This is a genomic window from Dactylosporangium sucinum (assembly GCF_014647515.1).
Classification (GTDB): Bacteria; Actinomycetota; Actinomycetes; order Mycobacteriales; family Micromonosporaceae; genus Dactylosporangium; species Dactylosporangium sucinum.
This window is the reverse complement of record NZ_BMPI01000003.1, coordinates 179477-236633: the sequence shown is the minus strand read 5'-3', so window position 1 is coordinate 236633 and position 57157 is coordinate 179477. Positions and strand designations below refer to the sequence as shown.

The following is a 57157-nucleotide window of genomic DNA, read 5'->3' as shown; positions in this document are numbered from 1 at the left end:
GTGCCGCGGTGTGACTGGTGGGGACGGTGTGGGTGACGCAGTCGCCGCCGTCCAGCCAGTGCAGCAGGAACGCGGCCGGCTCGGCCACGAAGCCGACCGGGCGGCCCTCGCGCATGCCGAGCTCGACCTGACGGTACGTGCTGGGCGCCACGGTGAGCGTGGACCCGGCGAAGCCCGAGGTCACCGGCCGGTGCAGGTGCCCGGCGAGGACCCGGGTGACGTGCGGGTGCCGCGCCACCACGGCGGCCAGCGCGGGGCCGTCGACCAGGCGGATCGCGTCCATGCCGGGGATGCCGACCCGGATCGGCGGGTGGTGCAGGGCGACGAACACCGGGGTGCCCGCCCGCTCGGCGAGCGCGCCGTCGAGCCAGGCGAGCTGGTCGTCGCCGAGCCGGCCGCCGTCGGGCAGGTCGGGGGCGAGGGAGTCGAGGACCACGACGGAGAAGCCCGGGTGGTCGGCGGCGTAGCGGGTGGCGGGCAGCCGGAGCGTGGTGAGCAGCGGCTCCCGGGCGTCGTGGTTGCCGGTGACGAGGTGGACCGGCAGCGGGTAGCCGGCGAGGAGCTGCCGGAGCACGGCGTACTCCTCGGGCCGGCCGCGGTCGGCGAGGTCGCCGGTGATCACGACGCAGTCGGGCCGCGGTTCGAGGGCGAGCACCCTGGTCAGGGCCGCGGAGAGCCCCTCGGCGGGCGCGGCGGCGAGCGGTCCGGTGGTGATGTGCGGATCACTGAGGTGGGCAATGAGCGCCATGCGATCATCGTCCCAAACCGGCCTCCCTGGCTCGGACGATCGCCTCGGCCCCGTCGGCGACCTGCAGCTTGGCGAAGACGTTGGACACGTTGTTGCGGACGGTCTTCTGCGACAGGAACAGCGCCTGGGCGATCTGGGCGTTGGACCGGCCGGCCGCCAGCAGGTCGAGGATCTCCCGCTCACGGGCCGTGAGCTCGGGGAACGCGGTGGTCGCCGAGGGCGGGCCGGCGGCGAAGAACTCGGCGATGCGGCGGGCGAGCGTGGCGCCGAACACGGCGCCGCCGGAGGCGACGGTGTTGATCGCCCGCACGATCTCCTCCTGCTCGGCGCCCTTCACGAGGTATCCGCGGGCGCCGGCCCGGACGGCGGCGAAGACCGTGCCGTCGTCCTCCGACATGGTGAGGACCACCACACCGACCGACGGCGCCTCGGCGGCGATCCGGCGGGTCGCCTCGATCCCGTTGAGGCCCGGCATCCGCACGTCCATGACCACGACGTCGGGCAGCTGGTCGACGGTGACCTCGACGGCCTCGACGCCGGTGGCCGCGGTGCCGACGACCTGGATCCCGTCGACCGACCCGAGCAGCATCGCCAGGCCGTCGCGGAAGATCGGGTTCATCTGCACCGTGCCGGCGTTCGCCATCCTCGGCGACAGCAGGCTGGTCGACGTCATCGGCGGCACGCACCTGCTCATCGGCTACGCGACGCTGGGCGTGATCCTGGCCGCGAAGCCGCGCCTGACGGGTGCCCGCTGATGTGGGCCGGCCCGACCGCATGACCCCGGCGAACCCCGGCGCCGTCTTCGCTCACGCGAAGGCGGCGCCCGTCGCGTCCAGGGCCTCGCGGGTCACGTCACCGAGCTGGACGCCCGGCGGGCGGTCGAGCCACTCGGCGACCGCGACCCGCATCGCGACGAGGAACGCGGCGGCCATGAGCCGGGCCCGCATCCGGTCGCCGACGCCCCGCGCGCACAGCTCCGCGGTGAGGTCGTCCTCCAGCGCGCTGTAGGTGGCGACCTGCTGCGCCGCCAGCGCCGGGTGCCGGCGCACCAGCCGGACCTGGGTGACCCACTGCTGGTCGCGCGGCCCGAGCCGGCGATGCGTCTCCAGCCCGGCGGCGGTGAGCGCGGCCCACGGCCGCTCGTCCCCCGGGCGCTCCCGGACGGCGTCGAGGAGCAGGCGCATCCGCAGGTGGTCGCCGTAGAGGAAGGCCTCCTCCTTGCTGGCGAAGTAGTTGGAGAACGTGCGCCGGGACACCTCGGCCGCGTCGGCGATCGCCTCGACCGTGACCCGCTCCAGGCCGTGCTCGACGGACAGGGCCACCGCGGCCTCGTGCAGGGCCTGGCGGGTCGCCGCCTTCTTGCGTTCCCGCAGGCTCACGCGGACATGTTACCTAGTTCTCACTGGGCAAACTTGCGCAGTGGGCAAGTTTTTTGGATGCTTGTACCAGGCAAGTATCTGGAGGACTCCCATGGACACCGTCGCCCTGCTGCGAGACGAGGTGCGCGACCTGATGAAGGTCGTGCGCCTGCTCAAGCAGCACCATCGGAGCGGCCCCGTCGCCCCGGGGACGGTGGGCATGCTGGCCGCCATCGACCGGCTCGCGGGCGGCTGCCACCTCAAGGAGCTCGCCCAGGTCTGCGCGCTGGACCAGTCCACGACCAGCCGGGCGGTCAGCTCGCTCGTGCAGGCCGGCCTGGTCCGGCGGGTCGCCGACCCCCGCGACGGGCGGGCCAGCTTCCTGGAGCTCACCGACGGCGGCCGGCTGGCGCTGCGGGAGGCCGACGACTGGTACCGCTCGCTGTTCGACGAGGCGCTGGGTGACTGGTCGCCCGCCGACATCGACGCGCTCCGCGTCCTCCTGCGCCGATTCACCGAGGCACTGGCCTCGTCCGTTCCACCGGTCCAAGGGCCGGCTCTCGCACCTCTCGTTCCGGAGGGAACCCGATGACCCAGACCGTCGACGGTCGCGCAGCCGCGGCCGCCGCCGAGGAGCCGATGACCCATCGGCAGATCCTCGAGGCGCTGAGCGGCCTGCTGCTCGTGCTCTTCGTCGCGCTGGTGAGCTCCACCATCGTCTCGACCGCGCTGCCGAAGATCATCGGTGCGCTCAACGGCTCGCAGAGCCAGTACACCTGGGTGGTCACCGCCACCCTGCTCACCGCGACGGCGTCGACCCCGATCTGGGGCAAGCTCGCCGACCTCTACAACAAGAAGCTGCTCGTCCAGGTCTCGATCGTCATCTTCGTCGTCGGCTCGATGCTGAGCGGCCTGTCGCAGAACGCCGGCGAGCTCATCGCCGCCCGCGCGTTCCAGGGCATCGGCGTCGGCGGCCTGCAGGCGCTGGTCCAGGTCGTGATCGCGGCCATGATCCCGCCGCGGGAGCGGGGGCGGTACAACGGCTATCTCGGCGGCGTCATGGCGGTCGCGACCGTCGGTGGCCCGCTGCTCGGCGGCCTCATCGTCGACACGTCGTGGCTCGGCTGGCGCTGGTGCTTCTTCGTCGGCGTGCCGGTCGCGGTCATCGCGCTGATCGTGCTGCAGAAGACCCTGCACGTCACCACGCTCCGCCGGGACAACGTGAAGATCGACTACCTGGGCGCCTCGCTCATCGCCGCCGGCGTCAGCGTGCTGCTCATCTGGGTCTCGTTCGTCGACGGCTCGTTCGCCTGGCTGTCCTGGCAGACCGCGGCCATGGCCGGCGCCGGGGTGGTGCTGCTCGCGCTGGCCGTGTGGGTCGAGTCGCGGGCCGCCGAGCCGGTGGTGCCGCTGCCGATCCTCGCCGAGCGCACCACGGCCCTGTCGATCGTGGCGAGCCTCGCGGTCGGCATGGCGATGTTCGGCGGCGCGGTGTTCCTCGGCCAGTACTTCCAGATCGGCCGCGGCTACTCGCCCACCGAGGCGGGCCTGCTGACCATCCCGATGATGGCGGGCGTGCTGGCCTCGTCGATCATCGTCGGGCGCCTGATCACGAGGACCGGGCGGATCAAGCCGTACATCGTGGGCGGCACGATCGTGCTCGTCGCCGGGTTCGCCGTGCTGTCGACGATCGACCACGCGACGTCGCTGTACTTCGTCGGCTTCGGCATGCTGCTGGTCGGCGTCGGCGTCGGCTCGTCGATGCAGAACCTGGTGCTCGCCGTGCAGAACACGGTGCGGCTCAAGGACATCGGCGCGGCCAGCTCGACGATCGCGTTCTTCCGCTCGCTGGGCGGCACGATCGGCGTGTCGGTCCTCGGCGCCGTCCTGGCCCGCCGGGTCACCGACAACATCACGCACGCCCTGGCCCAGGCCGGCGTGCAGCCCACGGCGGGCGGCGGCGAGACGAGCAACCTCAACCTCAACGCCCTCCCCGAGGCGATGCAGCACATCGTCCGCGCCGCGTACGGCGACGCGACCGGCCACATCTTCCTGATCTCGGCGGCGATCGCCGTGGTCGGCGTGATCGCGGCCCTGCTCATGCGCCCGACGGCGCTGCGCACGACGCTCGACCTCGCGAAGCCGGCCGAGCAGCCGGCGGAGGAGCCGGCACCGAGCCGCTAGACGTTCCCGGGCGGGAACACGGGCGGGGCAGCCACCCCCTGGGCTGCCCCGCCCACTTTTCGCTCTTTCGGGGGAACAACGTTGAGCGCTCCGTCACCGTGACGCGGGGGTGTCGTTACCGGGTCAGCTAGGCATCCCCCTGACCCAGCGAGCGGACGGACCCCACCATGGCACCGGGAGTCGGCGGCGCACACCGGTCACGCGGGCGCCGGCTGCCGGCGTCCGCCCCCGTCACCCTCGCCGCCGCGGCGGTCGTGCTGCTCGGCGGGCCGCTCGCCGGGCTCGACGCGGCCACCGCCGTCGTGCTCGGGGCCGCCGTCGCCGCGGCACTGCACGGGTGCTGGCTGTTCCGGCTGGCCGTCGAGGCGCGGCGGGGCGGGCGGCCGGCCCGGGTCACCGGCGGGATCGTGGCGCTCGGCGCGGGGCTGGTCGGCGCCGCGGTGTGCGCGACCGCGCCGGAGGGGCACGGGGCCGCCGCCGCGGTGGTGCTCGCGTACGCCGGGCCGGCGGCCGGAGCCGCGCTCGTCGGCGGGCTGCTCCTGCTGCCCGGCGTCACCGGCGGCGGGGTCGGCGGGGCCGCCCGCCGGGGGCTCGACGGGGTCTGTGTGGCGTTGTGGAAGTACCTCACCCTCCTCGTCCTCGTGCTGGAGCTCGACGGCGGGCCCAGCGGCGCCGTCTTCCTCACCTGCCTGCTCGCCGTCATCGGCGTCACGGTCGCGGTGGTCAGCGGCGTGCGGGCGCCCTATCCGCGGTGGGCCGCCGTCACCGCCGCCGGCGGCGTGGCGCTGCTCGTGCTCGGCCTGGCCGTGCTGCCGCTGCTGCCGGACGACGCCGGGCAGCGCGACGCGTGGCTGCTCGCCGCGGGCGGCCTGCTCGTGGCCGGGTCGGTGCTCGTGTGGGCGGGCGCCGGCCGGTCGCTGTCCACCGCCCGCCGGGAGACGGCGCCCGCCGGCGCGGTCGCCGACGGCACGCTCATCGGGGACCCGCTGCTCGTCGCGCCGGTGCTCGCCGGGGGCGCGGCGGTGCTGTACGCGCTCTTCAGCCGGGGACGGATCGGCACGGAGGCGATGGCGATCGGCGCCGTCGCCGTGCTCGCGGTGGTGCTCCGGGAGGTGCTGGAAGCGGCCACGGTACGGCGGTTCAGCGGTCAGCTCGACGCGCAGGCCGCCTCGTTCCGGTCGCTCGTCGCCGGCTCCACCGACGTGATCCTGGTGCTGGACGCGGACCTGTCGGTGCGCTGGCAGTCGCCGGCCGCGGCCCGGCAGTTCGGGCTGTCCGAGCGGGAGGTCGAGGGGAAGCCGTTCGTCCGGCTGGTCCATGCCGAGGACGCCGTGGGGGTGCGCCGGCACCTCGGCACCGTCGCATCCGAACCCTGCCGGGCACGCTTCCACGACGGGTTCGGGGCGTGGCGGCACGTCGAGTTTACGGTCACCGACCTGCGCGCGAAGCCCGAGGTCGCGGGCCTGGTCGTGCACCTGCGGGACGTCGGCGAGCGGCACGAGCTGGAGGCCAGCCTGCAGCGCACCACCCGCGCCGACCCGCTCACCGGCCTGGCCAACCGCGCCGTGCTGCTGCGGGAGCTGACCGCCGGCACCGGGTACCTGGTGACGATCGGCCTCGACGGCTTCGCCGGCGTCAACGACCTGCACGGCCCCGACGTCGGCGACGCGCTGCTGGCCGAGGTCGCGGCCCGCATCCGGTCGATGATCGGCGGCGGCGACGTCGCCGCGCGCATCGACGGCGACGAGTTCGCGGTGTTCACCCGGGTCGACAGGGTGCACGCGCACACGCTCGCGACGCGGCTCCTGAGCGGGCTGTCCGAGCCGTACGACCCGGGCACCGTCGTCCAGCTGTCCGCCGGGATCGGCCTCGCCCCGGTCGGCGGCGGCCCCGAGGAGTCGGTGCGCCGCGCCGGGCTGGCCCTGCGCCGGGCGAAGCGGGCCGGGCGCGGCCGCATCGAGTGGCACGACGAGGCGGCCGAGGCGGCCTACGTCCGGCGGGCCACGCTGGAGCAGCAGCTGCCGCAGGCCGCCGAGCGGGGCGAGTTCGACCTCGCGTTCCACCCCGTGTACGACCTGGTCGAGGGCCACCCGGTCGGCGTGGAGGCGCTGCTGCGCTGGCGGCACCCGCGGCTCGGCACGATCCCGCCGCGGGAGACGCTCGCCGTCGCGCGGGAGCTGGGCGTGACGGCGCAGGTGGACGAGTGGGTGCTGAACCGGGCCTGCCGTCAGCTGTCGCTCTGGCAGCATGAGGGGTACCGCCTGTGGATGAGCGTCAACGTGGGCTGCGACGACCTCACGGCCCCCGGCTTCGCCGAACGGCTGAGCCTGGCCCTGGACAGTCACCAGGTGGAGCCCGGTGACCTGGTCATCGAGCTGGCCGAGCGCGAGTTCGGCACGGATCTGGACCGCTTGGCGCAGCCGCTGTCCACGGTACGGGCGATCGGCGTGCGCACCGCCCTGGACGGCTTCGGCACCGGGGCGACGTCCCTGGCCCACCTGCGCCGGCTCCCCGCCGACCTGCTGAAGGTCGACCGCTCGCTGTTCACGCCGGCGCCGGGCGGCGGCGGGATCGCGCCGATCATCGACGTCGTCGTGAAGCTCGGCCAGCGGCTCAACGTGACCGTGGTCGCCCACGGGCTGGAGGCGGAGCAGCACCTGCGGCTGGTCCGCTCCGCCGGCTGCCGGCTCGGCCAGGGCCACTACTACGGCACGCCGGGCCCCGCGGAGCGGGTCGAGGCGGCGCTGGTCCGCCAGCTGCGCTCGTTCTAAAGATCTTTCAACATTCGGGTGAGTCGCTGCGGGTCGATGCCGTTGGTGGGTACGACAATCATGGTCATGCCTGCAGTTGTGCGGTCGAGGAGCCTGCGTCGTGATCCCGGTCGTGACGTGGATGCGTTGCGGGAGCGGCGGATGCGGGCGGTGGAGCTGTTCGAGGCTGGGCGGCGGCAGGTGGATGTAGTCGCCGAGTTGGGGGTGTCGGCGCAGACCGCGTCGCGGTGGCATCGGGCGTGGCAGACCGGTGGCCGGGAGGCCCTGGTCGGCGTGGACCGGCTGGGCCGCACCCCGCGGCTGTCCGACGAACAACTGGCCGAGGTCGAGACGGCGCTGCTAGCCGGGCCGAAAGCCAACGGGTTCAGCACGGATCTGTGGACCCTGGCCCGGGTCGCTGAGGTGATCGAGCGGATGACCGGGGTGCGGTACACGCTGTCGCAGACCTGGCTGATCCTGCGCCAGCGCCTGGGCTGGACCCGGCAGCGGCCGGCCCGGCGGGCCGTGGAACGCGACGACGCGGCGATCGAGGCATGGGCCAAGCGGGACTGGCCGAGGATCAAAAGGGGGCTCGCCGCCGCGGCGCCTGGGTCTGCTTCGCCGACGAGAGCGGATTCTCGCTCCTGCCCGTAGTCCGGGGCACCTGGGCGCCGCGCGGGCAGACACCCGTGTTGCGGCACCGGTTCTCCTGGACCCGTATGTCCATGGCCGGCGTACTGGCCTACCGGCCCGACCGCAGCCGGGCCAAGCTGGTGTTCCAAACGAAGCCGGGCAGCTACAACACCGACAGCCTCATCGCGTTCCTCACCGAACTGCGCCGGCACCTGCGCGGACCGGTCACGCTGATCTGGGACGGGCTGTCCGCGCACCGCTCCAAGGACATGAAGCAGTGGCTGGCCACCCAACAACACTGGCTGGTGGTGGAACAACTGCCCGGCTACGCCCACGACCTCAACCCGATCGAACTGGTCTGGGGCAACCTCAAAGCCACCGAACTGGCCAACCTCTGCCCCGAACACATCGACGAAGCCGACACCGCCGCACACACCGGACTGCACCGCATCGGCAGCAGTTACGACCTGTGCTTCAACTTCCTGGCCCATACCGGCCTACACCTCTGATGCCATCACTCAAATCCCGAAAGATCTTTAAGGCCTGTTTCATCACTGCCCGCCGCAGCCCGGCCCCAGTGATGAAACAGGCCTCAGCTCAGCGGACAGTCTTGGGGGCGACGATCACCGGGCGGTCCGGGTCCACGTGCAGCACGCTGAACGCGATCGGCGTCGTACCCTGCCACGACACGGTGAGCCGGTGCGTCTCCCGGGTCGCCGGGAACAGCATCTTGCCGGTCGCCACGACGGGCAGGCCGAGCTTGGCCGGCTGCGCGCCGCGGTTCTTGATGTTGCCGCCGACCACGTTGACGAGCTCCCCCATGGCGTCGGTGACGTCCTGGTCGGTCACCTCGCCGGGCTCCATGGCGAGCATGATGGCGGTGATGTCGCCGGCCGCCGACGGGGGCACGAGCACGCGGACGTGCCCCTCCCAGGCGCCGGTGATCGAGACCGCGGCGGTGATCGTGCGCGGCCCGAGCGAGCCGGCCTCGTCGACCCGTTCGGCATCCGGCTGCTGCAGGTACGCGTTCCACACCTCGTTGACGATCTCGACGAGATCCTGGTCGTCGAGCCCGGACTCGCTCGGTGCGGCTGACTCGGACTGCGTCAGAGCGTCCGTCATGGCAAACTCCCGGACGGTGTTGCGGGCACCGCGGACCGGTGCCGTTCCAACCCGCATGCTGCCAGGCAAAGGTTTCAGCCCCGGCCGGTTTGCCGAATCTGCCGTTGCACCCTTGCTCGCACGGGCTGTGCGGGGCCGTGCGCCATTGCTCGCACGGGCCGCGCGGGGCCGTGCGCCATTGTTCGCACGGGCCGTGCTGGGTCTTACGCCCGCAGCGGAACGGGCCTTGCGTGGGCTGTGCGGGGCGGTGGGTTGGCCTATGTTCGGTGGCATGGCGCGTCTTCGCTACCACCCCGACCGGCGCCCGGACGACGACCCGCTGCCGCCGTTCCCCCAGCCGGGCGCCCACGCGCCGTGGCTGGACGAGCAGCTCTTCGGCCGCCGGATGCTGTTCGTCCGCGACCTGGACCCGGACACGGCCGCCCGCGCCGCCGCGACGCTGCTCGCCCTGGACGCGATGTCGGCCGACCCGATCACCCTGCACATGAGCGCCGACCAGGGCCCCCTGTCGGCGGCCTGGACCCTGGTCGACGCCCTGGACGCGGTCCACGCCCCGGTCCACGCGACGGCGATCGGCCAGGTGGGCGCGGCGGCCCTGGGCGTCTTCTGCGCGGCCACGAAGCGCGCGGCGTTCCCGCACGCACGCTTCCGCCTGGCCGAGCCGCAGGTCACCAGCCCCGGCGGCACGGCCGACCAGGTGGTGGCCGAGGCCGGCCGCTACCTGCGCGACCTGGAGGACCTGGTGCTGCGCATCGCGGCGGCGACGGACCACCCGCGCTCCAGGGTCGAGGACGACCTCCAGTCGGGCCGGGTCCTGTCGGCCGAGGACGCGCTGTCCTACGGTCTGATCACCGAGATCGTGACCCGCTGAGCCGCTCATGACCCCCGGGTGCGAAAACCCTTCGCGATCATGAAACAGCCCGGACGAACTCGGCCCGCCACCGAGCCATACCGTCGAGGTCGAGCCGCTCGATGCGCCGCACCACCAGCCCGCCGGCGGCAAAGGACGCAACGTCGCCCTGCGTGAGCGGCCACGGCGGCCCCGGCTCGCTCCCCACGCCCGGGCCACTCCCCGCGCCTGGCTCGCCCTCCGCACCTGGCCCGCTCCCCGCGCTGGGGCCGCCCTCCGCAGCCGGCTCGCTCCCCGCGGCCGGGCCGTTCTCCGGGCGGCGGTCGCGCTCTGCGTCGGTCGCCGCCGGGTCGGGCGGCTCGGCCGCGAAGGCGATGACCAGGAGGGTGCCGCCCGGGGCGACCAGCGACCGTACGGCCGCGATCGCCCGCTCCCGCAGCGAGCGGGGCAGGGCCTGCACGGTCATGCTCTCCAGCACCAGGTCGAAGGCGCCCACGAAGCCCTCCGGCAGCGCGAACAGGTCCGCGACCCGATACTCGACCCGCGACCCCGGGACGCGCGCCCCCGCCTGGCGCACGGCCTCCGGCGACACGTCGAACGCGGTCGTCGCCCAGCCGAGGCCGGCCAGGAACTCGGCGTCGGCCCCCAGCCCGCACCCGACCACGACGGCCCGGCCACGGCTCGCAGCCTCCGCCGGCGCAGCCGCCGGTGCCGAGTCCTCGCCGGCCGGCGGCTGCGACCCGGAAGGCGGGACCAGGCCGCGCTCCGCGGCCCACGCCGAAAGCAGGCGGTGCGGGCCGCCGCGGTCCCACGGGATGGCCGTCAGGCCCGCGCCGGCGGCGACATACAGGTCGTCCCACCAGCCCACCGCGTCGTCCCAGGCCAGGGACTGCGCCGCCAGGCCGCGGATGTACTCGTCAGCGTCCACCCGTCCGACGTTACTTGCGGGTGCGGGTCTCGCGGCCGCGGTCCGGGTGCCAGCTCTCCACGACCAGGTGGTCGGCCGACGGGGCCACGTAGGTGAGCACGACCTCGGTCACGTCCACCCGGAAACGGTGCGAGCCGTCCTCCGAGGAAGCCAGCTCCTGGGCCGTGCCGGCCACCTTGGCGTCCCCCGGCCAGGTGGCGGGGGCGTCGTCGTCCGGGTCGACGCTCGGGCTGTGCAGCGCTACCCTCGGGTCGCGGCGCAGGTCGACGGCCTTCAGTGAGCCGGACATGCTGCCCAGGATCAGGCCCTCCTCGCCGAACTCCACCTCGGTGCCGCTGATGCGCGGCGAGCCGTCGCGCCGCAGGGTCGCCATCGTGCTGTGCCGGGCGGCCTTGAACCGGGCCTCCACGCGCGCGGCGAGGTCCGGCTCCACCGCGACGAACTCGTTCCACCACATGCGAGCATCCTGGCACCCACCCCTGACAACTCCTGTCACCCGAGGAAGACCGATACACGAGAAGGACCGATGCACCTCGCCGAGCCGCTCCTCTTCGCGGCGCTGCGGGACAGGCGCAGCGTGCTCGTCGCCGGACGGTGACATCACGCGTACCACGCGCGTACCCGCACTGAGGCTCGGGGGGCGATAGGGGTCGGCGGGACCGGTGCGGTAGTGGGATATTCGGGGGGTGGAGGTTGTCACAACGCCCATGAGTTGGCCCGCGCACGCATTTAGCATTCGCCCATGAGCGACGAGACCGCCGACTACGCCGAGTGGGAGCGGCTCGCGCTGGGCGTGCTGCGCAAGTCGGGCGTCACGGAGGACCGGCCCGTCCGGGAGCTGCTGTCGACCGTGGACTACAGCGGGGTCGCGAGCGCGCCGCTGTATACGGCCGACGACGCGACGCCCGCCGCGGGGCTGCCCGGGGCGCAACCGTTCATCCGGGGCGCGAGCGACACCGCCGGCTGGGACGTGCGCCAGCGGCACGCCGACCCCGACGCCAAGGCGACCCGCGAGGCGATCCTCACCGACCTGGAGAACGGCGTCACCTCGATCTGGCTGGCCGGCATCGCGCCCGGCGACCTGGCCGAGGTCCTCGACGGCGTGTACCTCGACCTGGCGCCGGTCGTCCTCGACAACGGCCCCGACACCGAGGCCGCGGCGGACGCGTTCCTGGCCCTGCCCGGCGAGGACAAGCTCGGCGGCTTCGGCGCCGACCCGCTCGGCTGGCAGGCGCGGACCGGCGAGCCGGCCGACCTCGACCTGCTGCGCCGCCTGAGCGGCAAGCACAGCGACCTGCGGATCGCGACCGTGGACGCCACGGTGTACCACGACGCCGGCGCGAGCGACGCGGAGGAGCTCGGGTTCGCCGCCGCGACCGGCCTGGCGTACCTGCGGGCGCTGGTGGACGCCGGGCTGAGCACCGGCATGGCGCTGCGCCGCCTGGAGTTCCGCTATGCGGCGACCGCCGACCAGTTCGCGACCATCGCGAAGCTGCGGGCCGCCCGGCGGATCTGGGCCCGGATCGCGCAGGTCTGCGACGTGCCGCACCTCGGCGCGCAGCTGCAGCACGCGGTCACCAGCGACGCGATGATGACCGCCCGCGACCCGTGGGTGAACATGCTGCGCACGACGCTCGCGTGCTTCGGCGCCGGGGTCGGCGGCGCGGCCGCGGTCACCGTGCAGCCGTTCGACGCGCGGCTCGGGCTGCCCGACGGGTTCGCCCGGCGGATCGCGCGCAACACGCAGTCGCTGCTCATCGAGGAGGCCGGGGTCGGCCGGGTGCTCGACCCGGCCGGCGGCTCGTGGTTCGCCGAGTCGCTCACCGACGCGCTCGCGCACGCCGCCTGGGACGTGTTCACCGAGGTCGAGCGGGCCGGCGGGATGGCCGCCGCGCTCGGCAGCGGGCTCGTCGCCGACCGGATCGAGGCGACCTGGCAGCGGCGGGCGGACAACATCGCGCACCGGCGCGACCCGATCACCGGCGTGTCGGAGTTCCCGAGCCTGGAGGAGCGCCGGCCGCAGCGCGCCCCCGCCCCGCCGCCTCCCACGGGTGGCCTGCCGCGCCGGTGGTACGGGCAGGGTTTCGAACTGCTGCGGGACGCGGCCGAGGCGGCGGGCACGCCGACGGTGCCCCTGGTGACGCTCGGCCCGGCGGCGGCGCACTCGGCCCGCGCGTCGTTCGCCGCCAACCTGTTCGCGGCCGGCGGCATCCGCACCGTCCACAGTGGACCGGAGGGCGTCACGGACGGCGTCGCCTGCATCTGCGGCTCCGACCGTTCCTACGCCGACGAGGCCGCCGCGGTGGCGGGACAGCTCAAACGGCAGGGGGTCGCGAAGGTGTGGCTCGCCGGGCCGCCGGCCGCCTTCGACGGTGTGGACGCGTATCTCTTCGCCGGCTGCGACGCACTGGACGTGCTGCGGCAGACGCATCAAGACCTGGGAGTGACGGCGCCGTGATCCCCGACTTCTCCGAGGTTGCCCTCGGCACGCCCCGCGTCGACGAGAGTGCCGGCCTTCCCCAGCAGGACGCCTGGCACACCCCCGAAGGCATCGACGTCAAGCCCGTCTACACCGCCGCGGACCTCGACGGCGTCGAGTTCCTGCGCGGCCTGCCGGGCATCCCGCCGTACGTGCGCGGCCCCTATCCGACCATGTACACGACGCAGCCGTGGACGGTGCGGCAGTATGCCGGCTTCTCGACCGCCGAGGAGTCCAACGCCTTCTACCGGCGCAACCTGGCCGCCGGCCAGAAGGGCCTGTCGGTCGCGTTCGACCTGGCCACCCACCGCGGCTACGACTCGGACCACCCGCGCGTGGCCGGCGACGTCGGGATGGCCGGCGTGGCGATCGACTCGATCCTGGACATGCGGCAGCTGTTCGAGGGCATCCCGCTCGACCGCATGAGCGTCTCGATGACGATGAACGGCGCGGTGCTGCCGGTGCTCGCGCTGTACATCGTCGCCGCCGAGGAGCAGGGCGTCGCGCCGGAGCAGCTGTCCGGGACCATCCAGAACGACATCCTCAAAGAGTTCATGGTCCGCAACACCTACATCTACCCGCCCGCGCCCTCCATGCGGATCATCAGCGACATCTTCGCGTACACCTCCCGGCACATGCCGAAGTTCAACTCCATCTCGATCTCCGGCTACCACATCCAGGAGGCCGGGGCGACCGCCGACCTGGAGCTCGCGTACACGCTCGCGGACGGCGTGGAGTACCTGCGCGCCGGGCGGGACGCGGGCCTCGACGTGGACGTGTTCGCGCCGCGGCTGTCGTTCTTCTGGGCCATCGGCATGAACTTCTTCATGGAGGTCGCCAAGCTGCGCGCCGGCCGGCTGCTGTGGGCCCGGCTGGTGCGCGAGTTCGGCGCCAAGAACCCGAAGTCGCTGAGCCTGCGCACGCACTGCCAGACGTCGGGCTGGTCGCTCACGGCGCAGGACGTGTTCAACAACGTCGTGCGCACGTGCGTCGAGGCGATGGCCGCGACCCAGGGGCACACCCAGTCGCTGCACACCAACGCGCTCGACGAGGCGCTCGCGCTGCCGACCGACTTCTCGGCCCGCATCGCCCGCAACACGCAGCTGCTGCTGCAGCAGGAGTCGGGCACCACGCGGGTGATCGACCCGTGGGGCGGCAGCGCGTACGTCGAGCGGCTCACGCACGACCTCGCCGCCCGGGCGTGGGCGCACATCGAGGAGGTCGAGCGGGCCGGCGGCATGGCGCGGGCCATCGACGAGGGCATCCCGAAGCTGCGCATCGAGGAGGCGGCCGCCCGCACGCAGGCCCGCATCGACTCCGGTCGACAGCCGGTGATCGGTGTCAACAAGTACCGCCCCGATGCCGACGAGCCGATCGAGGTGCTCAAGGTCGACAACTCCGCGGTGCGCGCCCAGCAGATCGCGCGCCTGGCGCAGCTGCGCGCCGACCGGGACGCTGCCGCGTGTGCCGCCGCCCTGGCGGCGCTGCGCGACGGCGCCTCGCGGGGCGGCAACCTGCTGGAGCTGTCCGTGGCCGCGGCCCGCGCGCACGCGACGGTCGGCGAGATCTCCCTCGCCCTGGAGGAGGTCTTCGGGCGGCACACGGCGCAGATCCGTACGATTTCCGGCGTGTACCGCGACGAGGCCGGCGACGTGAGCAACATCGAGCGGGTGCGCACGGCCACGGCCGAGTTCGCCGAGGCCGAGGGGCGCCGCCCGCGCATCCTGGTGGCCAAGATGGGCCAGGACGGGCACGACCGCGGCCAGAAGGTGGTGGCGACCGCCTTCGCCGACCTCGGCTTCGACGTCGACGTGGGCCCGCTGTTCCAGACGCCGGCCGAGGTGGCCCGGCAGGCGGTCGAGGCCGACGTGCACGTCGTGGGCGTCAACTCCCTCGCCGCGGGGCATCTCACCCTGGTGCCGGCGCTGCGGTCGGAGCTGGAGGCCCTGGGCCGGGACGACATCATGGTCATCGTCGGCGGCGTGATCCCGCCGCAGGACTACGACGAGCTGCGCGCCGCCGGCGCCGCGGCGATCTTCGGCCCGGGCACCGTGATCGCCGACGCGGCGCTGGACCTGTTGGGAGAGCTGCGATCGCGCCTGCGCCACTGACCTCGTACGTCGACGGTGTCCTGGCCGGCGAGCGCGCCTGGATCGCCCGGGCGATCACGCTGGTCGAGTCCACCCGGGCCGATCACCGCGCGCTCGGGCAGGAGCTGCTGGTCGCCCTGACCCCGCACGCCGGCCGGGCCCGCCGGGTCGGCGTGACCGGCGTGCCGGGCGTGGGGAAGTCGACGTTCATCGACGCATTGGGCAGCTTGCTGACCGCCGACGGCCACCGGGTCGCGGTGCTGGCCGTCGACCCGTCGTCGACCCGCACGGGCGGCAGCATCCTCGGCGACAAGACGCGCATGACCCGCCTGGCCGTCGACCCGGCGGCGTTCGTGCGCCCGTCGCCCACCTCCGGCACGCTGGGCGGCGTCGCGCGGGCCACCCGCGAGGCGATGGTGGTGGTCGAGGCGGCCGGCTACGACGTGGTCCTGGTCGAGACGGTCGGCGTCGGCCAGTCGGAGACCGCGGTGGCGGACATGGTCGACTCGTTCCTGCTGCTGGCGCTGGCCCGCACCGGCGACCAGCTGCAGGGGATCAAGAAGGGCGTGCTGGAGCTGGCCGACGTGATCGCGGTCAACAAGGCGGACGGCCCGCACGAGGCCGACGCCAGGAAGGCGGCGCGCGAGCTGTCCGGCGCCCTGCGCCTGCTGCGCCCGGGCGGCGCCGGCACCGACTGGTCGACGCCGGTCGTGACGTGCAGCGGCCTCACGGGCGGTGGCCTGCCGGAGCTGTGGGCGCAGCTCACGGCGCATCGGGAGCACCTTGAGCGCGACGGCGGGCTGGCCCGGCGGCGGGAACGCCAGCAGGTCGAGTGGATCTGGTCGACGGCCCGCGACACGCTGCTGGACGGCTTGCGCACGAACGCGGCCGTGCGGGCGCTGGCGCCGCAGGTCGAGGAGCAGGTGCGGGCCGGCACGCTGACGCCGGGCCAGGCCGCGGACGCGCTGCTGGCCGCGTACCGGGACGGACAGTAGCCCGACGGCCGTTGCCGGCCGTTGCCGGCCGTTGCCGGTCTTTGCTGCGGGTCAGACCTCGACCGGTTCGCCGGTCGCCAGGTCGACCACCGAGATGGCCTCCATCGGGCACGACGCGACGGCGTCGAGGACGGCCTCGTCGGGGTCGACGTCCGTGGTCAGCGGGTGGGCGCGGCCCGCGACGTCGTCGAGCTCGAACCGCTCGGGCGCGATGCCGACGCAGCTGCCGGAAGCGATGCACGTGTTCGCCACGGTGATCCGCCACATGGGACCAACCTATCGAACTCCGCCACTGTCCGTCGTCCCTTACCCAAACGGCAATTTCCGAACGCTATCGCTCATGATTTCAACAACGCATTGAAAGACTCGAACTTCTATGCGTAACCTGTGCGTCGAAAGCCCCGCCACCGCCTCGGGAAGGTGCAGGCAATGACCACGACCTACCCCGTCACCGTCCCGTTCCGGACCGGCCGCGCCGCCGAGGGGCCGCTCATCTGGGGCCAGCTCGCCATCTGGAACGTCCTGCGCTGGCTCCCGCCCGACGACACCACCCTCAACCTGCTCGTCGAGGTCCCCGTCCCGCCCGGGCGCGACCTGCCGGCCGTGCTCGCCGCGCTCCGGACGCTCGTCGAGCGGCACGACTCGCTGCACACCGTGTACGACGACGGGCCCGTCCAGCGCGTCGTCGGCGCGGGCGAGATCCCGCTCCGGGTCCACGAGCTCGGCGACCGCGGCCTGGCCGAGGCCTCCGCCGAGCTTGGCGAGGTCCTGCGCGCCGGGCGGTTCGACCTGGCCGCCGACCTGCCCCTGCGGGTCGCCGTGCTGGTGCGCGACGGCGCGCCGCAGACGGTCCTGCTCGCGGCCAGCCACATGGCCGTCGACGGCTGGAGCTTCAGCATCGTCCGCGGCGACCTGGCCAACCTGCTGGCCGACCCGCCGGTCGTCGTCGAGCCGGGCCAGCAGCCCCTCGAACGCGGGGAGTACGAGCGGTCGCCCGTCGGGCAGCGCCGCGCGGCGAAGGCGCTGCAGTACTGGGAGAAACACCTCGCGACCATCCCGCCCAGCATGATCGGGAGCATCCGCGACGGCCGCCCGCCGAACCTCGACTGGGGCCTGATCCAGTCGCCGGCGCTGGCCCTGGCCGTCAACGACCTCGCCGCCCGCCACGGCGTGCCGCCGGCGACCGTGCTGCTCGGGGCGAGCACGCTGGGGCTGGCCGCGTACACCGGCGAGCAGGAGGGCGCCCTGCGCACGATCGTGTCGACCCGGTTCCGGCCGGCGAGCCGGGGCGTGGTGGCCGCCTTCAACCAGAACGCGCTCTTCCGCCTGGACTGCGACCCCGAGCGCCACCGCGACGAGACGGTCGAGCGGCTGCTGCGCCGGTCGGCGGACGCGGCGCTGACGGCGTACGCGCACTGCGAGTACGACCCGCGGGACCTCGACGCGATGTTCACCGACGTGGCGGCGCGCCGCGGCATCACGCCGGACGGCTACTGCTTCTTCAACGACACCCGCTACACCCTCGCCGACCGTTCGGCGATGCACGCGGCCCTGCCGGCCGCCGAACTGGCCGAGCGGATTCAAGCGGCCCTGCCGGCGACGAAGCTGCGCTCGCCGGTGATCGACCGCCGGCCGATGCACGCCAACTTCTTCCTGTTCCTCATGGACCTGGGCGACACGGCCGAGCTGATGCTGTGCGTCGAGCACGGCTTCCTGGGCCGCCGCGGCCCGCTCGGCTTCCTCGCCGACCTGGAGCGCCTGACGGTCCGTGCGGCGCTGGACGAGCAGGCCACGACGGCGGCCCTGTACACGGCGGCCCGCTGACCCACCCGCCCACGCCCACCCAGCACCGCCCCACTCAGCGCTCGCGCGCCCAGCGCGGCCCCGCCCAGCGCGACCCCGCCCAGCGTGGCCCAGCGCGGCCCCGCTCAGCGCCGCCCGGCACGAGCACAGACGTTGGTCGATCTACCCTCGAAATCCGAGATCAACATGCGGGTAGATCGACCAACGTCTGTGGATTCGGCCGCGCTCCATGATCAAGGGAAGGATTTGGCTGCCCGGGGACAGCCGGAAGTCGCCCTCGATCATGGAACCCACCCGGCAGCCTCCAACCCGCCCCACCGGCCGTCGTGCCGAGCTGCGCGGTTCGGACCCGGCGGGCGACGGGCGGCGATCGGCCAACCGGCAAATCCGGACAGCCGGTGCGACGGGTGAAATCCCGGGTGAATACGCTCCGGAGGGCTCCGCAGACCGGCGGGGCTGCCGCCGAGTCGCATGCGCGAGCCGGGGACCCATCGTGTCCTGTTTGGGGTGAATCCGCGCGCACCGAGCGCGGTAGGGGCGACTGTTCCGTTCCGAATCCGTCAGCTAACCCGGTAGGCGGCCGATGGAGGGAACAGTATGGCCAAACCTCCGTGGATCGTCGCTGCCGTGTGCGCGCTGGCGATCCTGCTGACACCGACCGCCGCCTCCGCCGCGCCGACGCCCGGCGACGAGGGCGGCACCGCCGAGCTCATGCAGAAGCTCGACTCGGCGAACCGGGCGTACATCGACGCGCAGAACGCACTCACCGCGTCCCAGCAGCGCCAGGCCGGGCTCTCGGCCCAGCAGGCGGAGCTGGAACCGCGGTACAACAAGCTGCGCGACGAGACGCAGTCCATCACCGTCGCCGCGTACCAGAACGGGGGCGGGCTGCGCAGCGCGTCCTCGCTGCTGGACAGCGCCAACCCGGGGATCTTCGCCGACAAGGTGAGCATCCTGGAGGTCATCGCGCGGCAGCACGCCCAGCAGCTCAAGGAGCTGTCGTCGCTGCGGGCACAGCTCGGCGGTACCAAGGCCACCATCGATGCCGAGGTGAGCAAGCAGCAGGCGCAGCTCGCGGTGATGGCGAAGCAGAAGACCGAGGTCGAGCAGGCGCTCACGGCCGCGCAGAACAAGGCGGCGCAGAAGGGCCTCGACACGGCGACCACCACGAGCGGCAACGCGCCGGCGATGAACGCCGAGCCGGCGCCGCGCCGGGCCGACGGGTCGTGGCCGGCCGAGTCGTGCAGCACCGACGACCCGACCACGACGGGCTGCCTGACCCCGCGCACGCTGCACGCGCTGCAGCAGGTGCAGAAGGCCGGGTTCAAGCGGTTCGTGTCGTGCTGGCGACCGCCGGGCGAGCCGTACGAGCACCCGAAGGGCCGGGCGTGCGACTTCGCGGCCGACACGAGCGGCTTCGGCGGGGTGGCGACCGGCGCGTCGAAGGAGTACGGCACGCAGCTGGCCACCTGGCTGGTGCGCAACGCCACCGCGCTCGGCGTCATGTACGTGATCTGGTTCCGCCAGATCTGGACCCCGGCCGCCGGCTGGCACGCATACAACAGCGGCAACGGCGACCCCAGCTCCGACCACACCAACCACGTCCACATGTCGATCTACTAGCTACGTCGGCACGACGCCGCGGAGGGCGTCCAGCAGGGCCTCCACCGCGGGCTGACCGGCCCGGCCCGCCGTCACGACCGCGTCGAGGCGGCGGGCCCCGGCCCCGGGCAGGTCGGTGACCCGCACCCGCGACCGGTCGACGGCCCGCAGCGCCAGGTCGGGCGCGATCGACGCCCCGTGCCCGGCCGCGACCAGGGCGAACACCGCCGGGTAGTCGACGCAGATGTGCACCCGCCGCGGCGTGAAGCCGCGCTCCCGGGCCAGCCGCTCCAGCACCTGTCCCGTGGTCGACGACGGCGGGCCGGCGATCCACGGCCGCTCCGCCAGGTCGCCGTAGCCGCTCACCGGCGGCCAGCCGACGGGCACCAGGACCCGGTATGGGTCCTCGGCGAGCGGCACCACCGAGACCTGGCGCCGGGTCTCCAGGCCGAGGCCGGCGTCCCGCTCGGTGATCGTCACGTCGAGCCCGCCGAGCCGCAGCTCGCGCAGTGCGGGCTCGCCCTCCAGCTCGGTGATCGAGCAGACGACATCCGGGTGGTCCCGGGCCAGGCCGGCCATCGCCGGGATGAGCAGGTGCTGGATCACCGTCGAGAACGCGGCGACCCGGACCCGGCCCGCGGCCCGGCCGGCCATCGCGGCCAGCTCCCGCTCGGCCTCGGCGAGCTGCTGCTCGATCGCCTCGGCCCGCGCGGCGAGGACCCGGCCGGCGGCGGTCAGCTCGGCGCGGCGGCCCGAGCGGTCGACCAGCGGCCGGCCGACGGCGTGCTCCAGCTGGGCGAGTTGCTGCGAGACGGCCGACGGCGTCACGTGCAGCGCCGCGGCCGCCCCGGCGAGGGTGCCCCGGCGGGCGATGGCGGCGAGCACGAGGAGCCGGCGCGGGTCGAGCTCCATGTTGAGCCTCGCTTAAGGTGTACTGTAGAAATCCTCGCTCGCACGTTAGCTGAACTGCATGCGACCATGCTCGGGTGAGCCTGCAACTCCTCGTGTCCGTGATCGGCTGGGCCGGCGCCGCCGCGCTGGTCGCCGCCTACGCTCTCGTCTCCGCCAAGCGCGTCGCCGGTGACGGCGTGACCTTCCAGGCGATGAACATCGCCGGCGCGTTCGCCCTCGCGCTGAACTCGGCCGTCAACGGCGCCTGGCCGTCGGCCGTGCTCAACGTCGTGTGGGTCGGTATCGGCGGGGTGGCGGTGTTCCGCCTGGCCCGCGCCCGTTCACAGCCGGCCTGAGTACCACGGCGTGCGCACCTTGTAGAAGACGAACTCGCCGGGCGCCGCACAGGCCACGTACTTGTGGCTCCAGGTGCACGAGTCGAGCCGGACGTCGAGGTCGCCGAGCTGGCGGGAGCGCGCGTTGCCGGCCTGGACGCCGGTCCACGGGAACGGCCCGGAGGCCGGCACCTCGAGCGGGAACAGCAGGTAGCTGCCCTCGTCGAGGCGGGCCGCCTGCGTGCCGGGCCAGCTGGTGACGATCTTCCCGGCGGCGTCGACGAGCGACGAGCGCTTCCCGTCGCCGGTGCCCTGCCGCAGCATCACCCGGTCGCCGACCGGCACCAGGTGCCCGGCGTGGTCGGCGGCGAGCCGGTAGTCGACCTTGCCCGTGCGGATGTCGAGCGCGGTGACGTGGTGCTCCTCCCCCACGCACACCCGCCGCTCGCCGCACACGGTGAGCAACGTCGGCCGCGACCCGGCCTCCGGCGACGACCAGCTCCACTGCGGCTTGCCGAGGGCGGTGCGGTCGTAGGCGCGCACCTGGCCGCTCACGCGGTCGGCCACGAAGACCTGCTCGTCGAAGGGGTACACCAGGTCGTCGGGGCCGGCCAGCCCGGTCGCGGCCGAGAGCGCCTTGCCGGTCGCGAGGCCGACCACCTCCAGGCCGCGGTCGGGGGTCGCCCGCACGATGTGCGGGTCGACGGTGAACGGCTCGTCGAGCTGCACCCCGTCGACCGAGGTCGGGACCTGCTGGCCGCTCCAGTTGTCGACCAGCCACCAGCTGCGCGGGCCGCCCGGCTGGTCGAGGGCGGCGATCTCCTTGCCCGTGCCGACGTCGGCGATCGTCAGCTTGTGGTCGCTGTCGCGATACCGCAGAAAGTATTTGCCGACGAGCACCCACACGTCGCGGACGGTCACCTCGAACGTCGCGAACGCGACCCCGTTGGACGCGTTGAGCAGCGTGACCGTGCGGAGGCCGTCCTTGTCGGGCCGGCTGGTGACCTCGACCGAGCCGCGGGCGCCGCGGAACGTGTCGACCTCGGTGAGCGAGGAGTTGACCCAGATCGGCTTGCCGGGCTCCTCGACGTCGACCGCCCGCAGGTCGAAGCGCCCGCCGCCGGTCGGGTGGCCGATGAAGGCGCGGCTGCCGTCGAGGTAGGCCCGGGTCGCGTCCGTCGTTCCCTGGCCGCCGGCCTCGTAGCCGACGGCCGACACGCGGGTGAGCCGGTCGAACGCATACGGCTGCTGGTTGAGCCGGTAGACGACCAGGCCGACGGCGAGGACGACGGCCAGCGCCAGCACGATCGCGACGGTCCAGCGGGCACGCCGGGACAGCCACAGTGACCGGCGCGGGCGCAGGTCGGCGGCAAGGGCGTGCGTGTGCACCCGCCGACCTTACCGTGCCGGGCTACGAGAAGCTGTTGGGGCCGAGCAGCGCCTTCAGGTCACCCTTGAGCGCGGTCGTGTTGTCCACCCGGTACGGCCCGAGGCGCAGCAGGGTGGCCCGGGAGCCATTGAGCAGCTTGACGTGGACCTCGGCCTTGCCGGGGTGGTTGACCAGGATCTCCTTGAGCCGGTCGACGAGCGGCGGGGTGCACCGATTGGCCGGCAGCGACAGCACGACCGGCCGGTTCTCCTCGGCGGTGCTCACGTCCGGGATGGACAGGTCCATCGCCATCAGCCGGGGCGTCTCGTCGCGCCGGTCCACCCGGCCCTTCACCACGACGATCGCGTCCTCGGCGATGTACTGGCCGACCAGCTCATACGTGTTGGGGAAGAACAGCGCCTCGACGGCGCCGCCCAGGTCCTCCAGCGTCGCCGACGCCCACGGCTTGCCCTGCTTGGTGATCCGCCGCTGCACGCCGGTGAGCATGCCGGCCAGGGTGATCACCGCGCCGTCGGGGACCGCGCCCTCCTCGGAGAGGCTGCTGATCGCGGTGTCCGCCGCCTTCGACAGCACCGACTCCAGACCGAACAGCGGGTGGTCGGACACGTACAGGCCGAGCATCTCCCGCTCGAAGGTGAGCAGCTCGCGCTTGTCCCACTCGATCTGCGGGATCGGCTGGGTCATCACCGCGCCCGCGCCGCCGCTCTCGTCGGCCGCGCCGAACGCGTCGCCGAACAGGTCGAACTGCCCGATGGCCTCGTTCTTCTTGATGTCGGCGTAGGCGTCGATGGCGTCGGCGTGGATCGCCAGCAGGCCGCGGCGCGGGTGGTCCATCGAGTCGAACGCGCCGGCCTTGATCAGGGATTCAACGGTCTTCTTGTTGCAGGCGACGGCGTCGACCTTGCTCAGGAAGTCGTGGAAGTCCTTGTACGGCGCGGCGCGGCGGCAGCGCACGATCGCGTCGACGACGTTGTGGCCGACGTTGCGCACGGCGGCGAGGCCGAAGCGGATGTTGTTGCCGACCGGGGTGAACGGGCCGGCCGACTCGTTGACGTCGGGCGGCAGCACCTCGATGCCCATGCGGCGGCACTCGGACAGGTACAGCGCCATCTTGTCCTTGTCGTCGCCGACGCTGGTCAGCAGGGCCGCCATGTACTCGGCCGGGTAGTTGGCCTTGAGCCAGGCGGTCCAGTACGACACCAGGCCGTAGCCGGCGGTGTGGGCCTTGTTGAAGGCGTAGTCGGCGAACGGCACGAGCACGTCCCAGAGCTTCTGGATCGCCTCGTCGGAATACCCGTTGCCGCGCATGCCGTCGCGGAACGGCACGAACTCCTTCTCCAGGACCTCCTTCTTCTTCTTGCCCATCGCCCGGCGCAGCAGGTCGGCCTGGCCGAGCGTGTAGCCGGCGAGCTTCTGCGCGGCGCGCTGGACCTGCTCCTGGTACACGATCAGCCCGTAGGTGGGGCCGAGGATCTCCTTGAGCGGCTCCTCCAGCTCCGGGTGGATCGGGATCATCTCCTGCTGCCCGTTCTTGCGCAGCGCGTAGTTCGTGTGGCTGTTGGCACCCATCGGACCGGGCCGGTACAGCGCCAGGACCGCCGAGATGTCCTCGAAGTTGTCGGGCTTCATCAGCCGCAGGAGGGACCGCATCGGGCCGCCGTCGAGCTGGAACACACCGAGCGTGTCGCCGCGGGCCAGCAGCTCGTAGGCCGCCTTGTCGTCGAGCGTCAGGGACAGCAGGTCGACCCTGCGGTTGTGGTTGCGCTCGATGTTCTTGACCGCGTCGTCGATGATCGTCAGGTTGCGCAGGCCGAGGAAGTCCATCTTCAGCAGGCCGAGCGTCTCGCAGGTCGGGTAGTCGAACTGCGTGATGATCGCCCCGTCGGCGTCGCGCCGCATCAGCGGGACGTGCTCGATGAGCGGCTCGGCGGACATGATGACCCCGGCGGCGTGCACACCGGTCTGCCGGATGAGGCCCTCGAGGCCCTTGGCGGTGTCGACGACCTTCTTGACGTCCGGGTCGCTGTCATACAGCTGGCGGAACTCCACCGCCTCGGAATAGCGCGGGTGGTTGGGGTCGAAGATGCCGGTGAGCGGGATGTCCTTGCCCATCACCGCGGGCGGCATGGCCTTGGTGATCCGGTCGCCGACCGCGAACGGGAAGCCGAGCACCCGCGCCGAGTCCTTGATGGCCGCCTTGGCCTTGATGGTACCGAAGGTGGCGATCTGGGCGACGCGGTCATCGCCCCACTTCTCGGTCACGTAGCGGATGACGTCGCCACGCCGGCGCTCGTCGAAGTCGATGTCGATGTCGGGCATCGAGATGCGGTCGGGGTTGAGGAACCGCTCGAAGATCAGGCCGTGCGGCAGGGGGTCGAGGTCGGTGATGCCCATCGCGTAGGCGACCAGGCTGCCGGCCGCGGAGCCACGCCCCGGCCCGACCGCGATGCCCTCGTTCTTGGCCCACAGGATGAAGTCGGAGACGACGAGGAAGTAGGCCGGGAAGCCCATCTTCACGATCATGTCGGCCTCGTACTCGGCCTGCTGGCGGTGCTCCTCGTCATAGCCGTTCGGGAAGCGCCGCTGCATGCCCCGCCAGACCTCGGCCCGGAAGAACGACTCCTCCGTCTCGCCCTCGGGCACCGGGAACCGGGGCATGAGGTTGCGCGACTCGAACATGCCGCTCGTGTCGACCTTCTCGGCGACGAGCAGCGTGTTGCGACACCCCTGCTGCCACAGGTCGGACGTGTCCACGGCGCGCATCTCGTCGGCCGACTTGAGGTAGTAGCCCGAGCCGCCGAACTTGAACCGGTTGGGGTCGTTGACGTTCGACGCGGTCTGCACGCAGAGCAGCACGTCGTGCGCCTCGGCCTGGGTCTCGTGCGTGTAGTGCGAGTCGTTCGTCACGACCGGCGGGATGCCGAGCCGCTTGCTGATCTCGGTGAGGCCCTCGCGCACGCGCCGCTCGATGTCGAGCCCGTGGTCCATGACCTCGAGGAAGTAGTTCTCCTTGCCGAAGATGTCCTGGTACTTCGCGGCGGCCTTGAGCGCCTCGTCGAACTGGTCGAGCCGCAGCCGGGTCTGCACCTCGCCCGACGGGCAGCCGGTCGTGGCCATCAGGCCCTCGGCGTGCTCGGCGATGATCTCGGCGTCCATCCGCGGCCACTTGACGAAGTGCCCCTCGATCGACGCTCGCGAGTTGAGCCGGAAGAGGTTGTGCAGGCCGGTCCGGTTGCGCGCCCAGATGGTCTTGTGCGTATACCCACCCGAGCCGGACACGTCGTCGTCCTTCTGGTCGGGCCGGCCCCAGCGGATGCGCTGCTTGGTGAGCCGCGACTCGGGTGCCACGTACGCCTCGACGCCCAGGATCGGCGTGACGCCGGCGGCCTTGGCCTTGGTGTAGAAGTCGTAGGCCCCGTGCATGTTCCCGTGGTCGGTGATCGCGACGGCGGGCATGCCGAGCCGGTTGGCCTCGGCGAACATCTCCTTGAGGCGGGCCGCCCCGTCGAGCATGGAGTACTCGGTGTGCACGTGGAGATGCACGAACGAGTCAGCCATGCTGCGCCTCCTGGAGTTGTGTCGGTTCCGGCTTCCCGGCGGACTACCCTATCGCCTCGTCAGGCCGGGCCGGCGAGCCCGACACGCACGTCACTCAACGCAGTTCGGCGGTCACGAGCAACCGCAGATAGGCGTCGACCCAGGCCGTGACGGCCGCCGCACCGGGGTCGGGCCCGAGCCCGTCACGGAACGCGAGCACGGCCCCCGCGGCCCGTGGTAAGCCCTCCCGGGCGAGGTCGTCCGCCGCGCCCGCGAGCCGGTCCCGGAACGCCCCCGGCAGGTGCGTCAGCCCCCGGTGCGGCACCTCGGCGAGCAGCCCGAGCGCCCCGTCGACAGCGTCGCCGGCCGGGCCACCGCCCACGACCGCCGGCCCGTTCCCCGCCCCGGCCAGGTCGGGCACCACGACCCCGCCCTCGACGGCGAACGCGAGCGGCTCGACGACGACCCCGCCCCCGGCCCGCCGGACGCTCCCGCTGACGAACCGCACCGCGCCGTCACGCAGCGTCCCCGCGATCGCGTCCAGCGCGCCCGGCGCGGCCGGGTGGTGCGTGGCCGTGATCGTCGCCGTGGCGCCCTGCTCGTCGGCGAACACGGCGGCGAGCCGCTGCGCCCCCGGCGAATACCAGATCTCCCGCACCTCGGCGACCGCCACGACCCGCACCAGCTCGGCCTCCACCCGCGGCCGCACGACCCGCGGCGGCAGCCGGTCCAGGTCCGCCGCGAGCGCTCGCAGATCCCGTACCACGAGCACGCCCGGCAGCCCCTCCCAGCGCCCCGCCGAGGCCGTCACCGTGGTCTTCGCCACCCGCGACTGCGCCAGCCGGACCCGCCGGCTCGCGCTGCGTACCGCCGACTCGGTGACGACGTTCCCGGCCGCGAGCTGCGCGAGCGACGCCCCGCCGACCCGCCGCCGCCCGAGCGCCGGCCCGTCCTCGTCCGTCTCCCACTCCCGCCGCAGCACCAGCACGGTCGCGCTGTCCGCGTGCGCGAAGAAGACGTCGACCCCGCGCCGCTCCTCCTGCCCCGGATCCCCGGCGCCCGACCACACCCGGCACCCGAGCGCGTCGAGCCGGGCCCGCCGCATCGGCGTCTCGGCCGCCTCCTCGGTCCCGAGCACCCGCGCCCGCGGGCTCCCGCCGTTGTTGCGGACCGCCCGGTGCCGCGCGTGCAGCTCGGCGACCAGCCCCGCCACGTCCTCGGCCCGGTAGCGCGTGCTCCGCCCCCGGTACGCCGCCAGCTGCTCGGCCAGCTCCACCACGGCCAGCAGCGGCCACCGCAGCCCGGCCCGGTCGAGCCCTTGGCGCACCCGCGCGACCGCGGCGTCGACCCCGCCCCCGAGCTGCACGGCCCCGCCGAGCAGCACGTCGTCGGCCAGCCCGACGGCGGCTTCGAGCGCCGCGTCCGCGCCGCCGTCGAGCGTCGCGTCGCCGGCGGTCCCCCCGACCTCGACCTGCACGTCGGTGGCGGCGTTGTCGTCGACGCTGCCCGCCCCGGCGGCGGCGCCCTCGTCGGCGGCGCCCTCGTCGGCGGCGCCCTCGTCGGCGGCGCCCTCGTCGGCGGCGCCCTCGTCGGCGGCCCTGAACGCCCAGACGGCGAGCGCCAGCACGTCGTCCCGGGCCCCGGCCGCCGCGTCGGTGTGCACGAACCCGAGATCGTGCGGCACCAGGAACCGCACGGTGGCCGTGGCCAGCTCGACCCGCGGCACGGGGTCGGCGAGCGACGGGCGGTGCACCCGGGCCACGTACCCGGCCCGGAACACCCGCCGAGCCGCGTTGAGCAACCGGACCCCGATCCGCTCCTCCAGCATCGCGTCCGTGAACGCGCCGGGCGACCACGCCACGAAGCCCTGGGCTGCCTCACGCTCGGGCACACCGCCGGCGTGCGCCGCCACCTCGTCCCCGCCGGCGCGCGGCGCCGGCTCCTCCCCGGCCGCCCCGCCCTCGGGCGCGGTGAGCTGGGCCGCGCCGCGCTGGTATGCCAGGACCAGGCCGAGGACGTGCCGGCAGACCCCGGACGCCCCGCAGGTACACACGCCCCGATCGAGACCGCCGGCCGGCAGCCGCGCCACCGGCCCGTCCGGGAACTCCCCGCTCACGGTCCCGTCCGCGCCGACCTCGATCCGCGGCGGCGCCGCCTCCGCCTCGCGGGCCGCTCGCTTCACCAAACCCCGGTTGCTCAGCGCCGCCAATGCGTCCGGCGTCAGCGCCAACAGGTCGTCCCGCGTGGTCACAGCCACCTCATCCGCCCACCTGTTCGGCCACGAAGGCGGCCAGTTCGCCCGGGGTCATGGCGCCCACGGCGGCTCCAACGTCGGCCAGGCGCTGGGCCGTCTGGCGATCGAAGTCCGCAGCGGCCTCCTCGTCCAGCGCGGCCAGGCACAGCACCTTCGTGCCCTGCTCGACCAGCTCGTGGACCAGCCGCACGAGCCGGCCGGGGTCGCCGCCCTCGTAGAAGTCGCTGATCAGGGCGACGATCGTGCGGCGGGGCTGCTCGATCAGCTGGGCGCCGAACGCGACCGCGCGGGCGATGTCGGTGCCCCCGCCGAGCTGGACCCGCATCAGCAGCTCCACCGGGTCGTCGATGTCGCTGGTCAGGTCCACGACGTCGGTGTCGAAGGCGACCAGGTGCGTGCGCACGCCCGGCAGGCCCCACAGGCACGCGGCGGTGACGGCCGAGTGGATGACCGAGCCGGTCATCGAGCCCGACTGGTCCACCAGCAGGATCACCTGCCAGCGGTCGAGGTGGCGGCGGGTGCGGGCGACGAAGTACGGCGTCTCGACGTACACCTTGCGCTCCTGCGGCCGGTAGTGCGCGAGGTTCTCCCGCAGGGTCCGGCGGATGTCGAAGTTGCGGGCGACCCGGAACCGGCTGGGGTTGCGCGACCGGGCCCCGCTGAACGCCTGCCGCACCTCGGTCGCGAGCCGCTCGACGAGGTCCCGCACGACCGCCTCGACGATCCGCCGGGCGAGCCGCAGCACCTCGGGATCCATCAGGTGCCTGGTGCGCAGCACCGCCTTGAGCAGCGTCGGGTTCGGCTCGATGCGCGCCAGCACGGCCGGGTCGGTGACCACGTCGTGGATCTGGTACCGCTCGACGGCGTCGCGCTGCAGCCGCTCCACCGTCTCGCGCGGGAACAGGCGGGTGATCCCGTCGAGCCAGTCGACGGTGGTGACGACGGACGGGCCGTCGCCGCCGTGCCGCGAGCGGACGCCGCGGCTGCGCTGCTCCTCGTCGCGCCCGTACAGCCAGTCGAGCGCGGCGTCGCGGGCCGCCGCCTCGGCGCCGAGCGGCTGCCCGGCCATCGCGCCCTGCGCGGGCTCGCCGAGGACGAGCCGCCACCGTTCCAGCGACGGGTCGGGGGTCACAGCAGTCCCTCCCGGGCCAGGGCCGCGTCGACCCGCGCCTCGAGCGCGGCCGCGGCGGCGATGCGCTGCGGGTCGGCGCCGACCCGCAGCAGGGCGCGGCCCGGGACGCCGGTGCCGCCGAGGCCGCGCCGCTCCAGCAGCCGGGTCGCGAGCACCTCCCGCTCGCGCGGCGGGAAGTACGCGAACGCCTGCCGCAGCGACGGCAGCGCCACGAGGAAGTCGTCGTCGCCCAGCCCCGACACGAGCTCGTCGAGGACGGCCAGCACCCCGTCGGCGTGCAGGACCTCCTCCCGGGCCAGCGCGAACAGGCCGGCGAGCCAGTCGCCGGCCACCGCCGGTCCGCCGGCGCCGCGCACGGTCCGCTCCGGGTCCGCCGCGCCGGCGACCGACCACGCGAAGCCGAACGCGGCGCCCCGCAGGTCGGGCGGCGCCTCGCGGTCCGCCGCGATCCGGTCCATGACGGCGAGCGCGGCCTCCCGGTCGAGGCCGAGCGCGCGCCCCGCGTGGACGGTCGCGTCCCGCGCGGCGACGAGAGCGTCGATCCGGGCCGGCTCGGCCGGTGCGCTGCCGCCGCGCACGCCCTCGGCGAGCCAGAGCACCCGCTGGTGCGCGGCCGCGACGACGGCCGCGAGCGCCGCGCTGCCCGCGGTGCCGAGCAGCCCGTCGTGGCGCCACAGCGCGAGGACCACGGCGAGGAGCCGGCCGACCCCGTCGAGCTGCGCCGCCGCGGCGACGGCCTGGTCGAGGTCGCGCAGGACCCGCTCGGAGACCTGGTCCGTGCCGCAGAGGGCCGCGTCGAACAGCGCCCCCGCGAGCCGTTCGGTGTCGCCGCGTCCGGTGGTGAGACGCTCCGCCAGCACCGCCGTGGCCGCCTCTTCGAGGGTCGCGCCGTAGCCACCCGCCTCGATGAGCGCGACCAGCCGGTGCTCGTGGTCGGCGACCGCCCACTCCTCCTCCAGGACGGGATCGATGCCGGTCGAGGGCCCGCGCAGCCGCTGGAAGCCCGGGATGCCGAGCACCCGCAGCCGGTGCAGCAGGCGGCTGCGGCGCAGTCCGTCCGCCGAGGTGAGGGCGATCGCGACGGTACCGCCGCCGCCCGCACCCCGCCGTCCCGCCCCGTGCGGCTCGGCTCCCCCCGGCGTCAGCCCCTCCCGCTCCAGCTCGGCGACGGCGTGGTGGACGAGCGGCGGCAGCGGCGTGTCCGGGTGCAGGCGGCCGACCCGGTCACCGCTGAGGGCCGCCACCATCTCCACGACGACCGGATGGGTGCCGGCCCGCAGCCGCCCGCGGGTGGCCCACGGCAGCGGCTCGTCGAGCGCGTCGTGGACGAGTGCGGCCGCCAGCCCGTCGAGCACGTCGGCGCGGCCGGGGTGGCGGTGGCCGCGCACGAGCGCCAGGCCGGCGGCCGCGGCCCGGGCCGCGACGAGGTCGGCCGTGGACGCCCGCTGCCGCCGCTCCCGGAGCCGGCCGACGACGGCCTGCACGAGGTCGTCGGCGGCCCGCTGTGGCCCGGCGTCCCACAGCCGCTGGTAATACTCCGGCGACGGCATCCCCGACTGGTACCCGTCGAAGGCGTCGAGCCGGCGGAACGAGTACGGCACCAGGTAGCTGCCGCCGGTCGCCCCGTCCGGCAGGCTCGGCACCGCGGGCCAGCCGGCGTCGCCGCCCCCGCCTGCGCCGCCCCCGCCGTCCGCGGCCTTGGCGTCTTGAGCGCCGGCGGTGAGGCGGATCAGGGCCGGGCGGTGGAAGCCGCCCGTCACCACGACGACCGGCCGGTCGCCCGCGTCGGCGGCCGCCGCGCGGATCCAGCGCGCCATGTAGGCCTCGCGGGTCTCGTCGCCCCGGCTCGCCGCCGACTCCCCGCGCAGCAGGTCGAAGTAGGCGGCGAGCCGCTCGGCGAGCCCGTCCGGTGCCTCGCCGGTCGACTCGATCTCGAACAGGTGGTCCCACAGCGTGTCGACGTTGTCGACCGCGAACGCCACGCACAGCCGCTCGACCACGTCCGCGTACCGCTGCTCGGCGTCGGCGTACCGGTTCTCCCGGTCGGCGAGCGCCTCGTGCCACGCCGGCAGGTCGATGAACCGGACCTGCGCGCCCGCGTCGCGGCCGGCGCGCAGCGCCACCCACTCGGGCGAGTACGCACAGAACGGCGCCCACGACCCCGCGTGCCGCTCGGCGTCGCGGTAGCCGCTGAACACCGCGACCGGCAGGTCGTGGCCGAGCAGCAGCTCGTCGACGCGGTCGTTCATGTCGGCCGGCCCCTCGACGAGCACATGGACCGGCCGCAGGCGGTCGATCGTGCCGGCGACCAGCCGGGCACAGGCCGGGCTGTGGTGCCGGACCCCGATGAAGGTGACGGCCATGGCTCAGCCCGGCAGCTGGCGGCGCGCGGCGTGCAGCGCCTTCCACTGGGCACCGGACCGGCCGGAGACCTGCTGTTCCAGATACCGCCGCAGCTTCGCCAGATCCTCCGGGCTGTCCTTCGCCGCCGTGCCGGCGAGGCAGGCCACGAAGTCCTCGGCGTTGCCGGCCTCGCCGCGCAGGAACCACCCGCGCAGCCCGACCGCGTGCGCGACGGAGACGGCCTCGGCGGTGCTCATCACCGAGGAGAGCCGGTCCATCGTGTCGCCCCGCGCCGACTGCCCGGTGCGCAGCTCCCGGAACGTCGTGACCAGCACCTCGAGCACGTCGCGGCGCGGCGCGGCGGCGACGCCCGAGCGGCGCAGCAGTGCCCCGGCCTCGGCCTCGACGAGCGCCAGCTCCGTCGTGAAGTCGGCGATCGGGAAGACCGTCTCGAAGTTGAACCGCCGCTTGAGCGCGGCGCTCATCTCGTTGACGCCGCGGTCGCGGGTGTTCGCGGTCGCGATGACGTTGAACCCGTCGCGGGCGAACACCATCGCGCCCGGCCCGGTCAGCTCCGGAATCGCCATGACCCGGTCGGACAGCGGCGAGAGCAGGCTGTCCTGCACCTCCAGCGGGCAGCGGGTGATCTCCTCGAACCGCACGACCCGGCCCTCGGCCATTCCGCGCAGCAGCGGCGCCCGCACAAGCGCCCGCTCCGACGGCCCCTCGGCGACGAGCAGCGCGTAGTTCCACGAGTACTTGATCTGGTCCTCGGTCGTCGCCGCGCCGCCCTGGATCGTCAGCGTCGACACGCCGCTGACGGCGGCGGCGAGCAGCTCCGACAGCAGGGACTTGGCGGTGCCCGGCTCGCCGACGAGCATGAGCCCCCGGCTCGTCGCGAGCGCCACGAGCGCGCGGTCGATGAGCGACGGGTCACCGACGAACTTCCGGCTCACCCCGAGGTCCGGGTCGCCGACGATGAACCGCCGCGCCGCGGTCAGGCTGAGCGCCCAGCCGGGCGGCCGGGGCCCGGTGTCGGCGTCGCGCAGCCGGGCGAGCTCGTCGGCGAACCGCACCTCGGCCGGCGGCCGCTGGACTCCGTCGGTCAGTTCCTCGACGACGCTCACTGCACGACCTCCCGCAGGTCCCGGATGATCTCGGACATGGTCACCGGGTCGAGCCCGTCGAGCCGGTGCCGGTGCTCCCGGCTCCACGCGCTCTCACCGGCGCCGCGAATGTACACACCACCGAGCTGCTGGTCGGGCATCATCGTGATCTCGCCGACGACGATGCCGGGCTCGATGTCGAGCACCAGCACGGCTCCGCCCGGCAGGTCACGCTCCATCGAGTCCTGCACGCCGGCGTCCATCGGCTCGGCCCGCCGCCAGCCGCGCCGCTCCAGCCCGATGACCTTCGTCGTCGGGACCTTCATCCCGCTGTACCGCGTGAAGACCGTCGAACGCAGCTCCTCCTCGCTCGCGGCGTGCGTCTCGCGGCCGAGCTGCGGGAAGGGTTGCAGGATCTCGTAGTCGGCGAACAGCTCCGCCCACGCCGGCCCGGTCGCGCCGAGCTGCAGCGGGTGCGCCACCCCGACCACCGCGTCCTCGGCGACGGTGACCGTCTCGTCGTCGAGGTCGGCGAGGCTGCGGTCCTCGGCCACGCGCAGCGCCGTGACGACCGCGCCCGCCGTGTCGTAGGTGGCCCACACGAGGCGCCGCGCGACGTGCCACACGAGCGGGTGCCCCACGATCAGCTCGCGGAACTCGGCGCCGGCCCACCGCCGCTGCCACACCATGGCCCGCTCGAACCGGCGGATCTGGTCGCCGGCCACGGTGCGCACGTCCTTCTTCAGCCCCGCGAACCGCCGCTCCGCGGCCGGGGCGAGCTCGGGGTCGTCCTTCGCGCCGGGCTTCGGCAGTGCGGCGCGCCGTTTGCCGTCCTCGTCGGCGACGAACGGCTTGAGCTGCTCGTCGAAGCCGACCACGAACCGCCGCGGGCCGTAGTCGAGCACGAGCGTGCCGCCGGCCTCCAGCCCGAAGTCGGGCACGAGCCGGTCGGCGAGCTGCTCGGGCGTGAGCCGGAGCTCGGCGGCGACCTCGGCGATCTTCTCCGCGGCGCGCTCCTTCAGGCCCTTGAACTTCACCTTCTCCGAGATGCCGTGCAGGTGCATCAACGCCACGTCGGTGCCGATCTCGGCGAGCACGTCCAGCCCGGCGACGGCGCGGGCGTGGCCGCCCTCGCCGGGCCAGGCGCGGATGACCGGGGCGAGGCGCCGCACGGTGCCGTCGTCGCCGAGCAGCGCCTGCGCGTCGAGCACCCAGCCCTCCTTCGAGGGCGAGCCCGCCAGCTGCCACGCCTCGAACAGCGACCACGCGAACTCCGCGAGCGACGCCGGGTCGCACGCCTCCCGCAGCACGGCGATCCCCGCATACGGCTCGCCGATCCGCGACATCGCCAGCATCATGAGCACGGGCCGGACCGCGCCGGCCGGCAACGAACCGGCGCCGCCGGCCAGCTCGGGCGCGGTGAGCAGCGCCGGGTCGGCCCAGTCGGGCAGCGTCGGCAGCTTCGCCGGCAGCGCTTCGAGCGGGTCGGCGTCGAGCAGCGCCGCGATGCCGCCCGCGGCCTCCGCCCCGTGGTCGCGGGCCACGCCCTCGATGACGCCGCGGTGCCCGGCCGCCGCGACCGCCCGCAGGGCGCGCTCGGCCGACCGGCGGGCGGCGCCGGGCTTGGCGAGCGCCGCCGGCACCAGCGCGCGGGCGGCCGCCTCCGGGTGCCGCTGCAGCCAGGCGGCCGCGACGGCCCGGACCGACTTGAGCCGCGCGAACCACATTGCCATCAGCTCCGCGACCTCGGGCCCGGTGAACGGCAGCAGCGCCTTCGCCCCGTTGAGCGGGCTGCGCCGCGCCGCGTCGACGATCATCGGGAAGGCGACAAGCTCGTGGCGGGCGGCGAGCAGGCCCAGCCACTCGTCGCCGTCCCACAGGTCCCCCGGCCGCCACTGCGGCAGCAGCGAGCGGACCAGCTCGTCCGACCCGCGGACGAACAGCCCGACCTCCTCCCAGGTCGAGGTGCGCCCCGCCCGATACCGCACCTCGATGTCGGCCAGGTCGCGCAGGTTGCCGTAGTGCACCGGCCGGCGGGACCAGGCGTCGCGCTCGCCGGGAGCCCAGTCGACGGCGGGCGCGTCGGTGCACGCGGGCACCGCGACGACGACCGGCCTCGCCGCCGTGCGCCCGGCGGCCCACGGCGGCGACACGAGCAGCGGCGGCAGCGCCTCGGCGGGGGCCTCCCGAGCGGCGGCCAGCCGCGCCGACACCGCGCGGATGCGCTCCGCCGGCCCGGCGGGCAGCGCCGCCGCGACCTCGTCGGCGAGGTCGCGGTGCTTGGCGATGTGGGCCCGCAGGTAGGTGTTCACGGCCGCCGACGCGGGCCCGGCCGCGAGCAGCCGCATCGCCCGGCGCGGGAACCGGTCGGCGGCCTCCAGCAGGGCCGCCGCGACGTACCGGTCGTCGGCCCGCGCCAGCAGGGCCCCGAACGCGTCGTCGGTCGGGATGGCCGCGATCGCGCCGAACAGCGACCGCGACTCGGCGTCGGTGCCGTAGGCGTCGGCGAGCTCCAACAGCGCCGGCAGGCCGCCGGCCCCGAGCCCTTCGGCCAGGGTGTGCACCCGGGTCAGCGACGACCTGACCCGGTAGTCCAGGTGGTTGCGCTGCGTCAGCGTCGTGAGCTGGCCGGGCTCGGTGATCGCACCGACCAGGAGCAGCTGGATCCAGTCGCCGTGCAGCGCGCCGTGGGCCGAGACGTCGTGCGACACCCAGTCCCGCCGCTGCGGTGCGAGGAACGACGCCGTGGCGAGCTGGTGCGGCCGCAGCGGCAGCTCCCGCGCGGCGGCCAGGGCGGCGACGGCGGCGGCGTGCTCGTCGTCGGACGCGGCGGCCATCGCGGTGCGCAGCCGTTGCAGCACGAGCGTCGTGCCGTCGATCTCCCAGCCGGCGGACGGGGTGTTGGCGCCGTAACGTCCCACGTGGCCGACCCCCATGGTCTGGACGCGGCCCCGCGGGTGGGGGTGCTTGAGGTCGACGAGCTCGACGGCCGCCCGCACGGCGAACGGCAGCCCGCGCGTGGCGACCCACCCGTCGGCGAACGCGGAGCTGATCGCCGAGCTCCACCGGTCCGACGGGCCGACCGCGGTGACGGCGACGGCCGCGGCGCCCAGCGGCGTGCTGAGCGGGTCGCCGTCGAGGTGGGCGAGCCCCTCCGCGCGGACGTCGGCCGGGGTGTGCTGCTGCGCCAGGGCCCGCCGCGACAGGGATTCAGGGTCGTCGGGCTGGGTGTGCTCCGCCACGACGGCGGCCCAGTTGGCCCCCGGCCGCCACGCCACTGGCAGGCCGCCGCGCCGCGGCACGATGCTGCGCTGCCAGGACGCGGGGGTGACATACGTGTCCTCGGTGCTCACGGTGCTGTCTCCTCATCATCACGGATGATCTCGGACGCGACGACGGGGTCGAGGTCGCCCAGGCGGACGTGGTCGGCCCCGTCGAGGTCGGTGCCCCAGACGGCCGCGACCGTCTGTTCCGGCACGGCGGTCGGGTCGTGATGCACCAGGCCGGGCTCGATCCGGGCGACTGGCCGGGTCGAGCCCGGCGACTTGCGAACGAGCGCGTCGTCGGCGAGCAGCCGGGCAACGGCGTCGGGCCAGCCGGGGTCAGCGCGGTAACCCACCGGGGCGCCCTGCCGTGGGTGGATGTGGCGGTGCCATGCGGGCGGCACGACGAAGACGTCCTCTGGTGGCGTCGTGTCCATGGGGGTGCCTCCTGGGCTCGGCCGGTCCATCCCGACGGGCGACACCATAGCGACGCCCCCCGACAAATTCCCGATCGGCGGGTCGCACGCTGCGGCAACGCAAGATCGAACGGCTCAGCGCCACCCATTGATCATGAAGGACTCAAAAGGGGAAAATCGGATCCCCGGAAAAGTGTCGGACCCTCCTGTTACACCAGAGTCATGGGGATCCGAACCGGACGAGGGGTGAGCGTCGAAGAGGCGCTCCGGATGGTTCTTACGTTGCCCGAGGTCGAGCCGCGGCAGCACGGCAACCACCTCGGGTTCCGCGTGCGCGACCAGGGCTTCGCCTACCTGTGCGCGGACGACAGCACGATGCTGGTCAAGGCCACGCGGGAGGAGCAGGCGGCGTTGATCGAGGACGACCCGCGGGCCTACAAGAAGGCGCGCACGTGGGGCCGGATCGGCTGGGTCCAGGTGCGATTACGCAAGGCGCACGAGGATGAGGTCGCGGACCTCATCACCGAGGCGTGGCGGATGACGGCGCCGCCGCAGATCGTGGCGAGCGCCGGCCTCACGGTGATCTGACGAGAGGGGGTCTCAGCGAAGAGCGGAGAGGATTGTCGGCGCGGGATCGTCAGCGCAGCGCGGACAGGATGGTCGTCGTCAGGCCGGCCGTGAGCGCGGCCAGGAGGGCGATCGCGAGCACGAGCCGCCAGGTGAACCTGGCGGTGTGACCGGCCGCGGCAAAGATCTTCATGGTGCGCAGGGGACCACGCGCACCTGACGGCGGGCTGTGGTCCGGCTGAAGCCGCCTGAAGCCGGCTGAACGACGGTCCGCGCCGGACGATGGCGGTCGGCGCCGGGCCAGGGGGTGCAAGGGCTCAGGTCCGCGGGGTGGCTGCCGATCGCGGCGGGCGTGGACGTGGACGTGCGGGTGCTCGGGCGGATCGAGGTCGTCGAGCGGCTGGGCGACGGGCCGGGGCCGGCGCGGCGGGTGACCGGAGACGACCTGCCGCGGCGGGCGCGGCAGGTGCTCGGGGTGCTGGCCGCGCGGCACGACCGCGTGCAGTCGAAGGACGCGCTCGCCGACGCGGTCTGGGGCGAGGACCTGCCCGGCAACCACGCGGCGGCGTTGGAGCACTACGTGTCGGTGCTGCGGCGCACGCTGCAGCCGGGCGTGCCGACGGCACGGTCGTTCATCGTGACGCGCGCCGGGGGGTACCTGTTCGCGACCGACCGGGCCCGCCTCGACCTCGCCGAGCTGCGCACCGCGGTCCGGCTCGCGGAGGCGCAGCCGGGGCGGGCCGACGTGCGGGAGCTCATCGTGCGGCTGGCGGTGGACCTGCCGTTCGGCGAGGACGAGTACGCGGAGTGGGCCGCGCCCGCCCGGGCCGAGGTGCGCGCCGCCGTCGTCGGGGCGCTGCTCGACCTGGCCGAGGCGGAGGCCGCGACCGGCGCCGATCCGGCCCGCGTGCAGCGGTTGGCCCGGGACGCGATCGAGCTCGAGCCGTTCGCCGAGCGCGCCTACCGGATGGGCATGCGGGCGAGCGCGGCGCTGGGCCGGCCGGACGAGGTGGTCCGGTGGTACGACCAGTGCCGCCGCGCCCTCGACCAGGAGCTCGGCATCGCGCCGTCGGCCGAGACCGCGGCCCTGCTCGCGCAGCTGCGGGACAACCCGGCCCCGGTCCACGACCGCCGCCGCGGCGACCGCCGCCGCCCGGTCCCTGCCCCCGCGCCGGAGCCGGAGGGGATGCGCGGACCGGCCGACGCCGGGCGGCTGGCCGTCGTCCGGGAGCTGCCCACCGTCCCGGCCCCGAGCGAGCGCGCACCGCACCGGCCCCCATCGAGCGAGGCCGAGTCGCATCGGCCCGCATCGTCCTTCCTGGGGCGGGAAGCAGAGCTGCGGGTGCTCGCGCACGGGCCCGGGATCGTGCACGTCGTCGGGCCGGCTGGCGCCGGGAAGTCGGCGGCCCTCGGGCGCCTGCGGGAGACGGAGCGGGCGACCGTCGGGCTCGGCAAGGGGCCCGGGCCCGGCGGCGCGTTGCGGCTCGGGTGGCTGCGGACCGTCCTGCGACAGCTGCACGCGCCCGCCGACGCCGTGCTCGACGCCGCCATGGCCGAGCGGCGGCATCTCACCCCGGGCGAGCTCGACGACATCGCGGAGCGGATCGAAGGCAAGACCGTCGCCGTCGACGACGCCGAGCACCTCGACGCCGACTCCGTCGCCGAGCTGCGCTGGTTACGGGAGCGCGGGGTGCGGGTCGTGGTCTCGTACCGGTACCCGTCCGGGATCGCCGGGCGGCCGCTCGGGGAGCTCGGCGCCGACCTCGTCCTGCGGCTCGCCCCGCTCGGGGCCGCCGAGCTCGACCCCGCGACGCTCGAGCGCAGCGGCGGCATCCCGGCGCTCGTCGAACCCGGGCCGGCCGCCGAGGAGGCCGCCATGCACCTCGCCCGGCAACGAACCCGGTGGATGCCGCCCGCCGCCTGGGAGATCCTCCGGCTCACCGCCGCGCTCGGGTCGCTGCGGGTCGAGCAGGTCGCGGCGGTCGGCGGGTTCGACGTCGACGAGGTGCTCGCCGCCGTCGACCAGCTCGTCCACGCCCACCTGCTGGCCGAGGGCCCCGGCGGGCACGTCCGCCACCGCAGCGGCCTGGTCAGGAACGCGGTCGCCGCCCAGATCTCCGCCGCTCACGGCCACCAGCTGCGCACCCGCCTGACCGCCGGTTAAACGCCGCATAACCGAAATATCGGATATGTCAGGCGCGTCAGCGCCGGACATATCCGGCCTCCGGTGAGAGGAGGGCGACACACAAACCCCGTTGCCACCGGACCGTACCCGCACTATGGTTCTTCTCAACACGAGTAAGACTCAGAACGAGAAAGACTCGAACCGAGAAGGACCAGGGACCAGTGGACGAAGCCGAGTTCCTCGCCAGCTACGACCCGCGCGCCTACCCGCCCGTGGCGGTGACCGTCGACGTCGTCGCCTTCACCATCCGCCAGGACGAGCTCACCGTCCTGCTCGTGCGCCGCGCCTGCCCGCCGAGCGAGGGCATGTGGGCCCTGCCGGGCGGCTTCGTCCGCGAGTGGGAGGACCTGCCCACGGCCGCGGCCCGGGAGCTGGCCGAGGAGACCGGCGTCGCCACCGCGCACCGCCGGCTGCACCTGGAGCAGCTCGGCACCTACGGCGCGCCCGACCGCGACCCGCGGATGCGCGTCGTCTCGGTCGCCTACCTGGCGTTCGCCCCGCACCTGCCCGACCCCGTCCCCGGCAGCGACGCCCGGGTGGCCGCGTGGACCCCGGTCGGCGAGGCCACCGACTCGACGTACGGATTGGCCTTCGACCACGCCACGATCCTGGCCGACGGCCTGGAGCGGGCCCGGTCGAAGCTCGAGTACACGCCGCTGGCCACGAAGTTCGTCGGCGAGGAGTTCACGGTCGCCGAGCTGCGGGCCGTCTACGAGATCGTGTGGGGCGAACCCCTGCACGCCGGCAACTTCCACCGCAAGGTGCTGTCGGTGCCCGGCTTCGTGGAGAGCACCGGCGGGGTGACCGAGCGGGGCGGCGCCCGCGGCGGTCCCCGGGCCAAGCTCTACCGCGCGGGCGACGCCCGGCTGCTGCACCCGGCCCTGCTGATGCCGAGCCGGGAGGAGACGGTGCGATGACCCCGCTGGAGGCGATCGCGCTCGTCGAGACGGCCTCCGCCGAGGAGCTCTTCGGCGGCGACGACCCGGCCCGGCAGTACCGCAGACTCGCCCGCCTCACCCATCCCGACACCGCCGGCCCGGGAGGGGCCCGGGCCTTCGCGCGGCTCGCCGAGCTGTGGCACAGCCGGGGCACGATCCGCAGCCCGAACGGGCGGTACTCGACGGGCCAGAAGGCCTTCGAGGGCGATCTCGCCAACCTCTACAGGATCCCCGAGGGCCACCTGAAGCTGGTGCGCGACCCGTCGTGCAACGACCTCATGGCCCGCGAGGCGAAGGCCCTGCGCCGGCTCGCCGAGCGCGGCGACCCGCGATACCTCCCCTATGTCCCGCGGCTCGTGGACAGCTTCCGCCACAAGGACGCCGGCCTGGTCCGGCGGGCCAACGTCATCGCCATCTCGGCCGGGAAGCCGACGCACAGCCTGGCCGAGGTCCAGGCCCGCCGGACGGACGGGCTCGACCCGCGCGACGCCGCGTGGATGTGGCGGCGGCTGCTCGTCGCGCTCGGCCTGGCGCACCGGGCCGGCGTCGTGCACGGCGCGGTCCTGCCGGAGCACGTCCTCATCCAGGCCGACGACCACGGCGTGATCCTCGTCGACTGGTGCTACAGCGCCGCGGAGCCGGGCGAGCGCATCGCCGCGATCGTGCCGCGCCACCGCGACCACTACCCGCCCGAGGTGCTCGCGAAGGAGACCCCGGGCCCGTTCACCGACCTGGCCATGGCCGCCCGGCTCATGGCCGACCTGATGGGCGACCGCGCACCGCAGCCGCTGCGCCGGTTCGCCGACGGCTGCCGGCTCGCCTCGCCGCGCCAGCGCCCCGACGACGCGTGGCGGCTGCTGGCGGAGCTCGACGAGCTGCTGCACCGCCTGTACGGCCCGCGCAAATACCGACCGTTCACGCTGTAAAGGAGAACCATCATGGGAAGCGGGATCTGGTCCACCGACGTCTACGACGCCGCCGACCGCTACCGGCGCACCACCGGCACGAGCGCCTTCGCGTACAGCGACTCCGGCGCCCGCAGTACCCACAAGAACCTCGACCCGAAGGGGGTCAGCGTCCGCGAGAGCCGGGACTCGGACGAGCACCCGAACTCGGTCGCCATCGCGGTGCTGTTCGACGTGACGGGCTCGATGGGTGGCGTGCCCCGGGTCCTGCAGCAGAAGCTGCCCCAGCTCCTCGGCCTGTTGTTGCGCAAGGGGTACTGCACCGACCCGCAGATCCTGTTCGGCGCGATCGGCGACGCCACGTGCGACCGCGCGCCGCTGCAGGTCGGGCAGTTCGAGTCGGACAACCGGCTCGACGAGGACCTCGGCCGCATCCTGCTGGAGGGTGGCGGCGGCGGGCAGATGACCGAGTCCTACGAGCTGGCGATGTACTTCATGGCCCGCCGCACCAGCATCGACTGCTACGAGAAGCGCGGCCGCCGCGGCTACCTGTTCATCATCGGCGACGAGCAGGCGTACCGGAAGGTGAAGCCGAACGAGGTCAAGCACGTGATCGGCGACAAGCTGGCCGAGCCGATCGCCCTGCGGGCCATGGTGGACGAGCTGCGCCAGATGTACGACACGTACTACATCCTGCCGGCGGGCGCCTCGTACGCGGGGAACTCGACGATCCTCGACTTCTGGCGCGACCTGCTCGGCCAGAACGTCATCGAGCTCGACGACCTCGACGCGGTGTGCGAGACGATCGCGCTCACCGTCGGGCTCGGCGAGGACGCGATCGACCTCGACGAGGGCCTCGACGACCTGCGCGACCTCGGCTCGGCGTCAACCACCACGGTCGGCAAGGCGCTCGCCCGCATCGGCGGCGACCGCGGCCCGGTCGCGACCGGCGCCGCCCCGGCCGACCTGGCCGCGCCCGCGGCGGTGGAACGGCTGTAGTGCACGTCATCGTCGTCGACCTCGGCTTCGGGGACTGCGGCAAGGGCACCGTCGTCGACTGGCTGTGCGCCACGCGCGACGTCCACACCGTCGTGCGGTTCAACGGCGGTGCCCAGGCGGCCCACACGGTGGTGCTCGCCGACGGCCGCAAGCACACGTTCGCGCAGTTCGGGTCGGGCACCCTGCGGGGCGTGCGCACGCACCTGTCCCGGTTCACGGTGGTCGACCCGCTCGCGCTCGTCACCGAGGCCGAGCACCTGACCGCGCTCGGCGTGCCGGACGTGTGGCGCCTCCTCACGGTCGACCGGTCGGCGCTGATCTCAACGCCGTACCACCGCGAGGCCAACCGGGCCAAGGAACGCGCCCGGGGCACGGCCCGCCACGGTTCGTGCGGGATGGGCGTCGGCGAGTGCATGGCGTACGCGCTGGCCCATCCGGGCGACGCCGTGCGCGCCGGTGACTGCCTCGACCCGCCGGAGCTGCGGCGCAAGCTCGCCCTGCTGCGCGAGCGCCTCGGCGCCGGCGGGCCGCCGGTCGACGCCTGCGTCCGGGCCTACGAGGGGTTCGCGGCGACGGTGACGACGGTCGACGGCATGCGCTTCGACGACGGCCCCTGCGTGTTCGAGGGTGCCCAAGGTGTACTGCTGGACGAGTGGCACGGCTTCCACCCGTACACGACCTGGAGCACGACGACGTTCGCGAACGCCCTCGAACTGCTCGGCGGCCGCCCGGCGTACCGGCTCGGCGTCCTGCGGACGATCACCACCCGGCACGGGGCCGGTCCGCTGGTCACCGAGGACCCCGGGCTCGGGATCACCGACCCGAACAACCCGGCCAACCCGTGGCAGGGAGCGTTCCGGGTCGGGCACTTCGACGCCGTCGCCCACCGGTACGCGCTGGACGTCGCGGGCGGCGCCGACGGGCTGGCGCTCACGCACCTCGACCTGCCCGTCGACCGGATGTGCACGAGCTACGGCGGGGTGACGCTGCGGCCGGGGCCGCCCGGCGACCTCGCGCGGCAGGCACGTCTGACGCACTCGCTCGGGCGCGCCGACCCACGGTACACGAGCGTCACCGACTGGAAGTCGGCCGTGGAGGACACGCTCGGCGTGCCCGTGGTGGTGCAGTCGTGGGGTCCGACGGCTGAGGACAAGACGACCCTGCACCTCAGCCGCACCACAGCCGCACCTCAGCCCGTCGTGTGACGCTGCCGGCCATGGGACTGGCACGCGAGGCGTTCACCGCACTCACCGTGGCGACCGCGGCCGGGCTGGCGATCGGCGGCGTGCTGGGCACCGCCGCCCCCACGCCCGCCGACGCGTCCGGGTCGGTGGCGGTGCCGGCCGTCCGGGTGACCAGCGTGGACGTGCTGGGCACCGACCGGCTGGAGGTCACGCTCCGCTTCACCGACCGTCCGGTGGTGCCGTTCACGGTCACCGCGGACGGCGTGGCGCTGCCTTCGCGGGGCCCGGCCGTGCGGAACGGCGCCGCCGAGACCCTGGTCTTCGACGCGCCGCCCCCGGACGCCGCGCTGGCCGTCGTCCTCCCGGACGGCGCTGTCGTCGCCGTCCCCTGACCTCGTCGATCTTGCACCCGTGGTGCCAGGACGCTCCGTGAATGTCCGGGTTTGTCAGGCACCACAACTGCAAGATCGACGCCAAGGGGTCAGGGGCGGGCGCGCTCGCGGCGGACCACCGGGCGGCGGCCCTTCAGGGTCGTGCGGCGCAGCGTGTCGATCACCTCGTCCACGGCGTTGTCCGGCACCTCGACCAGCGCGAACCGGTCGGCGATCTCGATCGCGCCGATGTCGCGGCCGGTCAGGCTCGACTCGCCGGTGATCGCGCCGACCAGGTCCTGCGGGCGGATGCCGGCGCTGCGGCCGGCCCCGACGAACAGCCGGGTCATCCCGCCGGCCGGGAGGCGCCGCTCGCGGCCCCGGCCGCCCCGGCCGTCGGCGTCGCGGACACTGACCCGCCGCCCGGGCCGCTCCCCCGGCCGCTCCCCGTCGCGCTCGCGCGGCGCGCGGAGGGTGACGTCGGGGATCTCCTCCTCGTCGGTCTCGCCGCCGCCGCCCGACTCGTGGGCCAGCTTCACGGCGGCGAACGCGATCTCCATGAGGTCGAACTCGTCCGTGAGCGTCTCCACGACCACCCGGAAGCGCTCCAGGTCGCGGTCGGCGATGAGGCTCTCGTGCAGCGCCGCACGGGTCAGCTCCAGTCGCCGGGCCCGCAGGTCGGCGACGGTCGGCACCTTCTCGATCGCGATCCGCTGCTTGGTGATCCGCTCGATGGTCTTGAGCATTCGGTGCTCGCGCGGCTCCGCGAGGGTGATGGCGACGCCCTCGCGGCCGGCCCGGCCGACCCGGCCGATGCGGTGCACGTAGGACTCCGGGGCCGAGGGCACGTCGTAGTTGACCACGTGCGTGAGGTGCTCGACGTCCAGCCCGCGGGCGGCGACGTCGGTCGCCACGAGCAGGTCGGCGGTGCCGTTGCGCAGCCGGGCCATCACCCGGTCGCGCTGCTCCTGGCCCATGCCGCCGTGGAGGGCCTCGGCGCGGTACCCCCGCCCGTTCAGCGTCTCGGTGAGCTGGTCGACCTCGTCGCGCGTGCGGCAGAACACGATCGCCGCGCCCGGCGCCTCGACGTCGAGGACGCGCCCCAGGGCCGCCGGCTTGTACGCCCGGCTCACGACGTAGGCGACCTGGCGGACCAGCGGCGCCTCGCCCGCGGGAGTGGGCTCGCGGCCGATCTGGATGCGGATGGGGTCCTTGAGGTGGCTGCGGGCGAGGCCCTCGATCCGCGGCGGCATCGTCGCGGAGAACAGCACCGTCTGCCGGTCCTCCGGGGTCTCCTGCAGGATCGCCTCGATGTCCTCGGCGAAGCCCATGTCGAGCATCTCGTCGGCCTCGTCGAGCACCACGACGCGCAGGTCGTGCAGGCGCATCGTGCCCCGGCCGATGTGGTCGAGGGCCCGGCCGGGCGTGGCGACCACCACGTCGACGCCCTGCTCCAGGGCACGCAGCTGCCGGCCGATCGGCTGGCCGCCGTAGATGGGCACGACGCGGGTGCCGATCTCCCGGCCGTACCGATGGATCGCCTCCGACACCTGGACCGCCAGCTCGCGGGTGGGCACCAGGACCAGCGCCGACGGGTTGTCACCCCCGGGTGCGGGCATGTTCTGCAGCAGCGGCAGCGCGAACGCGGCGGTCTTGCCGGTGCCGGTCGCCGCCTGGCCGAGCAGGTCGCGGCCGGCCAGCATGGGCGGGATCGCCTCGCGCTGGATCGGCGTGGGCTCCTCGTAGCCGAGCCCGGTGAGCGCTTTGAGCAGCTCGTCGCGCAGGCCGAGGTCCGCGAAGCCGGTGGTGTCCTCTTCGTCTGTGCTCGCGGTCACGGCGGTGCTCCTCGCTCGGCGATTTTACTAAGCATCCCAGGCGGGCAGTTCCCGCCGGTGGCGTGGTCGGTCTCTGTGATCTGCGACTGGTACAACGAGCAGATCGTCGCAGCGGGTAAGCAGCCGCTGCTGTTGCTGCTCGCGGGCCTCGTGGGCGGGTTCGCAGCGATCCGCACGAGCACCCGCATGATCCGGGCGCAGGTGCGGTGGTGGCCCGGCAACCTTACGGCGGGCGGCGTCCACTTGCATCATGAGTTCTTCGGTGTACTGATCATGCTCGTCACCGGCACGCTGTCGTTCACCGCGGTCCCGTCGCCGTGGCGGGACGTCCTGGCGCTGTGCTTCGGGATCGGCGCCGGGCTGGTCCTGGACGAGTACGCACTGTTGCTGCACCTGCGCGACGTGTACTGGTCACGGGAGGGCCGCACCTCGATCGACGCCGTGATCGCGGTGACGGTCGTGACGATCATGCTGGTGGTCAGCACCGTCCCGTTCGGCCTGAACGACGTGGAGCGGCGGGAGGCGACGACCCGGTGGGCGGTCGTCGGCGTGGTGTGCCTGAACCTGACCCTGACCGTGGTCACCGCGCTGAAGGGGAAGCCGTGGCTGGCGCTGCTGAGCGTGGCGACGCCGTTCGCGGGGGTGATCGGGGCGTTCCGGCTGGCGTCCCCCACCAGCCCGTGGGCGCGGTGGCGGTACGGCTCCCGGCAGATGGCCCGGGCCGCCGAGCGGGCGGCGGCGTGGTCGCGGCGGAAGGACCGGCTGATCACTATGCTGGGCGGGGTGCCGTCCTCTTCGCCGCATGAAGACTGGTCCACCCAGCGGGCCCGGGCGATCGCCCACCACGGGGCCGCCCTGGAGCAACGGCGGGCGTCCGAGGCCGCCGAGGCCATGGCGCAGATCGCCGCCTTCGTCACCGAGGCGCGCGAGGCGGGCCTGCCGGCCGAGCCGCTGAAGGCCCACTCGTACGGTGGCCGGACCTACCGCACCCGGCTCCGCGGCTGGTACCTGAACCCGGCGCACACGATCGCCGTCGGCGAGGACGGCAAGTACTACTCGCTGCTCGTTCCCACGTCCGCCACCGGCTGGCTGACGGGCGTGACGGTGGAGCCGCAGCCGCCCCGGCTCATCGTGGGCGAGGGCGCCCGCGACGGCGAGTCGATCCCGCTCGCGACGCTGCTGCAGCGCCGGCTATCCGGGAAACCGTAGGTACTCCGGGGGCACCTCGTCGGTGAGCCACACCCCGTTGTCGGACCGGAAGAACGTGTGCCCGTCCCGGCCCATCTGCCCGGCGAGCACCGTGAAGATCACGATCGCCCCGCCGCGCCGCATGCCGACCCGCCGCGCGGTCTCGGTGTCCGGCGAGAGGTGCACGTGGTGCCGCCCACCCCGGTTGATCCCAGTGGCGAGAATCGACTCCCGCACCGCGGCGCTCGTCCCGTGGAACAGCACCTCCGGCGGCTCGGCGGCCGTCAGCCCGAGCTCGACGGGCACCGAGTGCCCCTGGCTGGCGCGGATGCGCTCCACCCCGTCGTCGCCGACGACGACGGCGAACCGCTGCTTGTCGTTCCCGGCGACGACGGCGTCGAGCGTGCCCCGATCGATCCCCAGGGCGGCGAGGAACTCGGGCACCGGCACCCACCCGGCCGGATCGAGGGTGAGCCCGACGCGCGCGGGATCGTGGCGGAGGACCTTCGACATCCGCTTGCTCACCTTGACCATCTGATTTCTGTCCATCTCACCCCCATTCTCCCGGTGCCTGTCCACCGATTTCGCGGGCGACACCGGGCCGGAGGCCGTCGAAGATCACCCGGGCGGCCCGGCTCCCGGCCCCCGCGTACTCCACCGCCCGCGAGGCCCCGACCAGCACCGCGATCACGTCCCCCGCACTCACGTCGCCCCGCACGACCCCGGCCTCCTGCGCCCGGACGAGCAGCACCTCGATGGCCGCCCGGAGCTCCCGCCCGACCTCGGCCACCACGCTCTCGACCTCGGCCACGGCCCCGGCCAGCGCGTTCTTGGTCGCGGACTGCCCGACGACCAGTTCCAGGAACCCGAAGAACGCCTCCTCCGGCGCCCCCTCGTCGGCCCGCTCGCGGGCGATCTCCGCGAGCCGGCGCATCCGCTCGACGAGAACGGCCTCCAGCAGCGCCTCCTTCGTCGGGAAGTGCCGGAACACGGTCCCGATGCCGACCCCGGCCCGCCGGGCCACCTCCTCGGTCGAGGCCCCGACCCCGTGCTCGGCGAACACGTCCTCGGCCGCCGCGAGCACCCGGGCCCGGTTCCGCCGCGCATCGGCCCGCAGCGGCTTCTCGTTGACAACCGGAGTTTCTGCTCCGTATCTTCTAATCGGAGTCACGAGTCCGATTATACGGAGGTACCTGATGCTCCTCTCGGCTGTCCTGGGCTTCGTAGCCGGCTTCTTCGCGGGCAACGGCCTGCCCTACTACCTGCAGGGCAGCACGGGCAACGGCCACAACCCGTCCCCGTTCCGCGACTCCCCGGCGGTGAGCGTGGCCACGGGCTGGGGCGCCTTCATGATCGCGGGCGCGGCCTGGTGGCACGCCGACGCCGCCCACCACCCCCTCCCGGCGTGGCTGGCCGCAGCGGCGGGCGTCCTGGCGGTGGGCCTGATCCACAGCCGCACCTGGCGCGACCCCGACCCCTGGGGCAAGCGCACCCGCCACGCACTCCCCGACCAGTCCTGACCGGGCGATGCTCACGACGCCGTCACCACGACGAACGCCCGGCCCCTCAGCCCCGGTGGACCACCCGATCGGGCCGGAGCACGACGGTCCGCCCGCGCAGCCACCGCCGGAGCCGCCCCGACGGATCCAGCTCCGGCGTCACCTCGATCGCCCGGCCCACGGGCGCAACGGCGGGCCGACCGCAGAACAGCGTCGCCCAACGATCCCCGAGCGCCTCATCGAGCCGAACGGTCCGCCCCTCCCACACGACGAGGGGCTGCGGTGCGAGCCGCCCGGCCCGCCGCCCGCCGCCCGCGACCCCGCTATCGGCAAGCCCGGCCTGACCCGCGAGCCCACCCCGGCGGGCCGGCCTCGTGCGGCGGCCGAGTCCTCGGCGACGCGCGAGCCGCAACGGCGGACTGGTCGAACGCAGCGCCAGCCCCTTCAACCCGGGCACCCGCCAGATCGCCCCGAGCACGACGCGCCGCACCGCCGCCGCGCGGTCCTGCCCGCCGGTCATCGCCCACCCGGCCACGATCGCCAGCCGGATCTGCGCCCGGGCGTGCGGCTTCCGCTCCGCCTCATACGTCGCAAGCAGCCGCGGGTCCCCATCCGCCAGCTTCCAAGCCAGGTTGTAGGCATCCCGCAGCCCCGCCCCGAGCCCCTGCCCGATGAACGGCGGCGTCTGATGCGCCGCGTCCCCCAGCAGGAACACCGGCCCGGCCCGCCACCGATCGGCGATGCGCGCCCGGAACGTGTACTCCGCCCGCCGAACCACCCGCACCCCGATGGTACCCAGCCAAGGTGTCAGCAGGGTGTCGACGTCCACAGTGGACTCTCCCGGACGGAGCCGGAACTCCCACCGGTACCGCAGCGCCCCCAACTGCATGAACGTCGCCGCCCGCCGCGGATCGCACACCTGGTGCACCCCGCCCCAGGCCCCGAGATCGCGGTCGCACACCCCGTCGACGACCAGCCACCGCTCCTCGAACCGCAGGTCCTCCAGCCGTGCCCCGATGATCCCGCGCACAGTGCTGTTCGCCCCGTCGCACCCGAGCACGACATCCGCCCCCACGGAGCGCACGTCGCCGCTGCGGATCACGGTGTACCGCACCCGAGCCGCGCCCCCGCCCCACCCCTCGATCCCGGAACCGCCCTCGCCCCCCTGTGCCCGCGCCCCGGGCGGCGCGCCGTCCCAGGTGACGCCGGTGACCTCGGCACCACCGATGAGCTCGACGTTGTCGAGCTCCGCAAGCCGGGTCCGCAGCAGCCGCTCCAGGTCGGGCTGGTCGAACATGTTCGCCTGCGGATACCCGTGCGGCCCGGTCGCCGTGTCCCGCCGGAACTCGGCCATCACCCGGTGCCGCCCGTCGAGCAGCCGCAGCCCGAGCCCCGGCCGGCTCACCCGCAGGAACTCGTCGGCGACCCCGATCTCCTGCAGGATCCGCAGCACCTCGTCGTCGACATGGACCGCGCGAGGCAGCGGATACGGCTCCTCGTACCGGTCCAGCACCAGGCACCGGATGCCCCGCTGCGCGAGGAGGATCGCGGAGGCGACGCCCACCGGCCCCGCCCCCACGATCACCACGCGATCCACGCGCCGAGGTTACTTCACGAGCACCGCGTCCCGTTGAGCGTGAACGCCGCCGGGTTCGTGTTCGAACCGTTCCAGTTCGCCAGGAACCCGAAGCTGACCGTCCCGCCCGCCGGGATGCTGGCCGTGTAGCTCGCGTTGGTCACCGTGACCGCCGCTCCCGACTGCGTGTACTGGCCACCCCACGACTGGGTGAGCGTCTGCCCGTTGGCGTAGCTCCACGCCAGCCGCCAGCCGTTGACCGCCGACGTCCCGGTGTTCGTGATCTGCACGTCGCCCTGGAAGCCGCCCGGCCACTGGCCGACGACGGAGTACGCGATCCGGCAGGCACCCGCCGGCTGCGACGACGAGGGCGAGGGCGACGCCGAGCGCGACGGCGAGACCGAGACGGACGGTGAGGGCGACGCCGACGAGCGCGACGGCGACGGGGACGAGCCCGCGTACACCGAGGCCTCCTTCGCGGTCGTCTTGATGCCGTTGGCGCCGTTGAAGATCCGGTCGCCCCAGCTCGTCAGCTGCGCCGGGTTGAAGTTGGTGACCATGTCCAGATACTCGACGCCGCCACCGTTGCCGCTCCACGACCAGCCGAGGTACCCGATCCGCAACGACTGCGTCGTCGCCATGATCGTGTCCTCGTCGGGGTTGCCGTCGGAGTGGTTGAAGCCGAACTCCCCCACCACGATCGGCAGCTTCGCCGAGACGAACCGGTTCAGGTAGTCGTTGATCTCCGCCGCGGTGTCGAACACCCCGTACATGTGGATCGAGAACACCGTGTTCTTCGCCGGATCGGCGGCGAACACCGTCGCGGCGTTGTCGCGCATGGTGAACTGCCAGTCCTGTCCCCAGTTCGGCGCGTCGACCATGATCGTGTGCTCGAACCCGTTGGACCGCAGCCGCTTGATCGCGTTGGCGGTGTCCGTGGGCCAGGCGGCCACCGTGGCGGCGGTGTTGCCGGTCGGCTCGTTGCCGATGTTGACGATGATGTACTTCTCCTGGCCGACGAGCGCGCTCTTCACGCTCAGCCAGTAGTCGACCGCGCGGTCGAGCGAGACGGCGCCGCTCTGCTCGCCGTAGCCGGTCGTGTCGTGCGCCTCCAGGACGCAGATGAGCCGGTTGGCCTTGCACTGCGACACGACGTTGGCGACGTCGGCCGTGTCGTTCTTCGTCCACCGGTCGCCGGTGGCCAGCACGACCCGCACCGCGTTGGCGCCGAGTGCCTTGATGTTGGCGAACGAGCTCGTCTGCGACGGGTACCACGTGTGCGCGTGGCTCACCCCCCGCATCACGAACTCGTTGCCGTTGGCGTCGTACAGCCGCCCGTTGCTGACGGTGAAGCCGGTGGCCGCCTGCGCCGGCTGCACGGCGACGAGCACCGACACCACCACGGCCAGGACGGCGGCGCCCGCCAGGGTGAACCGCTTCCTCACGATGAGGCCTCCCTTCCGATCGCCAGGCAACGTATTAAGCGGTTCAGTCCAGGTCAACGACGGTGGCCGAGCACCCCTGACGACCAGCGGCGGCCCCGTGAAACTTGCAACGCACGCGCCGCGCGCGCCGGCATCTCGCGCGGCCGAGCCGGCGGCCACGGGTTCGGCCAAGCCGGCGTGTTCAGCCCCCTCGCGAGCGGGTAGAGCGCGCCCGGCACCACCCACAGACGTCAACGCAGGCAGGAGAAGCAGATGGCACTCGACAACCCGGCCGACCTGTTCCTCTACGAGCTGTCGGGCATGTACGACGCCGAGCGCAAGAGCAACCAGATGGTGGGTGAGATCCTGGGGCACGCGGAGCACAGTCCGCTCGCCCAGATCCTGCGGGCTCAGCAGCAGCAGGGCCAGCAGAAGATTCAGAACATCGAGACGTGCTTCGCGATGCTGGAGATGGAGCCGATGGACGTCCCCTGCGCGGCCATCGACGGCATGCGCGCCGAGTTCCAGGCGTTCAGCAACCAGCACCCGTCGACCGAGGCGCTGGAGATCTTCACCGTCGACGCGGAGACGAAGCTCGCCCACTTCGGCATGGCCGGCTACCGGGGCCTGATCGACAAGGCGCTCCTCATGGGCGAGACGCAGTGCGCCCAGATCCTGCAGACCAACATGGTCCAGAAGCAGGAGAACGCCGGCACGTTCGAGCGGATCAGCCACGAGCTGGGCCAGCGGGTGGCCATGTCCGTCTGACCGCCCGGCGGGGCCGTCACCGAGGGGCGGCCCCGCCTCGCCGCCCACCGCCCAGCGCATCATGCGTCCCGCACCTCGAACATCACCAGCGCCGCCACAACCGCCACCGCGGCGTACACCGCCAGCACCCCGAGCCCCGCCCACGGCCCGATGTCCTGCGGTTCCAGGTGCCGGGTCACCTGGACCGCCAGCCCGGCATCCATCGGCGAGTACCGGTGCAGCCACCGCTGCCACCGCGCGTTCGACACCAGCGCCGCGACGAGCGGCGCAACGTACAGCAGCACCAGCACCCCGGTGATCGCCCCGGCGGTGTCGCGGACGAGCACGGCCGCTCCGGCACTCAGCAGCGCGACAAGCACCAGGTACAGCACGGTCCCGAGCGCTGCCCGCCGCGTCGGCTCGTCGGCGAGCGACAGGGCCGGGTGCCCGTTCGCCGCCGTGAACCCGCGCCCGGGCAGCATCCACCGTCCCACGAGCAGCGACGCCCCGACGGCCACCGTCGCCGCGACGAGCACGGTCCCCGCGACGACGGCGAACTTGCCGGCCAGCGCCCACGCCCGCCGCGGCAGCGCCATGACCGAGGTGTGGACCATCCCCGTCGCGTACTCGTTGCCGACCGCGAGCACCGCCAGCACGACCACGCCCGCCTGGCTGAGCCGCACCCCGAACAGGCTGAGCCGCACCGTGTCCTCGGGGCAGGGTGTCCCGCAGCCGTCGCTGTTGAGCGTGCCGGTCATCGCCAGCCCGATCCCGACGGTCAGGGCCACGATCGCCAGCACCAGCCAGCCGGTGCTCTGCACGGTCCACAGCTTCGTCCACTCGGCGTTCATCGCCCCACCGATCGGGCCGGCCCCGCGGCGATGCGCGCTGCCACGGCCGCCGCCGGGCTCCGAGCCGCTCATGCGTCCCGCCTCCGCAGCAGCCACCAGGCGACGGCGAGGGTCACCACGGCGTACACCGAGACGACCGTCAGCCCCGCCGCCGGCCCGATCATCGACCACGGATCGGCGAGCGTCGTGGTGGGCGGCTTCGCCCGCCAGGTCGCGAGGCCGCCGGCCGGCGTCAGCTGCATGACCCAGCGGCCCATCGACAGCGGCAGGATCGACGAGAGGATCACCGGCACCACGATCAACACGACCACGGTCGTGATCGCCGTCGCGCTGTGCCGCAGCACCGCGCCCAGCGCCGTCGCGAAGACGGTGAGGATCGCGACGAACAGCGCCGTCAGCAGGAGCGCCCGGAGCACCGGCGGGTCGGTCAGCGAGTACTCCGGATACGCCGGCGGTGCGAAGCCGCGGTCCTGCAGGACGGGCTGGGCCGCCAGCAGCGCGCCCGCACCGCCCACGAGCGTCATGACGAACGCCGCCGCGCCGATCACGATCGCCTTCGCCGCCAGCGTCCGGCCCCGCCGGGGGTTCGCCGCGAACGTCGCCCGGATCATGCCCTTGCGGTACTCCGACGTCACGAACAGCACCCCGACCGCCGCCAGCGCCATGAGCCCGGGCAGCACCCCGAACAGCGCGATCGACACGACGTCGTCGTCGGGCGGGTTCGGCCCGATCTCCCCGCCTCCCGTGATCGCGAAGGTGCCGTCGCGTTCGACCACCCCGGCCGCCTTCACCCCGGGCGGCCGTTCGCCCGCCTGCCCCCGGTTACCGCCGAGGTCCTTCGGCTCGCCCTCCGGCCGGTGCACCGCGTCGTCGTCCCACGCACCGGCACCGGCCGCGTCGAGGTGGACGTTGTCGAACGACGCCGTGCTCCGCGTCCCCTCCTGGCCCACCGACGTGCTGCCGGCGCTGCGCTTCACAACCACCTTCGGCGCCGAGTTCGCGAACATCCCGATCTCGACGTCACGCGGCAGCTTGGCCGCGGTCACCTGGCCGACCTTCGTCCAGCTCGACCCGTCGGCCGACTCATACCCGGTCACCACCGGACCCTGCCGCGTCAGCCGCAGCCACACCGGCGCCGTCCGGGAGCTGCCCCGGATGCCGGTCGCGTAGTCGGCCTCCAGATGGACGCCCTTCTTCGTGACCCGTAACGCCACATACCGGGAGCCGCTCGTGAGCCCGTCCTTGATGATCAGCCCGGCGCTGGCGTCGGTGCCGCTGTCCTCCTGCGCGGCGACCCGGGCGGTGATCGTGCCATCGCCGGAGAGCGTCTGATGGGCAAACTGGAACTCGTCGACGACCGGTTGCCCGTCCGGCCCGACCACGAAGTCGGGATGCTGGTTGACGTCGGAGCCGCTGCTCGACGAGACGAGCAGGCCGATCACCACGATCAGTATCCCGGAGCACAGCAGCGTCAGCGTCCACCTGCGCACGGTGCGCAGCTTCGTCCACTCGGCGCGCAGCGTCGCACCGAACCCGTCGCCCCTCATCGCAGCCACCTCATCGTCCCGTCGCGCTGAACTCGACACCGTCGCGGGTCAGCTCCATGTAGGCCTCCTCCAGCGAGGCCCGATGCTGCCGCAGCTCGGCGAACGGCACGCCGCCGCCGGTGAGCAGCGCACTGATCCGCTCCCCCGGCAGGCCATCCACCGACAGCTGGTCGTCGCCCGTCGCGGCGACCGTGCCGCCCGCGTTGGCGAGCAGGGTCATCGCCTCCGCGCGCTGCGTCGTGCGCACCTCGACCCGGCCCTTCGACGCGGCCGCGAGCAGCTCCGACACCTTCATGTCGGCGATCAGCCGGCCCCGGCCGACCGCGATCAGGTGGTCGGCGGTGCCCTCCAGCTCGCTCATCAGGTGGCTCGACACGAGCACGACCCGGCCCTCGGCGGCCAGCGACCGCAGCAGGCCACGGATCCACACGATGCCCTCGGGGTCCAGCCCGTTCACCGGCTCGTCGAGCAGCAGGACCGCCGGATCTCCCAGCATCGCCGCGGCGATCCCGAGCCGCTGCCGCATCCCGAGCGAGAACCCACCGGCCCGGCGCCGCGCGGCCGAGGCGATGCCGGTCATCTCCAGCACCTCGCCGACCCGACGCTTGGAAATGCCGTTGCTGTTGGCGAGCCACAGCAGGTGGTCCCGCGCCGACCGGCCGGGATGCACCGCGGCCGCGTCGAGCAGGGCGCCGACATGGGTCAGCGGCCGGCGGAGCGAGCGATACGGCACGCCGTTGACGAGCGCCTGCCCCTCGTCCGGTGCATCGAGCCCCATGATCACGCGCATCGTCGTCGACTTGCCGGCCCCGTTGGGACCGACGAATCCGGTCACCTCGCCCGGCCGGACGGTGAAGGTCAGGCCGTCGACGGCGACGACCGAGCGGTACCGCTTCCGGACCGCGCCTACCTCGATGGATGGCTGCATGGCGTCGACGGTACGAACTCGGCGGCCCGGCGTCGTCCCGCCACAGAGCTGTCCTCGGCATCCCTGACGTGAGGGATGCATCCCCCACGAGAGCTACTCGGAAGCGGCTGGCACGGGGGACGCCGGAACGGCCACGCGCGACCAGAATGACGGGTGTGAACCGAGCGCTGGAACGAACGTTGTCGACGGGCCGAGCGGCCGTCGCCACCAGGCAGTGGCCGCTGACCTGCGCGTTCGTCCTCGGCTTCCTCGTGCTCCAGGAAGAGGACTGGGCGCGCCGGCTGACTCTCACCACGACGTTGCTGGGCCTGTCGGTGACGCTCCCGCTCGCGCTGGGGCGCGCGGTGCCGGGCCTGGCGGCCGCGTTCGTCGCCGCGGGTTCCCTGGTGACCCTGCTTTCCGGTGTACCGCTGACCGTGGCGGCGATCGTCGCGCTCGGCGGGATGTATTTCGTGGCCGGGCAGCGCCTGCGCCCGCGATGGGGTGCCCTGCTGGTGGCGCCGTTCGTGGTCTACGCCCTCGCACCGGCCGGCGTGACGTTCGCCGATCCGGCCGGCGGTGACACCGGCACGGGCGGCCGGGCGTTCGCGGTCATGCTGCTCGCGCTCGCCGGCGGCGCGGTGCTGCTCGGCTCGTCACACCGCACCCGGGTCGAGGCCGCCCGGCGCGACCGCGACGACCGCGAAATTGCCGACACCCTCCTCGACCACGTGGCGCGGGGCGAGCGCGCCCGCATCGCCCGCGAGCTGCACGACGTCGTCGCCCATCACATCTCGATGATCGCGGTGCAGGCGGAGGCGGCCCGGTTGACGACCCACGGCATGCCACCGGAGGGCGAGAAGCGCCTGCTCGCGATCGGAGACACCGCGCGGTCGGCGCTGACCGAGATGCGCCGCCTGCTCACCGTGCTGCGCGAGGACTCGGGCGAGGAGCCGACCCGGCGGCCGCAGCCCGGCCTGCGGCAGCTCAACGAGCTCATCGACGAGGCACGCCGGCTCAACGGGGCGAGCACCCGGCTCATCGTCCGCGGCCGGGTCGCGCCGCTCGGCCCCGGTGTGGAGCTGACGGCGTTCCGGATCGTGCAGGAGGCGCTGACCAATGCGCGCCGGCACGCGCCGGGGGCAGCCGTCGACGTCGAGCTGGACTACGGCGAACGGGAACTGCTGCTCCGCGTCCGCGACAACGGGCCGGGCATGCGGACGGCGGGCGGGAACCACGCCGGGGGCGAGCGCCGGCCGCCCCCGCCCGCCCTGGTCGAAGGGCCCGCCCTGATCGCCGGGCCCGCCCCGATCGCCAAGACCGCCCCGACCGCCAGGACCGCCCCAGGACCAGAAACGACGATCGCCGCTGCGGCCACGGCTCGGACCGTGCTCGCTGCGGCGGGCGGGCACGGGTTGACCGGGATGCGGGAGCGGGCTGCGATGCTCGGGGGCACGGTGTACGCGGGGCCGGCACCGTCGGGCGGGTTTCTGGTCGAGGTGCGGCTGCCGGTCGAGGGGGACGACGGATGACGGTACGGATCGTGGTGGCGGACGATCACGAGGTGGTGCGCAACGCGTTCGCGGCGTTGCTGGAGACGCAGCCCGACCTGACGGTGCTGACGACCGTCTCGGATGGAGCGGCGGCGGTGCGGGCCTGCCGGGACGGGCAGCCGGACCTGGTGCTGATGGACGTGCGCATGCCCGTGATGGACGGGATCGAGGCGACCCGGCGGATCGTGGAGGCCGGCGGCGCGAGGGCACCACGGATCCTGATGCTGACGACGTTCGACCTGGACGAGCACGTGTACGACGCGCTGACCGCAGGAGCGAGCGGGTTCCTGCTCAAGGACGTGACGGCCGAGCGGCTGTTCGACGCGGTGCGGGTGGTCGCGGCCGGGGAGGCGTTACTGGCGCCGACGGTGACGCGGCGGCTGATCGCGGAGTTCGCGCGGATACGGCCGCACGCGCGCGCTTCGTCGACGCTGGGCGACGTGCTGACACCGCGCGAGACCGAGGTGCTGCGGCTGATCGCGGGCGGCCTGTCGAATCCGGAGATCGCCGACCGGCTCGTGGTCAGCGAGGAGACGATCAAGACCCACGTCAGCCGGGTGCTCGCGAAGCTCGGGCTGCGCGATCGGACCCAGGCGGTGATCGCCGCGTACGAGTCCGGCCTCGTCGTTCCCGGTGGCGCCGTCTGACGGGAGCGGCAGAGAGGAGCGGCAC

General features: G+C 73.7%; 50 protein-coding genes and 1 riboswitch (1 of these 51 only partly in view). Of the genes, 25 read left to right on the top strand and 25 right to left on the bottom strand.

The features are described from left to right. Positions 1–748, bottom strand: partial view of a phosphodiesterase gene (locus tag IEZ31_RS03765; RefSeq protein ID WP_190248275.1) — the 5' portion only. The gene continues 17 nt to the left of window position 1, outside the view; 748 of the gene's 765 nt are visible here — the first part of the coding sequence; it begins with the start codon at positions 746–748; its stop codon lies off the left edge, out of view. A gap of 4 nt (positions 749–752) precedes the next feature. Beyond that, positions 753–1367 carry a response regulator gene (locus tag IEZ31_RS03760; RefSeq protein ID WP_229834112.1) on the bottom strand — a complete coding sequence of 205 codons (615 nt, stop codon included), beginning with the start codon at positions 1365–1367 and terminating at the stop codon, positions 753–755. A 7-nt stretch (positions 1368–1374) separates the two neighbouring features. On the opposite strand from IEZ31_RS03760, the gene IEZ31_RS58130 reads away from it, so the two are divergent. Then, positions 1375–1503: a hypothetical protein gene (locus IEZ31_RS58130; protein WP_268241645.1), complete on the top strand. Its 129-nt coding sequence runs from the start codon at positions 1375–1377 to the stop codon at positions 1501–1503. Between the two features lie 51 nt (positions 1504–1554). On the opposite strand, the gene IEZ31_RS03755 is transcribed toward IEZ31_RS58130, so the two are convergent. Next, positions 1555–2127, bottom strand: coding sequence for a TetR/AcrR family transcriptional regulator (locus IEZ31_RS03755; RefSeq protein ID WP_190248273.1), 573 nt, complete (start codon positions 2125–2127; stop codon positions 1555–1557). 91 nt (positions 2128–2218) lie between these two features. Here IEZ31_RS03755 and IEZ31_RS03750 point away from each other — a divergent pair, with 91 nt between their 5' ends. The 5 genes from IEZ31_RS03750 to IEZ31_RS03730 all read left to right on the top strand — a co-directional run bounded on the left by IEZ31_RS03750 (position 2219) and on the right by IEZ31_RS03730 (position 8182). After that, positions 2219–2698, top strand: coding sequence for a MarR family winged helix-turn-helix transcriptional regulator (locus tag IEZ31_RS03750; RefSeq protein WP_190248272.1), 480 nt, complete (start codon positions 2219–2221; stop codon positions 2696–2698). Continuing rightward, positions 2695–4290 (top strand): MDR family MFS transporter, encoded by a 1596-nt coding sequence (locus IEZ31_RS03745; RefSeq protein WP_229834110.1) that lies wholly within the window; start codon positions 2695–2697, stop codon positions 4288–4290. Before IEZ31_RS03750 ends, IEZ31_RS03745 begins: the two co-directional genes overlap by 4 nt. Before the next feature lie 167 nt (positions 4291–4457). Then, positions 4458–7061, top strand: a complete 2604-nt coding sequence (locus tag IEZ31_RS03740; protein WP_190248271.1) for a putative bifunctional diguanylate cyclase/phosphodiesterase — start codon at positions 4458–4460, stop codon at positions 7059–7061. Positions 7062–7178: 117 nt separating this feature from the next. Beyond that, positions 7179–7694: a winged helix-turn-helix domain-containing protein gene (locus IEZ31_RS03735; RefSeq protein ID WP_229834175.1), complete on the top strand. Its 516-nt coding sequence runs from the start codon at positions 7179–7181 to the stop codon at positions 7692–7694. Continuing rightward, complete coding sequence (locus IEZ31_RS03730; protein WP_190248270.1) at positions 7595–8182, top strand: transposase; 588 nt, start codon at positions 7595–7597, stop codon at positions 8180–8182. The genes IEZ31_RS03735 and IEZ31_RS03730 overlap by 100 nt, the downstream gene beginning before the upstream one ends. 88 nt (positions 8183–8270) lie before the next feature. On the opposite strand, the gene IEZ31_RS03725 is transcribed toward IEZ31_RS03730, so the two are convergent. Next, a complete protein-coding gene (locus IEZ31_RS03725; protein WP_190248269.1) occupies positions 8271–8795 on the bottom strand; it encodes a chemotaxis protein CheX in 525 nt (174 codons plus the stop codon). Positions 8796–9066: 271 nt separating this feature from the next. Between IEZ31_RS03725 and IEZ31_RS03720 the strand changes: the two genes are divergently transcribed. After that, complete coding sequence (locus IEZ31_RS03720; RefSeq protein WP_190248268.1) at positions 9067–9666, top strand: ATP-dependent Clp protease proteolytic subunit; 600 nt, start codon at positions 9067–9069, stop codon at positions 9664–9666. Positions 9667–9703: 37 nt separating this feature from the next. Here IEZ31_RS03720 and IEZ31_RS56050 read toward each other — a convergent pair whose 3' ends face one another. Continuing rightward, entirely contained in the window at positions 9704–10573 is an 870-nt protein-coding gene (locus tag IEZ31_RS56050) for a class I SAM-dependent methyltransferase (RefSeq protein WP_229834099.1), read from the bottom strand. Between the two features lie 10 nt (positions 10574–10583). After that, positions 10584–11030 carry a pyridoxamine 5'-phosphate oxidase family protein gene (locus IEZ31_RS03710; protein ID WP_190248267.1) on the bottom strand — a complete coding sequence of 149 codons (447 nt, stop codon included), beginning with the start codon at positions 11028–11030 and terminating at the stop codon, positions 10584–10586. Positions 11031–11315: 285 nt separating this feature from the next. On the opposite strand from IEZ31_RS03710, the gene IEZ31_RS03705 reads away from it, so the two are divergent. The 3 genes from IEZ31_RS03705 to meaB are packed head-to-tail and all read left to right on the top strand — an operon-like array spanning position 11316 to position 16137. Next, positions 11316–13031, top strand: a complete 1716-nt coding sequence (locus IEZ31_RS03705) for a methylmalonyl-CoA mutase subunit beta (protein WP_190248266.1) — start codon at positions 11316–11318, stop codon at positions 13029–13031. After that, positions 12914–15163, top strand: coding sequence for a methylmalonyl-CoA mutase (gene scpA / locus IEZ31_RS03700; RefSeq protein ID WP_444542467.1), 2250 nt, complete (start codon positions 12914–12916; stop codon positions 15161–15163). Before IEZ31_RS03705 ends, scpA begins: the two co-directional genes overlap by 118 nt. After that, complete coding sequence (gene meaB, locus IEZ31_RS03695; RefSeq protein ID WP_190248367.1) at positions 15145–16137, top strand: methylmalonyl Co-A mutase-associated GTPase MeaB; 993 nt, start codon at positions 15145–15147, stop codon at positions 16135–16137. The genes scpA and meaB overlap by 19 nt, the downstream gene beginning before the upstream one ends. Positions 16138–16188: 51 nt before the next feature. Here meaB and IEZ31_RS03690 read toward each other — a convergent pair whose 3' ends face one another. Beyond that, positions 16189–16404, bottom strand: coding sequence for a ferredoxin (locus tag IEZ31_RS03690; protein WP_190248264.1), 216 nt, complete (start codon positions 16402–16404; stop codon positions 16189–16191). A gap of 162 nt (positions 16405–16566) precedes the next feature. Here IEZ31_RS03690 and IEZ31_RS03685 point away from each other — a divergent pair, with 162 nt between their 5' ends. Beyond that, positions 16567–17961 carry a condensation domain-containing protein gene (locus IEZ31_RS03685; RefSeq protein ID WP_190248263.1) on the top strand — a complete coding sequence of 465 codons (1395 nt, stop codon included), beginning with the start codon at positions 16567–16569 and terminating at the stop codon, positions 17959–17961. Between the two features lie 429 nt (positions 17962–18390). Continuing rightward, a riboswitch (cyclic di-AMP (ydaO/yuaA leader) is annotated at positions 18391–18534 on the top strand. A gap of 3 nt (positions 18535–18537) precedes the next feature. Continuing rightward, a complete protein-coding gene (locus IEZ31_RS03680; RefSeq protein ID WP_190248262.1) occupies positions 18538–19563 on the top strand; it encodes a coiled-coil domain-containing protein in 1026 nt (341 codons plus the stop codon). Here IEZ31_RS03680 and IEZ31_RS03675 read toward each other — a convergent pair whose 3' ends face one another. After that, positions 19564–20454 (bottom strand): LysR substrate-binding domain-containing protein, encoded by an 891-nt coding sequence (locus IEZ31_RS03675; RefSeq protein WP_190248261.1) that lies wholly within the window; start codon positions 20452–20454, stop codon positions 19564–19566. A gap of 74 nt (positions 20455–20528) precedes the next feature. Between IEZ31_RS03675 and IEZ31_RS03670 the strand changes: the two genes are divergently transcribed. Next, positions 20529–20789: a CBU_0592 family membrane protein gene (locus IEZ31_RS03670; RefSeq protein WP_229834097.1), complete on the top strand. Its 261-nt coding sequence runs from the start codon at positions 20529–20531 to the stop codon at positions 20787–20789. On the opposite strand, the gene IEZ31_RS03665 is transcribed toward IEZ31_RS03670, so the two are convergent. From IEZ31_RS03665 to IEZ31_RS03630, 8 genes are all read right to left on the bottom strand, one after another. Beyond that, the gene (locus IEZ31_RS03665) at positions 20775–22157 is read right to left on the bottom strand and encodes a hypothetical protein (RefSeq protein WP_190248260.1); all 1383 of its coding nucleotides are present in this window, start codon (positions 22155–22157) and stop codon (positions 20775–20777) included. The two genes, IEZ31_RS03670 and IEZ31_RS03665, sit on opposite strands and share 15 nt — an antisense overlap. A 22-nt stretch (positions 22158–22179) precedes the next feature. Next, complete coding sequence (gene dnaE, locus IEZ31_RS03660; RefSeq protein ID WP_190248259.1) at positions 22180–25716, bottom strand: DNA polymerase III subunit alpha; 3537 nt, start codon at positions 25714–25716, stop codon at positions 22180–22182. A gap of 94 nt (positions 25717–25810) precedes the next feature. Then, positions 25811–27952, bottom strand: coding sequence for a YehQ family protein (locus IEZ31_RS03655; RefSeq protein WP_190248258.1), 2142 nt, complete (start codon positions 27950–27952; stop codon positions 25811–25813). Between the two features lies 1 nt (position 27953). Further along, complete coding sequence (locus tag IEZ31_RS03650; protein ID WP_190248365.1) at positions 27954–29018, bottom strand: VWA domain-containing protein; 1065 nt, start codon at positions 29016–29018, stop codon at positions 27954–27956. A gap of 59 nt (positions 29019–29077) precedes the next feature. Next, positions 29078–31444, bottom strand: a complete 2367-nt coding sequence (locus tag IEZ31_RS03645) for a DUF5682 family protein (RefSeq protein WP_190248257.1) — start codon at positions 31442–31444, stop codon at positions 29078–29080. A gap of 3 nt (positions 31445–31447) precedes the next feature. Then, complete coding sequence (locus IEZ31_RS03640) at positions 31448–32551, bottom strand: ATP-binding protein (RefSeq protein ID WP_190248256.1); 1104 nt, start codon at positions 32549–32551, stop codon at positions 31448–31450. Then, the gene (locus IEZ31_RS03635; protein ID WP_190248255.1) at positions 32548–35883 is read right to left on the bottom strand and encodes a DUF4132 domain-containing protein; all 3336 of its coding nucleotides are present in this window, start codon (positions 35881–35883) and stop codon (positions 32548–32550) included. Before IEZ31_RS03635 ends, IEZ31_RS03640 begins: the two co-directional genes overlap by 4 nt. Next, entirely contained in the window at positions 35880–36230 is a 351-nt protein-coding gene (locus IEZ31_RS03630) for a hypothetical protein (protein WP_190248254.1), read from the bottom strand. The genes IEZ31_RS03635 and IEZ31_RS03630 overlap by 4 nt, the downstream gene beginning before the upstream one ends. 249 nt (positions 36231–36479) lie before the next feature. Between IEZ31_RS03630 and IEZ31_RS03625 the strand changes: the two genes are divergently transcribed. Further along, positions 36480–36797 (top strand): MmcQ/YjbR family DNA-binding protein, encoded by a 318-nt coding sequence (locus tag IEZ31_RS03625; RefSeq protein ID WP_190248253.1) that lies wholly within the window; start codon positions 36480–36482, stop codon positions 36795–36797. Positions 36798–36846: 49 nt separating this feature from the next. Here the strand turns inward: IEZ31_RS03625 and IEZ31_RS58125 are convergent, their stop codons facing one another. Beyond that, positions 36847–36969 (bottom strand): hypothetical protein, encoded by a 123-nt coding sequence (locus tag IEZ31_RS58125; RefSeq protein ID WP_268241644.1) that lies wholly within the window; start codon positions 36967–36969, stop codon positions 36847–36849. A 159-nt stretch (positions 36970–37128) separates the two neighbouring features. Between IEZ31_RS58125 and IEZ31_RS03620 the strand changes: the two genes are divergently transcribed. From IEZ31_RS03620 to IEZ31_RS03595, 6 genes are all read left to right on the top strand, one after another. Further along, positions 37129–38940, top strand: coding sequence for an AfsR/SARP family transcriptional regulator (locus IEZ31_RS03620; protein ID WP_190248252.1), 1812 nt, complete (start codon positions 37129–37131; stop codon positions 38938–38940). A gap of 182 nt (positions 38941–39122) precedes the next feature. Then, positions 39123–39878, top strand: coding sequence for an NUDIX hydrolase (locus tag IEZ31_RS03615; protein ID WP_190248251.1), 756 nt, complete (start codon positions 39123–39125; stop codon positions 39876–39878). After that, on the top strand, positions 39875–40825 hold the full coding sequence (locus tag IEZ31_RS03610) for a lipopolysaccharide kinase InaA family protein (protein ID WP_190248250.1): 951 nt from the start codon (positions 39875–39877) through the stop codon (positions 40823–40825). The genes IEZ31_RS03615 and IEZ31_RS03610 overlap by 4 nt, the downstream gene beginning before the upstream one ends. Before the next feature lie 12 nt (positions 40826–40837). Then, entirely contained in the window at positions 40838–41803 is a 966-nt protein-coding gene (locus IEZ31_RS03605; protein WP_190248249.1) for a hypothetical protein, read from the top strand. 8 nt (positions 41804–41811) lie between these two features. Further along, positions 41812–43008, top strand: coding sequence for an adenylosuccinate synthetase (locus IEZ31_RS03600; protein WP_190248364.1), 1197 nt, complete (start codon positions 41812–41814; stop codon positions 43006–43008). Between the two features lie 11 nt (positions 43009–43019). Beyond that, positions 43020–43379, top strand: coding sequence for a hypothetical protein (locus IEZ31_RS03595; protein WP_190248248.1), 360 nt, complete (start codon positions 43020–43022; stop codon positions 43377–43379). Between the two features lie 89 nt (positions 43380–43468). On the opposite strand, the gene IEZ31_RS03590 is transcribed toward IEZ31_RS03595, so the two are convergent. Beyond that, the gene (locus tag IEZ31_RS03590) at positions 43469–45193 is read right to left on the bottom strand and encodes a DEAD/DEAH box helicase (RefSeq protein WP_190248247.1); all 1725 of its coding nucleotides are present in this window, start codon (positions 45191–45193) and stop codon (positions 43469–43471) included. A gap of 75 nt (positions 45194–45268) precedes the next feature. Between IEZ31_RS03590 and IEZ31_RS58810 the strand changes: the two genes are divergently transcribed. Further along, positions 45269–46402, top strand: coding sequence for a hypothetical protein (locus IEZ31_RS58810; RefSeq protein WP_190248246.1), 1134 nt, complete (start codon positions 45269–45271; stop codon positions 46400–46402). On the opposite strand, the gene IEZ31_RS03580 is transcribed toward IEZ31_RS58810, so the two are convergent. Together IEZ31_RS03580 and IEZ31_RS03575 are read right to left on the bottom strand one after the other, a co-directional pair. Next, positions 46385–46930, bottom strand: coding sequence for an RNA 2'-phosphotransferase (locus IEZ31_RS03580; RefSeq protein ID WP_190248245.1), 546 nt, complete (start codon positions 46928–46930; stop codon positions 46385–46387). The two genes, IEZ31_RS58810 and IEZ31_RS03580, sit on opposite strands and share 18 nt — an antisense overlap. Before the next feature lies 1 nt (position 46931). After that, positions 46932–47552: a TetR/AcrR family transcriptional regulator gene (locus tag IEZ31_RS03575; protein WP_229834094.1), complete on the bottom strand. Its 621-nt coding sequence runs from the start codon at positions 47550–47552 to the stop codon at positions 46932–46934. Between the two features lie 25 nt (positions 47553–47577). Between IEZ31_RS03575 and IEZ31_RS03570 the strand changes: the two genes are divergently transcribed. Beyond that, on the top strand, positions 47578–47901 hold the full coding sequence (locus IEZ31_RS03570) for a hypothetical protein (RefSeq protein ID WP_190248244.1): 324 nt from the start codon (positions 47578–47580) through the stop codon (positions 47899–47901). 46 nt (positions 47902–47947) lie between these two features. Here the strand turns inward: IEZ31_RS03570 and IEZ31_RS03565 are convergent, their stop codons facing one another. Continuing rightward, positions 47948–49477: a bifunctional 3-(3-hydroxy-phenyl)propionate/3-hydroxycinnamic acid hydroxylase gene (locus IEZ31_RS03565; protein WP_190248243.1), complete on the bottom strand. Its 1530-nt coding sequence runs from the start codon at positions 49475–49477 to the stop codon at positions 47948–47950. A gap of 14 nt (positions 49478–49491) precedes the next feature. Further along, positions 49492–50901 (bottom strand): cellulase family glycosylhydrolase, encoded by a 1410-nt coding sequence (locus IEZ31_RS03560; RefSeq protein WP_190248242.1) that lies wholly within the window; start codon positions 50899–50901, stop codon positions 49492–49494. Between the two features lie 252 nt (positions 50902–51153). Between IEZ31_RS03560 and IEZ31_RS03555 the strand changes: the two genes are divergently transcribed. Next, complete coding sequence (locus IEZ31_RS03555; protein WP_190248241.1) at positions 51154–51648, top strand: YciE/YciF ferroxidase family protein; 495 nt, start codon at positions 51154–51156, stop codon at positions 51646–51648. A gap of 59 nt (positions 51649–51707) precedes the next feature. On the opposite strand, the gene IEZ31_RS03550 is transcribed toward IEZ31_RS03555, so the two are convergent. The 3 genes from IEZ31_RS03550 to IEZ31_RS03540 are packed head-to-tail and all read right to left on the bottom strand — an operon-like array spanning position 51708 to position 54953. Continuing rightward, complete coding sequence (locus IEZ31_RS03550) at positions 51708–52550, bottom strand: ABC transporter permease (RefSeq protein WP_229834091.1); 843 nt, start codon at positions 52548–52550, stop codon at positions 51708–51710. Beyond that, a complete protein-coding gene (locus IEZ31_RS03545) occupies positions 52547–54025 on the bottom strand; it encodes an ABC transporter permease subunit (protein WP_190248240.1) in 1479 nt (492 codons plus the stop codon). Before IEZ31_RS03545 ends, IEZ31_RS03550 begins: the two co-directional genes overlap by 4 nt. Before the next feature lie 10 nt (positions 54026–54035). Next, the gene (locus IEZ31_RS03540; RefSeq protein WP_190248239.1) at positions 54036–54953 is read right to left on the bottom strand and encodes an ABC transporter ATP-binding protein; all 918 of its coding nucleotides are present in this window, start codon (positions 54951–54953) and stop codon (positions 54036–54038) included. Positions 54954–55108: 155 nt separating this feature from the next. Here IEZ31_RS03540 and IEZ31_RS03535 point away from each other — a divergent pair, with 155 nt between their 5' ends. Beyond that, complete coding sequence (locus tag IEZ31_RS03535) at positions 55109–56464, top strand: sensor histidine kinase (RefSeq protein WP_229834089.1); 1356 nt, start codon at positions 55109–55111, stop codon at positions 56462–56464. Beyond that, positions 56461–57132: a response regulator gene (locus tag IEZ31_RS03525; protein WP_190248238.1), complete on the top strand. Its 672-nt coding sequence runs from the start codon at positions 56461–56463 to the stop codon at positions 57130–57132. Before IEZ31_RS03535 ends, IEZ31_RS03525 begins: the two co-directional genes overlap by 4 nt. Positions 57133–57157: the final 25 nt, after the last annotated feature.

What these genes read in the sequence shown, in the direction of transcription:
- IEZ31_RS03740 (WP_190248271.1), top strand. Translation starts at nt 4,458, where the DNA reads ATGGCACCGGGAGTCGGCGGCGCACACCGGTCACGCGGGCGCCGGCTG.
- IEZ31_RS03685 (WP_190248263.1), top strand. Translation starts at nt 16,567, where the DNA reads ATGACCACGACCTACCCCGTCACCGTCCCGTTCCGGACCGGCCGCGCC.
- IEZ31_RS03645 (WP_190248257.1), bottom strand. Translation starts at nt 31,444, where the DNA reads ATGGCCGTCACCTTCATCGGGGTCCGGCACCACAGCCCGGCCTGTGCC.
- IEZ31_RS03710 (WP_190248267.1), bottom strand. Translation starts at nt 11,030, where the DNA reads ATGTGGTGGAACGAGTTCGTCGCGGTGGAGCCGGACCTCGCCGCGCGC.
- IEZ31_RS03650 (WP_190248365.1), bottom strand. Translation starts at nt 29,018, where the DNA reads ATGGCCGGGCAGCCGCTCGGCGCCGAGGCGGCGGCCCGCGACGCCGCG.
- IEZ31_RS03540 (WP_190248239.1), bottom strand. Translation starts at nt 54,953, where the DNA reads ATGCAGCCATCCATCGAGGTAGGCGCGGTCCGGAAGCGGTACCGCTCG.
- IEZ31_RS03690 (WP_190248264.1), bottom strand. Translation starts at nt 16,404, where the DNA reads ATGTGGCGGATCACCGTGGCGAACACGTGCATCGCTTCCGGCAGCTGC.
- IEZ31_RS03630 (WP_190248254.1), bottom strand. Translation starts at nt 36,230, where the DNA reads ATGGACACGACGCCACCAGAGGACGTCTTCGTCGTGCCGCCCGCATGG.
- IEZ31_RS03555 (WP_190248241.1), top strand. Translation starts at nt 51,154, where the DNA reads ATGGCACTCGACAACCCGGCCGACCTGTTCCTCTACGAGCTGTCGGGC.
- IEZ31_RS03675 (WP_190248261.1), bottom strand. Translation starts at nt 20,454, where the DNA reads ATGGAGCTCGACCCGCGCCGGCTCCTCGTGCTCGCCGCCATCGCCCGC.
- IEZ31_RS03750 (WP_190248272.1), top strand. Translation starts at nt 2,219, where the DNA reads ATGGACACCGTCGCCCTGCTGCGAGACGAGGTGCGCGACCTGATGAAG.
- IEZ31_RS03730 (WP_190248270.1), top strand. Translation starts at nt 7,595, where the DNA reads ATGGGCCAAGCGGGACTGGCCGAGGATCAAAAGGGGGCTCGCCGCCGC.
- IEZ31_RS03720 (WP_190248268.1), top strand. Translation starts at nt 9,067, where the DNA reads ATGGCGCGTCTTCGCTACCACCCCGACCGGCGCCCGGACGACGACCCG.
- IEZ31_RS03545 (WP_190248240.1), bottom strand. Translation starts at nt 54,025, where the DNA reads ATGAGGGGCGACGGGTTCGGTGCGACGCTGCGCGCCGAGTGGACGAAG.
- IEZ31_RS03705 (WP_190248266.1), top strand. Translation starts at nt 11,316, where the DNA reads ATGAGCGACGAGACCGCCGACTACGCCGAGTGGGAGCGGCTCGCGCTG.
- IEZ31_RS03680 (WP_190248262.1), top strand. Translation starts at nt 18,538, where the DNA reads ATGGCCAAACCTCCGTGGATCGTCGCTGCCGTGTGCGCGCTGGCGATC.
- IEZ31_RS58125 (WP_268241644.1), bottom strand. Translation starts at nt 36,969, where the DNA reads ATGAAGATCTTTGCCGCGGCCGGTCACACCGCCAGGTTCACCTGGCGG.
- dnaE (WP_190248259.1), bottom strand. Translation starts at nt 25,716, where the DNA reads ATGGCTGACTCGTTCGTGCATCTCCACGTGCACACCGAGTACTCCATG.
- IEZ31_RS03605 (WP_190248249.1), top strand. Translation starts at nt 40,838, where the DNA reads ATGGGAAGCGGGATCTGGTCCACCGACGTCTACGACGCCGCCGACCGC.
- IEZ31_RS03745 (WP_229834110.1), top strand. Translation starts at nt 2,695, where the DNA reads ATGACCCAGACCGTCGACGGTCGCGCAGCCGCGGCCGCCGCCGAGGAG.
- IEZ31_RS03610 (WP_190248250.1), top strand. Translation starts at nt 39,875, where the DNA reads ATGACCCCGCTGGAGGCGATCGCGCTCGTCGAGACGGCCTCCGCCGAG.
- IEZ31_RS03570 (WP_190248244.1), top strand. Translation starts at nt 47,578, where the DNA reads ATGCTCCTCTCGGCTGTCCTGGGCTTCGTAGCCGGCTTCTTCGCGGGC.
- IEZ31_RS03725 (WP_190248269.1), bottom strand. Translation starts at nt 8,795, where the DNA reads ATGACGGACGCTCTGACGCAGTCCGAGTCAGCCGCACCGAGCGAGTCC.
- IEZ31_RS03525 (WP_190248238.1), top strand. Translation starts at nt 56,461, where the DNA reads ATGACGGTACGGATCGTGGTGGCGGACGATCACGAGGTGGTGCGCAAC.
- IEZ31_RS03550 (WP_229834091.1), bottom strand. Translation starts at nt 52,550, where the DNA reads ATGAGCGGCTCGGAGCCCGGCGGCGGCCGTGGCAGCGCGCATCGCCGC.
- IEZ31_RS03760 (WP_229834112.1), bottom strand. Translation starts at nt 1,367, where the DNA reads ATGAACCCGATCTTCCGCGACGGCCTGGCGATGCTGCTCGGGTCGGTC.
- IEZ31_RS03595 (WP_190248248.1), top strand. Translation starts at nt 43,020, where the DNA reads ATGGGACTGGCACGCGAGGCGTTCACCGCACTCACCGTGGCGACCGCG.
- IEZ31_RS03625 (WP_190248253.1), top strand. Translation starts at nt 36,480, where the DNA reads ATGGTTCTTACGTTGCCCGAGGTCGAGCCGCGGCAGCACGGCAACCAC.
- IEZ31_RS03580 (WP_190248245.1), bottom strand. Translation starts at nt 46,930, where the DNA reads ATGGACAGAAATCAGATGGTCAAGGTGAGCAAGCGGATGTCGAAGGTC.